This is a genomic window from Streptomyces zinciresistens K42, assembly GCF_000225525.1.
GTDB lineage: Bacteria > Actinomycetota > Actinomycetes > Streptomycetales > Streptomycetaceae > Streptomyces > Streptomyces zinciresistens.
Genome location: NZ_AGBF01000046.1, coordinates 1 through 42,388, shown reverse-complemented (window position 1 = coordinate 42,388; position 42,388 = coordinate 1). Strand labels below are relative to the sequence as shown.

General features: G+C 73.1%; 30 protein-coding genes. 7 read left to right on the top strand and 23 right to left on the bottom strand.

The window, feature by feature from the left end:
* The 3 genes from SZN_RS38690 to SZN_RS16100 form a co-directional block, all read right to left on the bottom strand.
* Positions 1 to 124, bottom strand: a 124-nt coding sequence (locus SZN_RS38690) for an acyl-CoA carboxylase subunit epsilon (protein WP_007496215.1), incomplete at its 3' end; no start/stop codon positions are given.
* Positions 125 to 170: 46 nt separating this feature from the next.
* Complete coding sequence (locus SZN_RS16105) at positions 171 to 1,754, bottom strand: acyl-CoA carboxylase subunit beta (RefSeq protein WP_043731008.1); 1,584 nt, start codon at positions 1,752 to 1,754, stop codon at positions 171 to 173.
* 154 nt (positions 1,755 to 1,908) lie between these two features.
* Positions 1,909 to 4,263: a polysaccharide lyase 8 family protein gene (locus SZN_RS16100; RefSeq protein ID WP_043731017.1), complete on the bottom strand. Its 2,355-nt coding sequence runs from the start codon at positions 4,261 to 4,263 to the stop codon at positions 1,909 to 1,911.
* A 146-nt stretch (positions 4,264 to 4,409) separates the two neighbouring features.
* On the opposite strand from SZN_RS16100, the gene SZN_RS16095 reads away from it, so the two are divergent.
* Positions 4,410 to 5,012 carry a YceI family protein gene (locus SZN_RS16095; RefSeq protein WP_007496209.1) on the top strand — a complete coding sequence of 201 codons (603 nt, stop codon included), beginning with the start codon at positions 4,410 to 4,412 and terminating at the stop codon, positions 5,010 to 5,012.
* A 462-nt stretch (positions 5,013 to 5,474) separates the two neighbouring features.
* Positions 5,475 to 6,257 (top strand): S1 family peptidase, encoded by a 783-nt coding sequence (locus tag SZN_RS16090; RefSeq protein WP_007496205.1) that lies wholly within the window; start codon positions 5,475 to 5,477, stop codon positions 6,255 to 6,257.
* A 201-nt stretch (positions 6,258 to 6,458) separates the two neighbouring features.
* Here SZN_RS16090 and SZN_RS41415 read toward each other — a convergent pair whose 3' ends face one another.
* The 7 genes from SZN_RS41415 to ureA all read right to left on the bottom strand — a co-directional run bounded on the left by SZN_RS41415 (position 6,459) and on the right by ureA (position 17,317).
* Entirely contained in the window at positions 6,459 to 7,817 is a 1,359-nt protein-coding gene (locus SZN_RS41415; protein ID WP_043731005.1) for a hypothetical protein, read from the bottom strand.
* Positions 7,818 to 7,922: 105 nt separating this feature from the next.
* A complete protein-coding gene (locus SZN_RS16080; RefSeq protein ID WP_007496202.1) occupies positions 7,923 to 10,952 on the bottom strand; it encodes a glycoside hydrolase family 3 protein in 3,030 nt (1,009 codons plus the stop codon).
* A gap of 280 nt (positions 10,953 to 11,232) precedes the next feature.
* Positions 11,233 to 12,837: a citramalate synthase gene (gene cimA / locus SZN_RS16075; protein WP_007496200.1), complete on the bottom strand. Its 1,605-nt coding sequence runs from the start codon at positions 12,835 to 12,837 to the stop codon at positions 11,233 to 11,235.
* 322 nt (positions 12,838 to 13,159) lie between these two features.
* Positions 13,160 to 13,759, bottom strand: a complete 600-nt coding sequence (locus SZN_RS16070; protein WP_007496198.1) for a TetR/AcrR family transcriptional regulator — start codon at positions 13,757 to 13,759, stop codon at positions 13,160 to 13,162.
* Positions 13,760 to 13,803: 44 nt separating this feature from the next.
* Positions 13,804 to 14,844: an agmatine deiminase family protein gene (locus tag SZN_RS16065; RefSeq protein ID WP_007496197.1), complete on the bottom strand. Its 1,041-nt coding sequence runs from the start codon at positions 14,842 to 14,844 to the stop codon at positions 13,804 to 13,806.
* Between the two features lie 8 nt (positions 14,845 to 14,852).
* Positions 14,853 to 16,562, bottom strand: a complete 1,710-nt coding sequence (locus tag SZN_RS16060; RefSeq protein ID WP_007496195.1) for an urease subunit alpha — start codon at positions 16,560 to 16,562, stop codon at positions 14,853 to 14,855.
* Positions 16,559 to 17,317 (bottom strand): urease subunit gamma, encoded by a 759-nt coding sequence (ureA, locus tag SZN_RS16055; RefSeq protein WP_007496193.1) that lies wholly within the window; start codon positions 17,315 to 17,317, stop codon positions 16,559 to 16,561. Before ureA ends, SZN_RS16060 begins: the two co-directional genes overlap by 4 nt.
* A gap of 131 nt (positions 17,318 to 17,448) precedes the next feature.
* Between ureA and SZN_RS16050 the strand changes: the two genes are divergently transcribed.
* A complete protein-coding gene (locus SZN_RS16050; protein ID WP_007496191.1) occupies positions 17,449 to 18,894 on the top strand; it encodes a cytosine permease in 1,446 nt (481 codons plus the stop codon).
* Here the strand turns inward: SZN_RS16050 and SZN_RS16045 are convergent.
* The 3 genes from SZN_RS16045 to SZN_RS39775 all read right to left on the bottom strand — a co-directional run bounded on the left by SZN_RS16045 (position 18,891) and on the right by SZN_RS39775 (position 21,863).
* Entirely contained in the window at positions 18,891 to 19,979 is a 1,089-nt protein-coding gene (locus SZN_RS16045) for a branched-chain amino acid aminotransferase (RefSeq protein ID WP_007496189.1), read from the bottom strand. The two genes, SZN_RS16050 and SZN_RS16045, sit on opposite strands and share 4 nt — an antisense overlap.
* A 307-nt stretch (positions 19,980 to 20,286) precedes the next feature.
* The gene (locus tag SZN_RS16040; protein ID WP_007496187.1) at positions 20,287 to 21,330 is read right to left on the bottom strand and encodes a 3-isopropylmalate dehydrogenase; all 1,044 of its coding nucleotides are present in this window, start codon (positions 21,328 to 21,330) and stop codon (positions 20,287 to 20,289) included.
* 392 nt (positions 21,331 to 21,722) lie between these two features.
* A complete protein-coding gene (locus SZN_RS39775; protein ID WP_007496185.1) occupies positions 21,723 to 21,863 on the bottom strand; it encodes a hypothetical protein in 141 nt (46 codons plus the stop codon).
* A gap of 347 nt (positions 21,864 to 22,210) precedes the next feature.
* Between SZN_RS39775 and SZN_RS16035 the strand changes: the two genes are divergently transcribed.
* The gene (locus tag SZN_RS16035; RefSeq protein ID WP_007496184.1) at positions 22,211 to 22,417 is read left to right on the top strand and encodes a DUF5988 family protein; all 207 of its coding nucleotides are present in this window, start codon (positions 22,211 to 22,213) and stop codon (positions 22,415 to 22,417) included.
* Between the two features lie 71 nt (positions 22,418 to 22,488).
* On the opposite strand, the gene pruA is transcribed toward SZN_RS16035, so the two are convergent.
* Together pruA and SZN_RS16025 are read right to left on the bottom strand one after the other, a co-directional pair.
* Entirely contained in the window at positions 22,489 to 24,120 is a 1,632-nt protein-coding gene (gene pruA / locus SZN_RS16030; RefSeq protein ID WP_007496183.1) for an L-glutamate gamma-semialdehyde dehydrogenase, read from the bottom strand.
* 37 nt (positions 24,121 to 24,157) lie between these two features.
* Complete coding sequence (locus SZN_RS16025) at positions 24,158 to 25,084, bottom strand: proline dehydrogenase family protein (RefSeq protein WP_007496181.1); 927 nt, start codon at positions 25,082 to 25,084, stop codon at positions 24,158 to 24,160.
* Between the two features lie 182 nt (positions 25,085 to 25,266).
* Between SZN_RS16025 and SZN_RS16020 the strand changes: the two genes are divergently transcribed.
* Positions 25,267 to 26,490 (top strand): PucR family transcriptional regulator, encoded by a 1,224-nt coding sequence (locus SZN_RS16020; protein ID WP_007496179.1) that lies wholly within the window; start codon positions 25,267 to 25,269, stop codon positions 26,488 to 26,490.
* Between the two features lie 171 nt (positions 26,491 to 26,661).
* Here the strand turns inward: SZN_RS16020 and serA are convergent, their stop codons facing one another.
* The 6 genes from serA to SZN_RS15990 form a co-directional block, all read right to left on the bottom strand.
* Complete coding sequence (serA, locus tag SZN_RS16015) at positions 26,662 to 28,251, bottom strand: phosphoglycerate dehydrogenase (protein ID WP_007496177.1); 1,590 nt, start codon at positions 28,249 to 28,251, stop codon at positions 26,662 to 26,664.
* A gap of 283 nt (positions 28,252 to 28,534) precedes the next feature.
* Positions 28,535 to 29,533, bottom strand: a complete 999-nt coding sequence (gene ilvC / locus SZN_RS16010; RefSeq protein ID WP_007496174.1) for a ketol-acid reductoisomerase — start codon at positions 29,531 to 29,533, stop codon at positions 28,535 to 28,537.
* 115 nt (positions 29,534 to 29,648) lie between these two features.
* Positions 29,649 to 30,173, bottom strand: coding sequence for an acetolactate synthase small subunit (gene ilvN / locus SZN_RS16005; RefSeq protein ID WP_007496172.1), 525 nt, complete (start codon positions 30,171 to 30,173; stop codon positions 29,649 to 29,651).
* A gap of 21 nt (positions 30,174 to 30,194) precedes the next feature.
* The gene (locus SZN_RS16000) at positions 30,195 to 32,051 is read right to left on the bottom strand and encodes an acetolactate synthase large subunit (RefSeq protein WP_043730998.1); all 1,857 of its coding nucleotides are present in this window, start codon (positions 32,049 to 32,051) and stop codon (positions 30,195 to 30,197) included.
* 238 nt (positions 32,052 to 32,289) lie between these two features.
* Positions 32,290 to 35,199, bottom strand: coding sequence for a putative bifunctional diguanylate cyclase/phosphodiesterase (locus SZN_RS15995; RefSeq protein WP_425274445.1), 2,910 nt, complete (start codon positions 35,197 to 35,199; stop codon positions 32,290 to 32,292).
* Between the two features lie 547 nt (positions 35,200 to 35,746).
* Positions 35,747 to 36,697, bottom strand: coding sequence for a 2-hydroxyacid dehydrogenase (locus SZN_RS15990; protein ID WP_086021397.1), 951 nt, complete (start codon positions 36,695 to 36,697; stop codon positions 35,747 to 35,749).
* 75 nt (positions 36,698 to 36,772) lie between these two features.
* Here SZN_RS15990 and SZN_RS15985 point away from each other — a divergent pair, with 75 nt between their 5' ends.
* Complete coding sequence (locus tag SZN_RS15985) at positions 36,773 to 37,771, top strand: aldo/keto reductase (protein ID WP_007496165.1); 999 nt, start codon at positions 36,773 to 36,775, stop codon at positions 37,769 to 37,771.
* 144 nt (positions 37,772 to 37,915) lie between these two features.
* Entirely contained in the window at positions 37,916 to 39,052 is a 1,137-nt protein-coding gene (locus SZN_RS15980; RefSeq protein WP_007496163.1) for a PQQ-dependent sugar dehydrogenase, read from the top strand.
* Positions 39,053 to 39,108: 56 nt separating this feature from the next.
* Here SZN_RS15980 and SZN_RS15975 read toward each other — a convergent pair whose 3' ends face one another.
* Together SZN_RS15975 and SZN_RS15970 are read right to left on the bottom strand one after the other, a co-directional pair.
* Positions 39,109 to 39,315: a DUF6191 domain-containing protein gene (locus tag SZN_RS15975; RefSeq protein ID WP_007496161.1), complete on the bottom strand. Its 207-nt coding sequence runs from the start codon at positions 39,313 to 39,315 to the stop codon at positions 39,109 to 39,111.
* 37 nt (positions 39,316 to 39,352) lie between these two features.
* On the bottom strand, positions 39,353 to 42,388 hold a 3,036-nt coding region (locus SZN_RS15970; RefSeq protein ID WP_007496159.1), incomplete at its 5' end, for a helix-turn-helix transcriptional regulator.

The following is a 42,388-nucleotide window of genomic DNA, read 5'->3' as shown; positions in this document are numbered from 1 at the left end:
GGCCGCGGCGGGCCGGGGCGGCGGCCGGCCGCGCGGCGGCGCGGGCCAGCAGGATCGCGGTGATGGCCGCGACCTCCTCGGGACCGGCGTGGCCCTTCTCGACGCGGATGTCAGGGAGGTTCATGGGTGTCAGTCTCCGTGGATGAGGTTTCCGCAGCGGTACGGGCGGGTTACTGCGGGGGGTTGCCGTGCTTGCGGGACGGCAGGTCCGCGTGCTTCGTGTGCAGCATCGCCAGGGACCTCACCAGGACCTCGCGGGTCTCCGCGGGGTCGATGACGTCGTCCACGAGACCGCGCTCGGCCGCGTAGTACGGGTGCATCAGCTCGGACTTGTACTCCTTGACCATGCGCGCCCGCATGGCCTCGGGGTCCTCGGCGTCGGCGATCTGACGGCGGAAGATGACGTTGGCCGCGCCCTCGGCGCCCATCACGGCGATCTCGTTGGTCGGCCAGGCGTAGGTGAGGTCGGCGCCGATGGACTGGCTGTCCATGACGATGTACGCGCCGCCGTACGCCTTGCGCAGGATCAGCGAGATCCGCGGCACCGTGGCGTTGCAGTAGGCGTACAGGAGCTTGGCGCCGTGGCGGATGATGCCGCCGTGCTCCTGGTCGACGCCGGGGAGGAAGCCCGGCACGTCGAGGAACGTGATGATCGGGATGTTGAAGGCATCGCACATCTGCACGAAGCGGGCGGCCTTCTCGGACGCCTCGATGTCCAGCACCCCGGCGAGCGACTGCGGCTGGTTGGCGACGATGCCGACGACCTGGCCGTCCAGGCGGGCCAGCGCGCAGATGATGTTCCGCGCCCAGCGCTCGTGGACCTCCAGGTACTCGCCGTCGTCGACGATCTCCTCGATGACCTTGGTCATGTCGTACGGCCGGTTGCCGTCCGCCGGGACCAGGTCGAGGAGCACCTCGCCGCGGCGGTCGGGGGCGTCCGAGGGCTCCACCCGGGGCGGGTTCTCCCGGTTGTTCTGCGGCAGGAGCGAGAGCAGGTAGCGCACCTCGGCGATGCACGTCTCCTCGTCGTCGTACGCGAAGTGGCAGACACCGGAGGTCTCGGCGTGCACGTCGGCGCCGCCGAGGCCGTTCTGGGTGATCTCCTCGCCCGTCACCGCCTTGACCACGTCGGGGCCGGTGATGAACATCTGCGAGGTCTCGCGGACCATGAAGACGAAGTCCGTGAGGGCGGGGCTGTAGGCCGCGCCGCCCGCGCACGGGCCGAGCATGACCGAGATCTGCGGGATGACGCCGCTGGCCCGGGTGTTGCGCTGGAAGATGCCGCCGTAGCCGGCGAGGGCCGAGACGCCCTCCTGGATGCGGGCGCCGGCGCCGTCGTTCAGCGAGACCAGCGGGGCACCCGCCGCGATGGCCATGTCCATGATCTTGTGGATCTTGGTGGCGTGGGCCTCGCCCAGCGCGCCGCCGAAGATGCGGAAGTCATGGGCGTAGACGAAGACCGTACGGCCCTCCACCGTGCCCCAGCCGGTGACGACACCGTCGGTGTACGGGTTCTTGGCCTCCAGACCGAAGCCCTGGGCCCGGTGCCGCCGCAACTGCTCGACCTCCCGGAAGGAACCCGGGTCCAGCAGCAGCTCGATCCGCTCCCGGGCGGTCAGCTTGCCCTTGGCGTGCTGCGCCGCGGTCGCCTTCTCGCTCGGGCCGGCCAGCGCCCGCGCGCGGATCTCGCGCAGCTCGGCGGTCCGCCCGCGTGCGTCGATCGGCTCGCCCGGTGCCTCATCCAAAACGGTCATGTAGTGACCATACGAAGGGCACCGGGGAAAGCGAGCCGTTGACTCCGTACAGTCTCCGGAGCGTTTTCCTGGTGCCACTGAACAGAACCATCCCCGCGTGCAGCCCTTCCGACTGCTCAGAGGGCCTGCGCGTTGTAAGGTCCCCATAAAATTGTCAGCCGGGAACGACCTCGCAGCGATGGCTCACGCATACCGTCCCCGGAGTGACGCGGACCCTCAGACGGGGGCGCGTCGCGAGGATCTCGACCGCGTCGTCGGCCCGCAGGACCCGCCGCACGGGACGGTCCCAGCCGATCTCCAGCGGCTCGCCGGTGCGCGGCGGCTCGCTCACCCAGAGGGTAGCGGCCCCGGCCCGCCGCCGGAGCAGCACGGCGGCCCCGGCGGAGGCGGTGAGCGGCCCCGCGGTGCCGGCCGTCCAGAAGGCGGCGGCCGTCACGCCGAGGGAGAGGACGTGGACGGCCTGGCGGGCGTCGTCGTTGGCGAGGACGGCCAGCCAGCGGCGGTCGGCGGCGCGGGCGGCCACCTCGCGGCGGCGGGCGCCGGGCATCAGCAGGTAGACGTAGGCCGCGTCGACGGGGTCGGTGCCGTGGTCCAGCCAGAGGGTCTGCCAGCGGCGGGTGCGGCGCTCGGCGGTGCTCGCGGTGTTGATGTCGGCCCAGGCGCCGGTGCGGTCCTCGCGCAGGGCGCGCAGGCCGCCTCCGGGCACCACCCAGCCGCCGTGCCCCTCCAGATGGGCCCAGCCGGGACGGCGTACGCACACCTGGCCGCCGCCCTCCCCCAGGTTGCGGTTGTCGACGACGGTCTCGACGGGTACGCCGTCCGCGCAGGTGATCCCGGCGCCGAGGCAGACCACGGTGTCGTCGAGGCAGAACCACGCCTTGCGGGCGCGCAGCGTCGAACCCAGGCCCCTGAGGTGCTGTCCGAGGACCGCGAACTCGCCGTCCGTCGCGCCGCCGACCCAGCGGACGGCCGGCCGGGGCGCGCCCCACTCGCCGCCGGCGCGGTCGGGAAGGCGGCGGGTGGAGACGGTGGTGCCGGGGAGGCGGTACCAGTCGACGGTGGGCCAGTACCAGTCCGTGTACTGGTCCGAGCGCCCGGCGGGCCACCAGGAGAGCATTCCTGCGCCGGTGTGCCAGCCGCGGGGGTTCTCGCCGTTGCCGCACTCGTAGTACGCGATGCGGTCGCTCGCCATGGCGAGGTGCGCGGTGAAGCGCGGGCGGCGGTGCACGGCCCGGTCCATCGCCGCGAACAGGTGGTGCCCGGTGGGCGCGGGCGCGGCGGGGACCGGCGAGGCGGCCAGGGCGTGCAGCCGGGCGAGGTCGCCCGTGCCGAACTGACGTGCCGTCAGGATCGGTGTGACGGTGTCCCGTTCGATCCATCCTTTGACGAGCCCGGACCAGCGTGCGCGTTCCGCCGGGCTCGCGGCCCGCGCGAGCAGGGCGACGGCGGCGATGATCCCCTGCCCGTGGTAGTGGTCGCCGCGCATGACCCGCCGGTCGTCGTCCTTGAGGTAACCCCGGCTGATGGCGCGGCCGTTGACGCCGTCCATGACCAACCCGTCGTGCAGGAGCGGCGCGTACGCGCGCTCGACGGCGTCGAGGACGATCTGCCGGTTCGGGTCCGTCACCTCCCAGGCGGACCCGGCGAGCAGTGCGAAGAGGCGGCCGAGGCCGTCGAGGAGGACCTGGCCGTAGGTGCCGGAGTAGGCGACCCGGGTGTGCTGCACGAACGACCCGTCGGCGTACAGGCCGTCGCCCTCGGTGACGTGGGGGAAGACCGGGGAGAGGGCGTCCCGGGCGAGCGCGGTCCTCGCCGGGGCCCGGCCGAGGATGCCCCGCAGGGCGACGCTGCGGCACAGGTCGACGCGGTTGGCACCGGTGGAGATACCGGAGTAGCCGGTGAGCAGGGCGTCGGGGACGAAGTGGTCGACCGCCGCGCAGGCCGCCTCGACGCGGGCGGCGCCGAGGCGGTCGTGGAGGGCGGCCGTGATGTCCATCAGCGGGCGCGGGCTGCCGATCCGCCATTCCCACCAGTTGCCGTAGGGAGTGGCGCCGGGGTGGTAGGCGGTGGCGGAGAGGTGGTCGAGGCCGCGCAGGACGTCGGCGAGCAGGCCCGGGTCGCCCGTGCAGCCGGTGCCCTCCTGGACGTGGGCCTGAGCCATCGTCCACAGCCGGAGGTAGCTCCGGGTGATGCCCGCGGGCGGGTCGTAGGGGTGGCCGGGCCACAGCGAGGCGGGGGTGGGCGCCATGGTGGCGCGGAAGCCGCGGGCGAGGGCCCCGGTCTCGGCGAGGCGGGAGGCGTACGGCTCCGCGGCCGGGTCGTAGCCGGTGCCCAGGGCGATGTCGAGCCAGCGCAGGCGCAGGGCGTCGTACGGGTCGGCGGGGGCGGCGCGTTCCGGGACCGCGGCCGGGGGCGCGGCTTCGGCGGTGGCGGCAGGGGCCGGGGGCGCGGTCGCGGCGGCCGGGGCGAGGGCGGCGGCGTACAGGAAGGCACGGCGCGTGGGAGGCATGTCCACGACCTATCACGTGACAGCGCGTCACTCCGGGGACACGCTCGGGACCGCACCCGGAAGACGTTGAACATTGAAGGGAATAGGTCTACGGTGATGCGCGTTGAGTAGTTCAACGTTCAACATCACTTCGCGAGGAGCACACCATGGGCATCTTCAACCGCAAGGACGCCGCCGAGACCGCCGCCGACGCCACCGCAGCCCCGGAGACGGCCGCGCTGACCGGCGACTACACGATCGACCCCGCGCACTCCACGCTGGGCTTCGTGGCGCGGCACGCCATGGTCACCAACGTCAAGGGCAAGTTCCTGGACTTCAGCGGCTCGCTGCGGCTGGACGGCGGCGAGCCGTCCGCGTCCACGGCCTCCCTGGACATCACGATGGACAGCATCGACACCGGTTCGGCGGACCGGGACGGCCACCTGAAGAGCGCCGACTTCTTCAAGACGGACGAGTTCCCGACCATGACCTTCCGCTCCACCAAGGCCGAGGCCCTGGGCGGCGAGGACTACCGCATCACCGGCGACCTGTCCATCCTCGGCACCACCCGGCCGATCACCATCGACCTGGAGTTCAACGGCGCCGCGAAGGACCCGTTCGGCAACGAGCGCGTGGGTTTCGAGGGCAAGGCGGAGCTGCTGCGCTCCGAGTGGGGCCTGACCTGGAACGCCGCGCTGGAGACGGGCGGCGTGCTGGTCTCCGACAAGATCAAGCTGAACTTCGACATCTCCGCCATCAAGAACGCGTGAGCCGGCCGGCTCCCCGCCGAGCCGACCCGCCCGCATCCCGAGCACACCCGCCCTCCGGCTCCCGCCGGGAGGGCGGGTGCTCGTGCGTGCGGCGGAGCTTTTGCGTGCGGCGGAGCGCCCGGATCGCACCGCACCCCTGACGGCATCGCGCCCCTGACCGCATCGCGCCCCTGACCGCGGTCCGCGCGGCGCCCGTGGGTCCTGAGGACGCGGGCCCGGCTTCCGGCCCGGAGGGCGCAGGGTGCGCGGGGTGCGCAGGGTGCGCGGGGTGCGCGGGGGCGCGGAGGTCTTCGACCATGGCCGGATTCCGCCCCTTGTGGTGACGGTCACGGGGTTCCCATAATCCAGCAACAGCTTGACCGGCACATGTCATCCGCAGCTCGCACTTCCCTTATTGGCATGAGCCTGACATTACCGTGCTTCACACGTTCGCATGTCCAACCCCCCACGGAAGGCATCACGTTGAAGAAGCTCCTCACCGCGCTCAAGAGATGCGCGGCCCTCGGCGCCGCCGCCCTCGCGATCGTCAGCCTCCAGCCCCTGTCGACGGCCCACGCCGCGGACGGGCGCGTCATCGGCGGATCGCGCGCCTCGCAGGGCGAGTTCCCGTTCATGGTCCGGCTCTCCATGGGCTGCGGGGGCGCGCTCTACACCCAGCAGATCGTGCTCACCGCCGCGCACTGCGTCGGCTCGACCGGCCCCAACACCGGCATCACGGCCACCGCCGGTGTCGTGGACCTCCAGTCCACCAGCGGCCGGGTCCAGGTGCGTTCCACGTACGTGTACCGGGCGCCCGGCTACAACGGCACCGGCAAGGACTGGGCGCTGATCAAGCTCGCGGCGCCCGTCAACCTGCCGACGCTGAAGATCGCCACGACGACGCAGTACAACTCCGGTACCTTCACCGTCGCCGGCTGGGGCGCGGCCACCGAGGGCGGTCCCCAGCAGCGCTACATGCTCAAGGCGAACGTGCCGTTCATCAGCGACGCCCAGTGCCGCGCCTACAGCGGCTACAGCGGCCTCGTCGCGAGCGACGAGATGTGCGCCGGCCTGCCCTCGGGCGGCGTCGACACCTGCCAGGGCGACTCCGGCGGTCCGATGTTCCGGCGCGACGCGAACAACGCCTGGATCCAGGTCGGCATCGTCAGCTGGGGCCAGGGCTGCGCGCGCCCGAACGCGCCCGGCGTCTACAGCGAGGTGTCGACCTTCGCCTCCGCCATCGCCGCGGGAGCGGCGACGCTCTGACCCCGGCGGCACCGGGCCCGGCACCGGCACCTCGCGTGCCGGGCCCGTGTCGTGCGCGGGGCACGTGTCGTGCGCGGGTCCGGGAGAGACGCGCCGCCTGGACTGAGGGGCGGCGGCCCCTCGAAGAGCCTCCACTTCGAAGAGAGCCTCCACCTCGACGAGGCTCCACCCGGCGGACTTCCGTCCCAGATGACCTCCGCCTCAGAAGCCCCCGCCGCCGAAGTCCCCGCCGCCACCGCCGTCGCCGAACCCGCCTCCCCCGTCGAAGCCGCCGCCGAAGGAGCCCGGGTCGAAGTCGGCGCCGGAGACGTCGCCGCCCTCGTAGCCGGTGCCGAAGTCGCCGTAGCCCGAGCCGTAGTCGGCCGCGTAGGAGGGTGCGGCCATCAGGCTGCCCAGCAGGGTGCCGGCGAGCAGGCCGGGCAGGAGCCCGCCGCCGAAGTAGCCGCCCGCCCAGGGCCCGTAGGCGGGGCCCGCGTCCCAGTACGGCCGGCGGCCGTCCGCGGTGTCGACCTCGCGGACCACCGGGTCGCGGCCCGCGGCCAGCCGGGTGCGGTCGGCCGCGCACACCGGGACCTCCCGCACGGTGCCGCCGGGCGGCGTCCACGCCGTGTCGGCCACCGCGGTGCCGTGCCGCGGGTCGAAGAAGCACGGCGGCCGGCGCTGCGGCAGCGGCCGGTCCTCCCGGCGGGCGGCCAGCCGGGCGAGGGAGAAGCGGCCGTCCGCCAGGGCCTCGGTGACCGCCCTGACGTCCTCGGGCGCGGTGGCCCGGTCCATCCGCTCCTTCGCCGACTCATAGGCGTCCAGGGCCTTTTCGTAGTCCGCGCGCGCCGCGTCGTCGGCGCCCGGCTCACCCGGGCGGAAGTCCAGCCGTTCCAGTTCCTCGCCGTAGGCCGTGATGTCCTCGTCGACCACCACGCGCAGCCTGCGCAGCGCCTCCCGCCGCTCCTCCTCCCGGCGCAGCCTCCTGCGCCGCAGGACCGCGTACGCGCCCGCGGCGCCCGCGGCCGCCACCGCGCCGACCGCCACCAGGGAGCCCGTGTCCACGCCGTCGCCCGCGCCGCCGTCGCGCCAGGAGGCGGGCGCCGCCCCGGAGGTGCCGCGCAGCGCCGCGTCGACGAAGTCGTTCAGCTGGGCCCTGGGATCGTCCACGCCGCGCACGGCCGTGACGAGATTGCGCACGCCCCGCCCGGACAGTACGGCGGCGTCGGCGCGCGCGCCGAAGTCCGCGCCGCTGCGGATCGCGTACAGCCCGGTGATCCCGGTCTCGGTGCGCAGGTTGCGGAAGACGTCCCGTTCGGGCTGGTCGGCCGGCAGCACGGCCACGAAGACCGGCTTGCCGGCGTCCCTGATCTTGTCGGACAGCGCCTTGGCGTCCGAGGACGACAGCTGGTCCGAGGCGGCGGGGTCCACGTACACGGGATCCGCGCGCAGCGCCTCGGCGACCTGGGAGAGGTCCGCGGCCGCATGGGCGCCGGGCGTACCGGCCAGGAGCACCGCCGCGGTCGCGGCGACCGGCACGATCAGCGAGCGCATGAGACCCCGGACGCGCCGAGTGCTCATGCTCTCGACGCTACCCGATCCGTGGGGCGAAGGCGCCGGGACCGGTGGCGGGGTGCCCGCCGGTCCCGGCGCCCCGGGAGGTGCCGCCGCCTGCCGGGCGGCGGCTCAGGCCGCCCGGTAGGCCGCGCTCAGTCTGTCCACCGCCGCCCCGTAGCGCCCGGTGAGCAGCAGCCGGTCGGCTTCGGCGAAGGGTTTCGACACCGCCTCGGTGATCCCCGCGCCGACCGCCCTGTCCTGGACGATCAGCCGCGCCCGGGTGACGATCGCCCGGCCCGCGGACTGCGCGCCGGCCCGCTCGGCGGCGCGGGCCGCGAGCGCGAGCGCCTTGAGGGCCGTGCCGCCGCCCGCGGGTGCCCTGCCGAGCGTCGTCAGGCCCCAGCCGAACGGGAAGCGCGGATCGTAGGAGGCGTCACCGACGTTGATCGGCAGCTGGGCCTCGCTCTTGGGCCAGGTCACCGGGAGCTGCCCGGTGAAGGGCCGCTTGCCGAAGAGGACGTCGGCCACGCCGTCGCCCTCGGTGCCGGGCAGCCAGGAGGCGACGAGGGAGTCGATCCCGGCCAGCTGCGGGTCGTCGATGAGCTGCGGGCGCCCGGAGACGATCAGCACCGCGCACTTCATGGCGCCGCACACCTTGTCCACCGTGGCCTGGTCGGCTTCGGTCAGCCGCAGGTCGTTGCCGTTGCCGACGTCGCCCACGCCCTCGGCGTAGGGGGTCTCGCCGACGACGACCACGCCCGCGTCGTAGCCGCCGAGCGGCGCGGAGGCGTCCTTGGACCAGGTGATCCGCGAGGAGTTCTTCCGCATCGCCTCCAGGACCGTGGTCCCGGGGGTGATGTCGCCGGACGAGCCCTGCCAGGTGATGGTCCAGCCGCCGCTCTGGTTGCCGATGTCGTCGGCGTTGGACCCGGCGACGTACAGCTTCTGCGACTTCTTCAGGGGCAGCAGTCCGCCGGTGTTCTTCAGCAGCACCTGCGAGGCGGCCACCGCCTTGCGCGCCACGGCGCGGTGCTCGGGGGAGCCGATCTTCGAGGCGCCGCTGGTGTCGGCGTACGGCTTCTCGAAGAGCCCGAGGCGGAACTTCTGGGTGAGGATGCGGGAGACGGCGTCGTCGATCCGCTGCTCGCTGACGCGCCCGGCCCTGCTCTCGGCGACGAGGGCGGAGCGGAAGTCCTTGTAGGCGTAGGGCGCCATGACCATGTCGACACCGGCGTTGACCGAGGTGCGCACGTCCGAGGCGTAGTCGCCGGGGATCTGGTCGATGCCGTTCCAGTCGCTGATGACGAAGCCCTGGAAGCCCATCCTGCCCTTGAGCTCGCCGTTGATCATGTCGCCGCGGGCGTGCATCTTGACCGGGCCCTTGCCGTCACCGATGAGGTCGAGCGAGGAGTAGGACGGCATGACCGTGCCGACGCCGCGTTTCACCGCCGCCCGGTACGGCGAGAGATGGACCGCGTCGAGCTGTTGTCGGGTGGTTCTGGTGACGCCCTGGTCGATGGTGTACGTCCCGGTGGTCGAGGAGCCGTAGTCGGTGCCGCCGTCGCCGACGAAGTGCTTGGCGGTGGCGAGGACCCGGTTGTTGTTCTTGAGGTCCCTGCCGTCCGGGGCGCCCTGGAGGCCCTGGATGACCGTCTCCATGGACTCGACCAGGGCCGGGTCCTCGCCGAAGGACTCGTACGCGCGTCCCCAGCGGTCGTCGCGGGACACGCACAGGCAGGGCGCGAAGTCCCAGGGGATGCCGGTGGCCCGGGTCTCGGCGGCCGTCACCGCGCCGGCCTGGTAGGCGATCTGGGGGTCGCGGCTCGCGCCGATGCCGACGTTGTGCGGCAGGATCGTCGCGCCGACCAGGTTGTTGTGGCCGTGCACCGCGTCGACGCCGTAGATCAGCGGGATCTGGAAGCGGGTCGCCTGCGCCCGGAGCTGGAAGCCGTCGACCATGCTCGCCCAGGCCGCGGGGGTGTTGGGCGTCGGTGTGGAGCCGCCGCCGGACAGGACCGAGCCGAGGTCGTACGCGGCGATGTCCCCGGCGTTCGAGAGCGCGCCGCGCTCGGCCTGGGTCATCTGGCCGGCCTTCTCCTCCAGCGACATCCGCGACACCAGGTCGGCGACGCGCTTGCGCACCGGCAGCGTCTTGTCGAGGTACGGCAGTCCGTGCGCGTCGAGGACCACCTGCGGGGTCTCGGCGGGGGCCTTGGCGCCGGTGACGGTGAGCTTCAGCGGGATCGTCTCGGCGGGCTCCGCCGCCCTGTCCTTCAGCGTCGGGACGCGCACCAGGCGGCTGGTGCCCGAGGCGGTGCCCGCCGGGAAGGTGACGGTCCCGGCGACCGGCGTGTAGTCCCTGCCGGGTTCGGCGCTGCCGCCGGAGGTCTCGTAGGCGACCGTGACCGGCTCCTCCAGCGGGACGGAGCCCGTGGTGGCGACGGTGACCCGGGCGGTGGCGGTGCGGCCCTCGTCGACGGGGTACACGGCGGCGTCGGTGACGACGGAGGCGCTCAGGGCCGGGTCGGCGCGGCCGTACAGCTCGACCCCGTCCATGGCGAACCGCCCCTGGACCCCGACGGGCAGGGTGACGGAGTAGCCCCAGGTCTCGGTGAGGCCGAGGACCTGGTCGATGCCGCCGACGGGCTGGTAGTCCGTACGGTAGGTGAAGGACGTGAACGGCAGTTCGATCTGTTTCCAGCCGGTGAAGTCGTCGGTGAAGGACGTCGTCCACAGCTCGGACGCCTCGCCGTTGGCGCCGCCGTCCTTGAGCTCGAAGGTGATCTTCTTGCCGTTGTCCTGGCCCTCCCACCACAGGCGGACGCCCTTGCGGTCGGACCAGTCCCGGGCGGGTTCGGCGAAGGCGAAGTCGTGGGTGAAGCCGCCGTAGCCGCTGATGTCGTAGGTGCCGGCCAGCACCTTCTCGCCCTCGGGGGCGTCGTCGCGGGCGGCCAGCCGCAGGGTGGGGGGATCGTCGTTGTCGCCGCCCCAGGTGAAGATGCCCTCGGCGGGCGGGTTCGCGAAGGGCACCTCGCCCTCGAAGCGGTCCACGGAGACCGGGGCCGGGTCGTCGGCACCGGCCGCGGGCCCGGCCGCGGCGGTGAGCGGGAGGAGGGTGGCGCACAGGGCTGCGGAGACGAGCAGGGCGGTTCTTCGCATGGAACGGTCCCTCGACTCTCAGTAATCCACTGGTGACTTACCTCACGACGTGAGTTAACTGACGCCCCGCAATGCCGTCAAGACTTCACACCGGAACCGGTACGCGCCCGACTCCCGTCCGGATCAGTGGAGTTGTCCCTTCACCTCCTGAAGGCGCGAGCCCGCGGGGCCCGGTGGAAGCCGTCACTTGCCCACGCCGCGGCCGGGCACGCCGGCGCTCGACGGCACCCGCGCGGACGCCGGTCCGCGCGGGTGCCGTCGAGCGCTCGGGCGGGGCTGCCTACTCGGCCGGGACCACACCCGCCCGCAGCAGCCCGTAGGTGTAGGCGTCCTCCAGTGCCTGCCAGGAGGCGGCGATGACGTTGTCCGCGACCCCGACCGTGGACCACTCCCCCGTGCCGTCGGAGGTGGAGATCAGCACGCGGGTCGTGGACTGCGTGCCGTGGACGCCCTCCAGGATGCGGACCTTGTAGTCGACGAGGTCGAGCTTGGCGAGCTGGGGGTAGATCTTCTCCAGCGCCACCCTCAGCGACCGGTCGAGGGCGTTCACCGGGCCATTGCCCTCGGCGGTGGCGACGATGCGCTCGCTCTTGGCCCACAGCTTGACGGTGGCCTCGTTGGCGTGGGTGCCGTCCGGGCGGTCCTCGACGATCGCGCGCCAGGACTCGACCTGGAAGTACGTCAGCGGTCTGCCCTCGACCTCGGCGCGCAGCAGCAGCTCGAAGGAGGCGTCGGCGGCCTCGTAGGTGTAGCCCGCGAGCTCGCGCTCCTTGACCCGGTCCACGACCCGGCCGACCAGCTCCCGGTCGCCGCCGAGGTCGATGCCCAGCTCCTTGCCCTTGAGCTCGATGGAGGCGCGCCCGGCCATGTCGGAGACCAGCATCCGCATGGTGTTGCCGACCTGCTCGGGGTCGATGTGCTGGTACAGGTCCGGGTCGACCTTGATCGCGGAGGCGTGCAGTCCGGCCTTGTGCGCGAAGGCGGAGACGCCGACGTAGGGCTGGTGCGTGGACGGGGTGAGGTTGACGACCTCGGCGACGGCGTGCGAGATCCGGGTCATCTCGCGCAGCCGGCCCTCGGGCAGGACCTGCTTGCCGTACTTCAGCTCCAGGGCCGCCACGACCGGGAACAGGTTGGCGTTGCCCACGCGCTCGCCGTAGCCGTTCGCCGTGCACTGGACGTGGGTGGCGCCCGCGTCGACCGCGGCGAGGGTGTTGGCGACCGCGCAGCCGGTGTCGTCCTGGGCGTGGATGCCGAGCCGGGCGCCCGTGTCGGCGAGGACCGTGGCGACGACGGCCTGGACCTGGGCGGGGAGCATGCCGCCGTTGGTGTCGCAGAGGATCACGACGTCGGCGCCGGCCTCGGCGGCGGTGCGCACGACGGACTTGGCGTACTCGGGGTTGGCGCGGTAGCCGTCGAAGAAGTGCTCGCAGTCCACGAAGACGCGGCGGCCCTGGGCGCGCAGGTGGGCCACGGTGTCGCGGATCATCTCCAGGTTCTCGTCCAGGGTGGTGCGCAGCGCGAGTTCGACGTGCCGGTCGTGGGACTTCGCGACCAGGGTGATCACCGGGGCGCCCGAGTCCAGGAGCGCGTTGACCTGCGGGTCCTCGGCGGCCTTGCCGCCCGCGCGGCGGGTGGCGCCGAAGGCGACCAGCTGGGCGTGCCGGAAGTCGATCTCCTGCCGGGCGCGGGAGAAGAACTCGGTGTCCCGCGGGTTGGCGCCGGGCCAGCCGCCCTCGATGAAGCCCACGCCGAAGTCGTCCAGGTGCCGTGCGATGGCCAGCTTGTCGGCGACGGTGAGGTTGATGCCCTCCCGCTGGGCGCCGTCGCGCAGGGTGGTGTCGAAGACGTGGAACGAGTCGTCGGGCTCGCTGGTTGCGGTCATGGTCGTCAGGCTCCTGTGTTGGATCTCGGTCTACCGGAATGACCGGCTCCACCGCCCCCACCTATGGTCCCTCACGCTCCTCGCCCGGCTGTGGTTGGGCCGGGAAACAGAAAAACCCCTCGCGGGTGCGAGAGGTCTGCGCGCGGGTCGAGGACGACGGTGTCCACCCGTACCTGGTCGTACGTGGTGGTCACTGCGGACCGGCGCGCCTGCTGCCAATAATCATGGCGAACGAGAGCACGGGGGAAGTGTGGCACAGGTCGTCCCGCAGCTCACCGCCCGTCTCAGGATGCGAGCAGCGCCGTGGTCACCGCGGGCGGGCTCAGCCGTCCGCGAGGAGGCCGTCGCCGAGGAACTCCCGCACATGGCTCAGGACGCGGTCCCGGTCGGCGCCGCCGAGGGCGATGGCCACGTGGATGGAGAAGCCGTCGAGGAGGGCCCGCAGCCGGGCGGCGAAGCGGTCCGGGTCGACGGGCCGGAACTCGCCGCGGGAGACGCCCTCCGCGATCAGCGCCACCAGGTCCCGGTGCCAGGCGCCCTCGATGGCGGCCTGGCGCTCGCGGCCGTCGTAGCCGGCGTTGAGCGAGCGGTTCCAGACCTCCAGCCAGAGGGTCCAGTGCGGGTCGCGGTGGCCGTCGGGCACGTAGAGGTCGACGTAGGCGTCGAGCCGGTCCCGGGCGGAGGCGGGCCGGGTCAGCAGCCGGCCGCGCTCGGCGCCGAGGCGGCCCTCGCTCCACTCCAGGGTCCGCAGCAGCAGTTCGTCCTTGGAGCGGAAGTAGTAGAGGAGGTGGCCGCTGCTCATCCCGACCTCCCGGCCGAGCGCCGCCATGGTCAGCTTCTCCAGACCGCGTTCGGCGATCATCTCCATGGCGGCGGCCAGGACGTCGTCGCGCGGCGGCGCCTGCCTGCGCCCACCGGCCATCCGGGGCTCCTTCTCCGCAGCCGGCGCGGCCCGGAGGGGGTCCCCTAGACCTTCGGCTGCTGCTGGGTGACGCAGTGGATGCCTCCACCGCCCGCGAAGATCGTACGGGCGTCCACGAGCGTCACCGTCCGCCGCGGGAACAGGCGGCGGAAGATGCCGGCCGCGATCTCGTCGCGCGGGTCGTCGAAACCGCACAGGACGACGCCGTCGTTGCAGAGGTAGTGGTTGATGTAGGAGTAGTCGGCCCAGTGGCCGTCCGCCTCCAGGACGGTCGGGGCGGGCACCTCGACCACCTCCAGCCGGCGGCCGCGCGCGTCCGGGTGCCCCCGCAGCAGTCCGGCGGTCTCCTTGCCGATCTCGTGGTCGGGGTGGGCCGGGTCGGGCTGGACGTGCACCACGACGACACCGGGGCGGGCGAAGGCGGCCACGATGTCGACGTGGCCGAGGGTGCCGAAGCCGTGGGGCGGATAGTCGCCGGTGAGGCCGCGCGGCAGCCAGATCGCCCTGCGGGTGCCGAGCATGGCGTGGATCTCGGCCTCCACCTCCTCGCGCGTCCAGCCGGGGTTGCGCTCCGGGCCGAGCTGGACCGTCTCCGTCAGCAGGACGGTGCCCTCGCCGTCGACGTGGATGCCGCCGCCCTCGTTGACGAGCCGCGAGGCGTACGTCCGGCTCGCCCCGGCGAGGTCGGAGACGTACGCGCCGATCTTCGCGTCGTGCTCCCAGCGGGCCCACTCCTGGGCGCCCCAGCCGTTGAACGTCCAGTCGACGGCGGCGAGCCGGCCCCGCCCGTCGGTCAGGAACGTGGGGCCGACGTCCCGCATCCAGGCGTCGTCCAGGTCGCGTTCCACGGTCTCGACGCCGTCGCCGAGCAGGGTCCGCGCCCCGGCCGACTGACCCGGCCCGCACACCACCGTCACCGGCTCGAAGCGGCGGACGGCACGGGCCACGGACGCCCACGCGCGGCGGGCGGCGGCGAGTTCGCCGGGGGCGTCGAAGGTCGGGTTGGGCCCCGGCCAGGCCATCCAGGTGCGCTCGTGGGGGGCCCACTCGGCGGGCATGCGGAAGCCGTCGGCGGCTGCGGACATCGTGATCCCTAGAGGAAGTAGAGGCGGTTGAGGGAGACGGACTCGGCGGGCTCGGAGCGCAGCGGTTCCCCGTCGAGCGTGACCAGGCCGGTGCGCTGGTCGACGTCGACGGCTCCGGTGCGGGAGTTGAGCCGCAGGTCGGCGGGGCCGATGCCGCGGGTGCCGCGCACGGCGACCCGGCGGCGCCGGGTCGGCATCGCGTCGCCTCCCAGGTCGACGGCGGCCTGGGCGACGAACGCCACGGAGAGGTCGGCGGGGGTGGCGCCGTACGCCCCGAACTGCGGTCCGAGGACGAGGGGTTCACAGGTGTCGGTGGCGGCGTTGGGGTCGCCGACCACACCGTAGGCGGGGAAGCCGGACTTGAGCACGAGCTGCGGCTTGGCGCCGAAGAACTCCGGCCGCCACAGCACGATGTCGGCGAGCTTGCCGACCTCCAGCGAGCCGACCTCGTGGGCGAGGCCGTGGGCGAGGGCCGGGTTGATGGTGAGCTTGGCCATGTACCGCAGGACGCGCTCGTTGTCGTGGTCGGCGGGGGCGCCGAACTCGGCCTTCATCTTCCCGGCCATCGCGAAGGTGCGGCGCACGGTCTCGCCGGCCCGGCCCATGCCCTGGGCGTCGGAGGAGGTGATGCCGATGGCGCCCAGGTCGTGCAGTACGTCCTCGGCGCCCATGGTCCCGGCGCGGATGCGGTCGCGGGCCATGGCGGCGTCGCCGGGCAGGTCGGTCTTGAGGTCGTGGACGGAGACGATCATGCCGTAGTGCTCGGCGACGGCGTCCCGGCCGAAGGGCAGGGTGGGGTTGGTGGAGGAGCCGATGACGTTCGGGACGCCCGCCATCTTCAGCACGTTGGGGACGTGTCCGCCGCCGCAGCCCTCGATGTGGAAGGCGTGGACGGTGCGGCCCTCCAGCACCCGCAGGGTGTCCTCGACGGACAGGCACTCGTTCAGACCGTCGCTGTGCAGGGCCACCTGGACGTCGTGCTCCTCGGCGACCCGCAGCGCCGTGTCCAGCGCGCGGGTGTGGGCGCCCATGTCCTCGTGCACCTTGAAGCCGCTCGCGCCGCCCTCGGCGAGGGCCTCGATCAGCGGGGCGGCGTGGGAGGACGAACCCCGGCCCAGGAAGCCGATGTTGACCGGCCAGGCGTCGAAGGCGTTGAAGGCGTGGCGCAGCGCCCAGGGCGAGTTGACGCCGACGCCCCACACGGGCCCGAACTCCTGGCCGATGACGGTGGTGACACCGGAGGCCAGCGAGGCTTCCATGATGCGCGGCGACAGCAGGTGGACATGGGTGTCGACCGCCCCGGCGGTGGCGATGAGCCCCTCGCCGGACACGATGGAGGTGCCGGTGCCGACGACGACGTCCACCCCGTCGAGGGTGTCGGGGTTCCCGGCCCGCCCGATCGAGCAGATCCGGCCCTCGCGGATGCCGAGGGAGACCTTGCGGATGCCGAGCGCGGCGTCGATGACGACGACGTTGCTGACGACGACGTCACAGGTCTCCCGCACGGCGGCGGCCTTCAGGTGCAGCCCGTCGCGGGCGGTCTTGCCGAAGCCGGCGAGGAACTCGTCGCCGGGGCGCTGGGAGTCGGACTCGACGCGGACGGTGAGCCCGGAGTCACCGAGGCGCACGCGGTCCCCGGCGCGCGGCCCGTGGGTGGCGGCGTACTCGTGGGGCGTGAGCCGCCGCCGCTCGGCCGGATGCCCTCCTGGACGACTCATCGGGGGACCTCCTGGCCGGGGTGGGTGAGCGGGGCGGACGGGGCCGCGGCACCGGAAGGGACGTGCCGGGCCGCCGTGTCCGGGGCGCCGAGGTAGCCGCAGGCCGCGGCGCGGCGCAGGGCCTCCTCGCGGGCGCCCGGGGCGTCCAGCGGTCCGTCGACGAGGCCCGCGAAGCCGATCGCGACGCGGTCGCCGCCGATCGGCAGGAGCCCGACCTCGACGCTCTCCCCCGGCCCGAAGCGCACGGAGGAGCCGGCGGGGACGGCGAGGCGCATCCCGTAGGCCCGTTCGCGGGGGAAGTCCAGGCGGGGGTTGGCCTCGAAGAAGTGGAAGTGGGAGGTGACGGAGACGGGCACGGCGGCGGTGTTGGTGACCGTCAGCACCGCGGCGGGCTCGGGCTCCGGGTGGGCCGGTCCGGGCAGCAGCGCGCCCGGCGCGCGGTCGCCGAGCCCCCCGCCGATCGGCGCGGCGACGACCGCGAGCCGCGAGCCGTCGTCGAACACGGCCTCGACGTGCACCTCGGTGACCACGTCGGCCACGCCCGGCAGCACGTCGTCGGGACCGAGCACGGACCGGGCGCGGTCGATCGCCTCGGCGAGGCGCAGCCCGTCGCGGGCGGCCTCGCACACGGTGTCCGCGATGAGCGCGGTCGCCTCGGGAACGTTCAGCCGCAGCCCGCGGGCCCGGCGCGCCCTGGCCAGCTCCGCGGCGCCGAACAGCAGCAGCCGGTCACGTTCCGTGGGGGTCAGTCTCATGCCGCGGACCTTCCTTGCCGTCCCTTGACTTAGAGCATCACTCTAAACAGGGAATCGCGGTAAGCAAAGGGTTGACGCACAGCCCACCAGCACCTCAGATTGAACGGCACTCTAACTGAGGGAGACCAGCCATGCCGTCCTTGGAACAGCACGGAGTCGACACCATCCCGGACGAGGAACGCACGAGCGGTCCGCGCGATCTCGTCTCGATCCTGCTGGGGTCCAACCTCTGCCTGGGCGTCATCGTCTTCGGCTGGCTGCCCCCGTCGTTCGGACTGGGCTGGTGGGCGTCGGTGAGCGCGATCGTGGCCGGCACGCTCGTCGGCACCGCCCTGACCGCCCCGCTCGCGCTCGTCTCGCTGCGCACGGCGACGAACCTGTCGACCTCCTCCGGCGCCCAGTTCGGGGTCCGGGGCCGGCTGGTCGGCTCCGTGGTCGGACTGCTGCTGGCCCTCGGCTACTCCGCCCTGACCGTCTGGATCGGCGGGGACGTGATGGTCGGCGTCCTGAACCGGCTCGTCGGCGTCCCGGCCGACGACCTGTCCTACGGCGTCGTCTACGCACTGCTCGCCGCCGCGACCGTGGCCGGCGCGGTGTACGGCTACCGCGTGCTGCTCGCCATGTCCCGGGTGCTCGCGATCGGCATGACGGCCCTGCTCGTCCTCGGCGTGATCGCCTACGCCCCGGGCTTCACGACCGCCGCGCTGCCGGAGGCCGGCGGCTATCTGCTGGGCGGCTTCTGGCCGACCTGGCTGCTGGCCGCGGTGGCCGCCGGACTGTCCGGGCCGATCGCCTTCATCACCCTGCTCGGCGACTACACCCGCTACATCTCCCCCCGCCGCCACTCCGCCCGCCGGGTGCTGCGCGCGACCTGGCTCGGCCTGATCCTGGGCCTGCTGGTCCCGCAGCTCTTCGGCACGTTCACGGCGTACGCGGCCCGCGCGGCGCTCGACTACGCGGGGCCGCTGGTCGACGCCGCCCCCACCTGGTACCTCCTGCCGCTGCTGCTCGCCGCCTCGGCGGGGTCGGTCGGCAACGCGGGCCTGATGCTCTACTCCATGGGCCTCGACCTGGACGCCATCCTGCCGCGCGCCTCACGCGCGCGGGCCACCTACGCCGTCGCCGTCGTCGCGACCGCGTGCGTCTTCGCCGGCCACTACGCCTCCAGCGCGCAGGACGCCATGACGTCCTTCGTACTGCTGCTGACGGCGATCGGCACCCCGTGGGCGGTCATCACCCTGATCGGCTTCGCCCGCTGCCGCGGCGTCTACGACGCGGACGCGCTCCAGGTCTTCAACCGCCGCGCCCGGGGCGGGATCTACTGGTACCGCTCCGGCTGGAACGTCCCCGCGACGCTCGCCTGGGCGCTGGGCGCGGTGGTCGGACTGCTCGCCGTCTCCCTGCCGTCGTACGAGGGCCCGCTGCTGGCGCTGACCGGCGGCGTGGACTGCAGCTTCCTGCTGTCGGGGCTGGTGGGCGGGGCGGCGTACTGGCTGCTGACCCGCGGTGACACCCCGGAACGCGCGGGGGCCGCCGCGGACGGGGAGTCCGCGGCGGCCCTGACCACGACGGCCTAGGCCAGCCGGTGCATCCAGCCGTGGCGGTCCTCGGCCGTGCCGCGCTGGATGTCGAGCAGGGCGGTGCGCAGCCGCATGGTCACCTCGCCGGGCTCGCCGTCGCCCTGCTGCCACTGGGCGCCCGTGCGCTTGACCGTGCCGACCGGGGTGATGACCGCGGCGGTGCCGCAGGCGAAGACCTCGGTCAGGGTGCCGTTCTCCGAGTCGCGCTGCCACTGGTCGACGGAGACGCGGCCCTCCTCGGCGGTGTAGCCGAGGTCGCGGGCGACGTCGAGCAGGGAGTCACGGGTGACGCCCTCCAGGATGGAACCGGTCAGCGACGGCGTGACGATCCGGTCGCCGTACACGAAGTACAGGTTCATCCCGCCGAGTTCCTCGACCCACGTGCGCTCGACCGCGTCGAGGTAGCAGACCTGGGCGCAGCCCTCGGCGGCGGCCTCGGCCTGGGCCAGCAGGGAGGCGGCGTAGTTGCCGCCCGTCTTGGCGTCGCCCATGCCGCCCGGGACCGCGCGGACGTGGTCCTCGGAGACCCAGATGGACACGGGCTGCACGCCGCCGGGGAAGTAGGCCCCGGCCGGGGAGGCGATGACGAGGAACAGGTACTCGCCGGCCGGCTTCACCCCGAGGCCGACCTCGGTCGCGATCATGAACGGGCGCAGGTAGAGGGATTCCTCGCCGCCGTGCTGCGGCACCCAGGCCAGGTCCTGCCGGACGAGGGCGTCGCACGCCTCGATGAACATCTCGGCGGGCAGTTCCGGCATGCCGAGCCGGCGGGCGGAGGACCGGAAGCGCGCGGCGTTCTTCTCGGGGCGGAAGGTGGCGACGGACCCGTCGGGCCGGCGGTACGCCTTCAGTCCCTCGAAGATCTCCTGCGCGTAGTGCAGGACCATGGTGGCCGGGTCGAGCGAGAGCGGCGCGTACGGCACCAGCCGGCCGTCGTGCCAGCCGCGGCCCTCGGTCCACTTGATCGTCACCATGTGGTCGGTGAAGTGGCGGCCGAACCCCGGGTTGGCCAGTATCGCCTCGCGCTCGGCGGCGGCGAGCGGGCTGGCGGACGGCTTGAGCTCGATCGTGGGCGTCGTCATGAGTGGGTGTCCTTCACCGGTTCGGTTGTGGCGGGCCGCGCTCACGCCGTGACGGCCTGTGGCCAGTGCTGGTGCCGCAGCAGGCGATGTCCGCCCCGTCGCGACACTAGGACGTCCGAGCATTCCTTCATTCCGCGGCTCCGTGTTCGATTATCGCAAGGGGGAGCCGCGGAGGAAATCGGCCTGTCCGGCGGCGTCGGCGTGAGAGCACGACCCGGGGTCGATGGTGTCACCCGGCGGCGGACAGGGGGAAGCCGCCGGGTACGGAACGACCCGGCGGCTTCGAAGGGGATCCGAGAGGCGCGGGTCAGCCGGCTACGCGTACGGCCAGCGCGTCGCCGATCTCCGACGTGCTGCGGGCGGGCCTGCCGGCGCGCTCCGCGAGGTCCGCGGAGACGGCGTCCTCGATGCGGTCGGCCTCGGTGTCGTGGCCGAGGTGGCGCAGGAGCAGGGCGACGGACAGGACCGTGGCGGTGGGGTCGGCCTTGCCCTGGCCGGCGATGTCCGGGGCCGAGCCGTGCACGGGCTCGAACATCGACGGGAAGACGCGGTCCGGGTTGATGTTGCCGGACGCGGCGACGCCGATGCCGCCGGAGACGGCCGCGGCGAGGTCGGTGATGATGTCGCCGAAGAGGTTGTCGGTGACGATGACGTCGAACCGCTCGGGCTGGGTGACGAGGTAGATGGTCGCCGCGTCGACGTGCATGTACTCGGTGGTGACCTCGGGGAACTCCTCGGCCACCCGGTTGAAGACGTCCGTCCACAGATGGCCCGCGAAGGTCAGCACGTTGTTCTTGTGGATCAGCGCCAGCTTCCTGCGCGGACGGGCCTGCGCACGGGCGAAGGCGTCGCGGACCACGCGCTCGACACCGAAGGCCGTGTTCACCGAGACCTCGGTGGCGACCTCGTGCTGGGTGCCCTTGCGGATGGTGCCGCCGTTGCCGGTGTAGGGGCCCTCGGTCCCCTCGCGGACCACCACGAAGTCGATCTCGGGCTGGCCGGCCAGCGGCGTGGCCACACCCGGCAGGAGCTTCGACGGACGCAGGTTGACGTGGTGGTCGAAGGCGAAGCGCAGCTTGAGCAGGAAGCCGCGCTCCAGCACGCCGGAGGGCACGCCGGGGTCGCCGATCGCGCCGAGCAGGATCGCGTCGTGCCGCTTGAGGGAGTCGAGGTCGGCGTCGGTGAGGGTCTCACCGGTGGCGTGGTAGCGCCGGGCGCCGAAGTCGTACTCCCTGGTCTCCAGCTTCACGTCCTGGGGAAGGGCGGCGGAGAGGACCTTCAGCCCCTCGGCCACGACCTCCTGGCCGATGCCGTCACCGGGGATCACTGCGAGATCGATGCTGCGAGACATGTCGGCACCCTACCCTTCGTCCCATGGGATGACATGCCCCGTCCGCCATACGGACAGCCGGACGGGCGCGCGCCGGGACGCGCCCCGGCGGCTCGACCGGTGTCCACCCGTACGCGGGGCAGGAGTCGGCCCGCGCCGGGCGCCGGGCGTGTACGCGTTCCGGTGCGGCGACGTCGGCGTGGTGGCGCTGGACGCCTGAGGGCGGAGGCGTACGGCGGGGCGCGCGCCCGGCTCGCGGTACCGCGCCGACCTCGCGGGGCGGGCGCGGCGACCACTTCGGGGTGCGGCGCGGCGGGTGAGGCCGCGCCGCACCCCGATCGGGTGCGGCTCCCGGCCGGGTCGGGCCGCGGTGCGGCGGCCGTGCCAGGTGGTGTGCGGGTGGGCCGGGCGGCTCAGGCGGCCTGGTGGCCGGTGGCGCCGCCGTTGTCCCTGCGGTCGAGGGCGCGCTGGAGGGCGGCGGCGGCGTTCCTGCGGTCGGCCTCGGTCGTACGCGAGAGGCGGCGGACGCGAGGGCGGGCGGTCGTCTCGGCCATGGGGAATCGACTCCTTGAGCGGTCCGGGAGTGCGGAGGGAACAGGGGGTGACGGAAACTGCCCCGGTGCCGCACGGGCGTGGGGGGGCGCCGCGGAGCGGCGGCGGGCGGGCCGCAGGGGTTGCCTGCGCGGGGCCCGGCTCACGACCGCCATTCGCTTGGTCGAGCGAGACGTTCGGCTCCCACCAAGCTAAGGGAGGAGGCCGCCGCTGTCTCCACCATTACTCGGACTTCCTACTATCTGAGACGGTGGAGTGGCTCACACGCCGCTGACCTGCGACTCAGCCACTCGGCTGATCCTGCGCCCGGCACGACGGGCCCCGCGGCGCGCGGGGGAACGCTGTCGTCATGAACGACACGGCGAAGGTGTTCCTCGAAGGCGGCCCGGACGATCTGCCCGAACGCGTCGTCCCGCTCCCGTCCCCCGGCCCGGACGTGAAGGTCCCGCTGCGCGGCGGGTACGAGCACTTCCGGCCGACGTCGCGCAGCACGGGCACCGCGGAGGGCACCCTGCCGGTCTACGAGTGGTGGGAGCGCACGGAGATCGCCGAGTAGCGCCGCCGCGCCCCGGACACGACGTGGAGGCCGGGTCCCCCGGGACCCGGCCTCCACGTCGTCCGCGGGCGTCAGCCCATGTGCGGGTAGGTGTAGTCGGTCGGCGCGACCAGCGTCTCCTTGATGGCGCGGGTCAGCGTCCAGCGCATCAGGTTCTGCGGGGCGCCCGCCTTGTCGTTGGTGCCGGAGGCGCGGCCGCCGCCGAAGGGCTGCTGGCCGACGACGGCGCCGGTCGACTTGTCGTTGATGTAGAAGTTGCCGGCCGCGTAGCGCAGCTTCTCCATCGTGTGCGCCGTGGCGGCGCGGTCCGCGGAGACGACCGAGCCGGTCAGCGCGTACGCGGACACCGACTCCATCTGGTCGAGCATCTCGTCGTAGCGGTCGTCCTCGTAGACGTGCACGGCGAGGACGGGGCCGAAGTACTCGGTCGTGAAGACCTCGTTCTCCGGGTCGGCGCACTCGATGACGGTCGGGCGGACGAAGTAGCCGACCGAGTCGTCGTAGGAGCCGCCCGCGACGATCGTGCAGGACGGGTCGGACCCGGCGCGGTCGATGGCGGCCTTGTTCTTGGCGAAGGCGCGCTCGTCGATGACGGCGCCGATGAAGTTCGACAGGTCGCTGACGTCACCCATGGCGAGGTGGTCGACCTCGGCGGCGAACTCCTCCTTGAAGCCGGAGTTCCAGATCGACGCCGGGATGTAGGCCCGGGAGGTCGCGGAGCACTTCTGGCCCTGGTACTCGAAGGCGCCGCGGGTCAGCGCGGTCTTCAGCACGGCCCGGTCGGCGCTCGGGTGGGCGACGACGAAGTCCTTGCCGCCGGTCTCGCCGACGATGCGCGGGTAGGAGCGGTACTTCTCGATGTTGTTGCCGACCGTCTTCCACAGGTACTGGAAGGTCTTCGTCGAGCCGGTGAAGTGGATGCCGGCGAGGTCGCGGTGCTCCAGCGCGACCTCGGAGACGGCGATGCCGTCACCGGTGACGAGGTTGATGACGCCCGGGGGCAGGCCGGCCTCCTCCAGCAGCCGGAGCAGCAGCACGGCGGCGTGGGTCTGCGTCGGGGACGGCTTCCAGACGACGACGTTGCCCATCAGCGCGGGGGCGGTGGGCAGGTTGCCGGCGATGGCCGTGAAGTTGAACGGCGTGATCGCGTAGACGAAGCCCTCCAGCGGGCGGTGGTCCAGCCGGTTCCACACGCCCGGGGAGTTCGCCGGCGGCTGCTCGGCGAGCAGGTCACGGGCGTACGCGACGTTGAAGCGCCAGAAGTCGACCAGCTCGCAGGGGGTGTCGATCTCGGCCTGCTGCGCGGTCTTGGACTGCCCCAGCATGGTGGAGGCGGCCAGCGTCTCGCGCCACGGGCCGGCCAGCAGCTCGGCGGCGCGCAGGATGATCGCGGCGCGGTCGTCGAAGGACATCGCGCGCCAGGCCGGAGCGGCGGCGAGGGCCGCGTCGATGGCGTCCTGGGCGTCCTGCCGCGTGGCGTTGCCGTAGGTGCCGAGGCGGGCCTTGTGACGGTGCGGCTGCACGACGTCGAAGCGCTCGCCGCCGCCCATGCGCCGCTCGCCGCCGATGGTGCAGGGCAGGTCGACCGGGTTCTCGGCCAGCTCCTTGAGCTTGGCCTCCAGCCGGGCGCGCTCGGGCGAACCGGGGGCGTAGCCGTGCACCGGCTCATTGACGGGGGTGGGGACCTGGGTCACAGCGTCCATGAGTTCCGTAACTCCTTACCGGGCGGGTGGGTCTGGCTCAGCCCTTGCTGACCATCGAGCGGACGAAGAAGCGCAGGTTGGCAGGCTTCTCCGCGAGGCGCCGCATGAAGTAGCCGTACCAGTCGGTGCCGTAGGCCGTGTAGACGCGCATGCGGTGCCCCTCGGCGGCGAGGCGCAGGTGCTCGTCGCTGCGGATGCCGTAGAGCATCTGGAACTCGTACTCGTCCAGCTTGCGCCCGGCACGCCGGGCGAGTTCCTGGGCTACGGAGATCAGACGCGGGTCGTGGGAGCCGATCATCGGGTACCCGGTGCCCTCCATGAGGATCCTCAGGATTCTCACGTACGCCTTGTCGATCTCCCGCTTCTGCTGGAAGGCGACCTCGGCGGGCTCCTTGTAGGCGCCCTTGACGAGCCGCACGCGGCTGCCGTTCCCCGCGAGGCGGCGGGCGTCGGCCTCGGTGCGGAAGAGGTACGCCTGGATGACGCAGCCGGTCTGGGGGAAGTCCTTCCGCAGCTCCTCGTGGATGGCGAACATCGAGTCGAGGGTGGTGTGGTCCTCCGCGTCGAGGGTGACCGTGGTGCCGATGGCGGCGGCGGCCTCGACGACCGGGCGGACGTTGGCGAGGGCCAGCTCGTGGCCGCCCTCCAGCGCCTGCCCGAACATGGACAGCTTGACGGACATCTCGACGCGCTCGCCGAGCTCCAGGTCCTTGATCCGGTCGACCAGGCGCAGATAGGCGTCCCGGGCGGCGGCGGCCTGCTCGGGCCGGGTGATGTCCTCGCCGACGACGTCCATCGTCAGTTCGAGGCCCTTGCCGGTGAGCTCCTCGACGACCGGCACGATCTGGTCGACGGTCTCGCCGGGGATGAAGCGGTCGACGACCTGCTTCGTCACCGGGGCCGCCGAGATCAGGCGTCGCATCCGGTCGCTGCGCGACGCGGCGAGAATCACGGGACCCAGCACGGGGCACCTCCACAGAACAGCGAGAGAGCGGCCGCATCCCGACCAGCGGGACACGGCACGGAGAACCACCGTGAAACCTAAGGATCCCTCCGATCCTCTGCCATCGACAGCTGTCACGCATCCGCGCCGCCGATCTCAGACAGGTGTATGAAGGACCCCGGGAAGTGCGGGAGAATGCCCGGGTGACGTCCGCACACAAGGGTGACTACCAGGAGCTGGTGGACGAGATCTCCGAGCTCCTGGACGCCCCCGCGACCCTGGAGAACCGCGACTTCGAGCTGATCGCCTTCGGCGCCTACGACAGCGAGGGCGAGCTCGACGCCTCGGCGCTGGACCCCGTCCGCACCCGCTCGATCCTGACCCGCCGCTCCACGGCGGCCGTGCGGACCTGGTTCGAGGGCTTCGGGATCACCCGCGCGACCGGCCCGGTGCGCATCCCCCGCACCCCGGAGGCGGGGGTGCACCGCGGACGGATCTGCCTCCCGGTACGCCATCGGGGTGTCGTCCTCGGCTACGTCTGGCTCCTCGACGACGATCCCGGCCCCACCGACCGGCAGCTGGCGGACGCGATGGCGGTGACCTCCCGGATCGGCGCGCTGCTCGCCGACGAGGCCCAGCACGGCGCGGACCTCAGCCGGGAGCTGCGGGCCGCGCTGCTGGCCGAGCCGGGCTGGCCGGGCGACATGGCGGTCGCCGAACTGCGCACGGCGCTCGGCCCGCGCGCGGACGGCGTGCACACGGTGGTCTGCGTGGCGCCCTGGCCCTCGTCCGGGCCCGACGACGCCCCGTCGGTGCGTACGGTGCCGCACGCGACCGCGCTGTGCTCGGTGCCGTGGGGGGCGGCGGGCCGGGGCCTCGCCGTCCTGGTGCGGCTGCGTTCGCCGGAGGTGCGCACGGCGGCCGTCGCGGCGGCGTCCCGGCTGCTGAAGGACGCCCCGGACGAGCGGGCGCCGCGAGCCCGTCCCGGCGTGCGGGGCGTGGCGCGTACGGTGGCCGGTGTCGGTGAACCGCGTTCCGGGCTGGCCGAGTTGGCGACCGTCTGGCGCGAGGCGTCGGCCGCCGCCCGCGCCGCGCTGGCGGAGCCGCGGCTGGGTCCCGTGGCCGAGTGGTCGGGTATCGGCCCCTACCGCCTGCTGGCCTCCCTGCCCGCCGGGCCGGTCCACGACCCGGCGGTCGCCCCGCTCCTGTCCCCCGCCCAGCGCGCGCTCGCCCGCACCGCCGAGGTCTACCTCGACTGCGCGGGCCAGGCCGGCCGCACGGCGGGCGAGCTGGGCATCCACCGCCAGACCCTCTACTACCGGCTGTCCCGGGTCGAGCAGCTGACGGGCCTGGACCTGGACGACGGCGAGGACCGCCTCCTGCTGCACATGGCGCTGAAGAGCGCCCGCCTGCGCCCGCCGGAGTGAGGGGGCGTCGCCATGTGCCGTGCCGGGCACCATGGATGACGGTTCGTCACGCACCGCCCCCCGCGGGCTCGCCGGGAAGGCGCGGCACACGAACGCCGGACGGGCTGGAGTCCAGCCCGTCCGGCGTTCGGCGGGAAGGGGCCCCTACGGGGCCGGTGGGGCCGGGCGGCCTCAGACCAGGTTGACCGCGCGGGCCGACGTGGCGCCGATCTCCTCGGCGACCTCGGCCAGCACCCCGGCGGGCACCGTGTCGTCGACGGTCAGCACGGCAAGCGCCTCGCCACCGGCGACGGCACGCGAGACCTGCATGCCGGCGATGTTGATGCCCGCCTCGCCGAAGACGCGGCCGACGGTGCCGACGACACCCGGACGGTCCTCGTACTTCAGGACGACCATGTGGTCGGCGAGCGCGAGGTCCACGTCGTACTCGCCGACGGCGACGATCTTCTGGAGGTGCTTGGGGCCGGCCAGGGTGCCGGAGACGGCGACCTCCTCGCCGTTGCCGAGGGTGCCGCGCACGGTGACGACGTTGCGGTGGTCGGTCGCCTCGGAGCTGGTGGTCAGCCGGACCTCGACACCGCGCTCCTGGGCGAACAGCGGGGCGTTGACGTAGGACACCGTCTCGTCGACGACGTCCTCGAAGACGCCCTTGAGGGCGGACAGCTCCAGCACCTTCACGTCGTGCTGGGTGATCTCGCCGTACACCTCGACGTCGAGGCGGACCGCGACCTCGCCGGCCAGCGCCGTGAAGATGCGGCCGAGGCGCTCGGCGAGCGGCAGGCCCGGCTTGACGTCCTGGGCGATGACCCCGCCCTGCACGTTCACCGCGTCGGGCACGAGCTCACCGGCGAGGGCGAGCCGCACCGAGCGGGCGACGGCGATACCGGCCTTCTCCTGCGCCTCGTCGGTGGAGGCGCCGAGGTGCGGGGTGGCGACGACCTGGTCGAACTCGAAGAGCGGGGAGTCCGTGCAGGGCTCCTTCGCGTACACGTCGAGGCCGGCGCCGGCGACCCGGCCCTCCTTGAGGGCGGCGTACAGCGCCTCCTCGTCGACGATCCCGCCGCGCGCGGCGTTGACGATGCGCACGCTCGGCTTGACCTTGCGCAGCGCCTCGTCGCCGATGAGGCCGACGGTCTCGGGGGTCTTCGGCAGGTGGACGGTGATGAAGTCGGAGACCTCCAGCAGCTCGTCGAGCGACAGCACCTTGACGCCCATCTGCGCGGCGCGGGCGGGCTGGATGTAGGGGTCGTAGGCGACGACCTTCATGCCGAAGCCGGACATGCGCTGGGCGACCAGGGCGCCGATCCGCCCGAGGCCGACGACACCGAGGGTCTTCTCGGCGAGCTCGACGCCGGTGTACCTGCTGCGCTTCCACTCGCCGTTCTTCAGGGCGGCGTTGGCCTGCGGGATGTGCCGGGCGGTGGCGACGAGGAGGCCGCAGGCCAGCTCGGCGGCGGTCACGATGTTCGAGGTGGGGGCGTTGACGACCATCACGCCGGCCTTGGTGGAGGCGGCGACGTCCACGTTGTCCAGGCCGACGCCGGCGCGCGCGACGACCTTGAGCTTCTTCGCGGCGGCGATGGCCTCGGCGTCGACCTTGGTGGCCGAGCGGATCAGGATCGCGTCCACGTCGGCGATGGCCGGGAGCAGTTCGGCCCGGTCCGCTCCGCTGCAGTGGCGGATCTCGAAGTCGGGGCCGAGCGCGTCCACGGTCGCGGGCGACAGCTCTTCGGCGATGAGTACGACGGGTTTCGAGCTCACGTGAGTCCTCACATGTCCATTGCGGACGGCCGTCCCGACGGCCGCAGGCGGTGGAGGGGGTACGACGCCGGACAAGGGCGGCGGGGAGCGTGCCGGCACTTCTCAGGTGTCGCTGGGCCGCGTGGAAGACGCACGACGCTGTGGGCCTGACGCGTATGTAGTACGGCAGTGTAGTGGCGCCGCGGTAGTCGTCCCGCGCCTCTGCGGAAGGATCACCCGTCCGTGACGGGACGCGGAGGACGACGGGGCCGGAGCACGCTGCTCCGGCCCCGTCGGCTGAGGCTTACGCCTCCTCGTCCACCCAGCTCATGAGCTTGCGCAGCTCCTTGCCGGTGGTCTCCAGCAGGTGCTCGGCGTCCTGCTGCTTGTACTCGTTGTACTTCTTCAGACCGCCGTGGTACTCGTCCATCCACGCCTGGGCGAAGGTGCCGTCCTGGATCTCCGCGAGGACCTTCTTCATCTCGGCCTTGGTGGCGTCGGTGATGATCCGCGGGCCGGTGACGTAGTCGCCCCACTCGGCGGTCTCGGAGATCGACCAGCGCATCTTCTCCAGGCCGCCCTCGTACATGAGGTCGACGATCAGCTTCAGCTCGTGCAGGCACTCGAAGTACGCGATCTCCGGCTGGTAGCCGGCCTCGGTCAGCGTCTCGAAGCCCGCCTTGACCAGCGCGGCCGTGCCACCGCACAGGACGGCCTGCTCACCGAACAGGTCGGTCTCGGTCTCCTCGGTGAAGGTCGTCTTGATGACGCCGGCGCGGGTGCCGCCGATGCCCTTGGCGTACGACAGGGCCAGCGCGAAGGCGCCGCCCGTGGCGTCCTGCTCGACGGCGGCGATGCAGGGGACGCCGCGGCCCTCCTCGTACTGGCGGCGCACCAGGTGGCCCGGACCCTTGGGGGCGACCATGCAGACGTCGACGCCGGCCGGGGGCTTGATGAAGCCGTAGCGGATGTTCAGGCCGTGGCCGAAGAACAGCGCGTCGCCGTCGTTCAGGTGCGGGGCGATGTGCTCCTCGTAGACCTGGGCCTGGATCGGGTCCGGGACGAGGATCATGATGACGTCGGCCTCGGCGGCGGCCTCCGACGGGGTCACCACGCGCAGGCCCTGCTCCTCGGCCTTCGCCTTGGACTTCGAGCCCTCGTGCAGACCGACGCGGACGTCGACACCCGAGTCGCGGAGCGACAGCGCGTGGGCGTGGCCCTGGCTGCCGTAGCCGATGACCGCGACCTTGCGGCCCTGGATGATGGACAGGTCGGCGTCGGCTTCGTAGAACAGCTCGGCCACTTTGGGTTCTCTCCTTGGGTGCGGGTGTTGCGTCCCACCGTATGACGGCGGGGGTGGGGGAGGTCTCTCGGTCTCGGAATGCGGGCGGCCGGTTCCCCCGGCCGCCCGGACTCGGCTATGCCGACCGGTCGAGGGCGCGCAGCGAGCGGTCGGTGATCGACCGGGCGCCGCGGCCGATGGCGATCGTGCCGGACTGGACGAGTTCCTTGATGCCGAACGGCTCCAGCATCTTCAGCATCGCCTCCAGCTTGTCGCTGGAGCCGGTGGCCTCGATGGTGACGGCCTCCGGGGAGACGTCGACGGTCTTGGCGCGGAAGAGCTGGACGATCTCGACGATCTGGGAGCGGGTCTCGTTGTCGGCGCGCACCTTCACGAGGACGAGTTCGCGCTGGACGGCCGAACCGGGCTCCAGCTCGACGATCTTCAGCACGTTGACGAGCTTGTTGAGCTGCTTGGTCACCTGCTCCAGCGGCAGGTCCGCGACGCTCACCACGATGGTGATGCGGGAGATGTCGGGGTGCTCGGTGACGCCGACCGCGAGCGAGTCGATGTTGAAGCCGCGGCGGGAGAACAGGGCGGCGATGCGGGCCAGGATGCCCGGGGTGTTCTCCACCAGGACGGAGAGCGTGTGCTTGGACATGGTCTTTTACGTCTCTCTCGCTCAGTCGTCTTCGTTGTCGCCGAAGTCGGGGCGGACGTCCCGGGCGGCCATGATCTCGTCGTTGGAGGTGCCGGCGGCGACCATCGGCCACACCATCGCGTCCTCGTGGACGATGAAGTCGACGACGACGGGGCGGTCGTTGACGGAGTTCGCCTCCTCGATGACCTTGTCGAGGTCGGCGGGGTCCTCGCAGCGGATCGCGTGGCAGCCCATGGCCTCCGACAGCTTCACGAAGTCGGGCACGCGGGTGCCGGCGCTCGGCTGCTTGCCGTCCGCATCCGGGCCGGAGTGCAGCACGGTGTTGGAGTAGCGCTGGTTGTAGAAGAGGGTCTGCCACTGGCGGACCATCCCGAGGGCGCCGTTGTTGATGATGGCGACCTTGATCGGGATGTTGTTCAGGGCGCAGGTGGTCAGTTCCTGGTTGGTCATCTGGAAGCAGCCGTCGCCGTCGATCGCCCAGACGGCCCGGTCCGGGACGCCGGCCTTGGCGCCCATGGCGGCGGGGACGGCGTAGCCCATGGTCCCGGCGCCGCCGGAGTTCAGCCAGGTGGCGGGCTTGTCGTACTGGATGAAGTGCGCGGCCCACATCTGGTGCTGGCCGACGCCCGCGGCGAAGATTGTGCCCTCGGGGGCGAGCCGGCCGATGCGCTCGATGACCTGCTGCGGGGAGAGCGAGCCGTCCTCGGGCTGGTCGTAGCCGAGCGGGTAGGTCTCCCGCCAGCGGCTCAGATCCTTCCACCAGGCGCTGTAGTCGCCGGTGTGGCCGTCGGCGTGCTCCTTCTGGACGGCCTGGACCAGGTCGGCGATGACCTCGCGGGCGTCCCCGACGATGGGCACGTCGGCGGCGCGGTTCTTGCCGATCTCGGCGGGGTCGATGTCGGCGTGGACGATCTTGGCGTACGGGGCGAAGCTGTCCAGCTTGCCGGTGACGCGGTCGTCGAAGCGGGCTCCGAGGGCGACGATCAGGTCGGCCTTCTGCAGCGCGGTGACGGCGGTGACCGCACCGTGCATGCCCGGCATCCCCACGTGCAGCGGGTGGCTGTCGGGGAACGCGCCGAGCGCCATCAGGGTGGTGGTGACGGGCGCTCCGGTGAGTTCGGCGAGGACCTTCAGCTCGGCGGTGGCGCCGGCCTTGATGACACCGCCGCCGACGTACAGGACGGGGCGCCGGGCCGCGGTGATCAGCTTGGCGGCCTCGCGGATCTGCTTGGCGTGCGGCTTGGTGACGGGCCGGTAGCCGGGCAGGTCCATCAGGGGCGGCCAGGAGAAGGTGGTCTTCGCCTGGAGGGCGTCCTTGGAGATGTCGACCAGGACCGGTCCCGGGCGGCCGGTGGAGGCGATGTGGAACGCCTGCGCGATCACCCGGGGGATGTCCTCCGCCTTGGTGACCAGGAAGTTGTGCTTGGTGATCGGCATCGTGATGCCGACGATGTCCGCCTCCTGGAAGGCGTCCGTGCCGATCGCCTTGGACGCGACCTGGCCGGTGATCGCCACCAGCGGCACGGAGTCCATGTGGGCGTCGGCGATCGGGGTCACCAGGTTGGTGGCGCCGGGACCGGAGGTCGCCATGCAGACACCGACCTTGCCGGTGGCCTGCGCGTAGCCGGTGGCGGCGTGGCCGGCGCCCTGCTCGTGCCGGACCAGGACGTGGCGGACCCGGGTGGAGTCCATCAGCGGGTCGTACGCGGGGAGGATCGCACCGCCGGGAATGCCGAATACCGTGTCGGCGCCGACCTCCTCGAGCGAACGGATGAGGGACTGCGCACCCGTGACGTGCTCAGGGGTGGACTGGTGTCCTCCGGATCGGGGCCGCGGCTGCGGGTGGTGGGCCCCGGTGGCCTGCTCGGTCATCGGCATTCTCTTCTCGATGCTGAGGGTTTTTGCGAGGTTCGGGCGGGGTTTCGGTGTCGCACCGGGGGTGCCTGTGCAACAAAAAACCCCTCGTGCCATAAGGCAAGCGAGGGGAGCGCGCCGGGAGTGGGTCGCTGGGAGTTCCGGATCCGTCCGGACGTCACCAGCTTCAGCCGACGCGCTTTCCAAGTACGAGAATTCGGGTGCGCATGGCACTGACCCTCCCCCCGGCGCACACCCGGTGTCAAGTGGGTGGGACGGGAGTCTCATCATGTGAGCGGAGGGCGCTGCCACCGCCCAGGACGGCGGGCACCCCACCGGGGTACACCGCCGGGCCTCCCCCCGCGAACGCGGGCTGGGCCGCCGCGTGCGGCACCGGACAGCGGCCGGAGGTGAGCGCCCGGCGCAGCCGGTACTCGTCCAGCGGGGCGGAGAAGGCCATGCCCTGCCCGTGGGTGCACCCCATCTCGCGCAGGGCGACCGCCTGTTCGGGCAGATCCACCCCGTCGGCGACCGACTTCAGGCCGAGATCGGCGGCGATCCGCAGCAGTCCGCCGGTGATCTTGTGCAGCCGCGCCGACTCGACGACGCCCTCGACCAGCCCGCGGTCGAGCTTGACGACGTCGACGGGGAGTCTGCGCAGGGCGGCGATCGCCGCGTACCCGCTGCCGAAGCCGTCCAGGGCGATCCGCACGCCGGCCCGGCGCAGTCCGCTCAGCCGGCGCTCCAGGTCGTCGAGCGGAATCCGCGGGTCGAGGTCGGACAGCTCGACGACGAGCGAGCCGGACGGCAGTCCGAAGCGGGTCAGCAGCGCCTCGACCGAGCCGAGCGGCGTCGACCGGTCCAGCAGGCGCCGGGCGCTCACACGGACCGCGACCGGCACGGCGAGCCCGGTCCCGGTGCGCTCGGCGGCCTGCTCCACGGCCTCCTGCAGCATCCAGCGGCCCAGTTCGGCGGTCTTGTCGCTGTCCTCGGCGACCCGCAGGAACTCGGCGGGCGTGAACAGCACACCCTGCGAGGAACGCCAGCGCGCCTGGGCGGCGACCGAGGCGATCCGGCCGTCGGCCAGGGACACCACCGGCTGGTGCAGCAGCGCGAACTCGCCGTCGTGCAGCGCGGCACGCAGGCGCGTGGCCAGCTCCGCCTTGCGGACGACGTCCTGCTGCATCTGCGGCTTGTACAGCTCGACGCGGCCCTTGCCCCCCGCCTTGGCGCGGTACATGGCGAGGTCGGCGTTGCGCAGCAGCTCCCCCGCGCCGAGGCCGGGTTCGGCGAAGGCGACGCCGATGGAGGCGTTGACCCGGACATCGTTGCCGTCGATGAGGTACGGCTGGGACAGCGTCAGCCTGAGGCGGTCGGCGAGTTCCAGGATGTGCCGCTCGCGGGCCGCGCGCTCACGGGTGCCGTCCCCGGTGATCAGGGCGGCGAACTCGTCACCGCCCAGCCGCGAGGCGATGTCCCCGCCGCGCACGGCGTCCTGGAGCCGGCGCGCGGCCTGCACGAGCAGTTCGTCACCGGCCTGGTGCCCGATGGTGTCGTTGACGCCCTTGAAGCCGTCCAGGTCGATGAAGAGGACGGCCGTGTTGCGCAGGGCGGGGCCGCGGTCGGAGGCCCGCCGCCCGGAGAGTGCCTGCTGCACGCGCCGGGTGAACAGCGCGCGGTTGGGCAGGTCGGTGAGCGGGTCGTGCTCGGCGTTGTGCTGGAGCTGGGCCTGGAGGCGCACTCTCTCGGTCACGTCGCGGCTGTTGAAGATGAGGCCGCCGTGGTGGCGGTTGACGGTCGACTCGACGTTGAGCCAGCCTCCCCCGCCGTCGGCGCCGCCCGCGCGGAAGCGGCACTCGATGCGGGTCGTGGGTTCCTCCAGGGGGCTGGCGGCGAGGAAGCGGCGCACCTCGTGCACCACGCAGCCCAGGTCCTCCGGGTGGATGAGGCCGGCCAGCTCTGTGCCGACCAGTTCCTCGGCCGAGCGGCCGTAGACCCCGGCCGCGGCCGGGGAGACGTAGCGCAGGATGCCGTTCGGTGCGGCGATCATGATGACGTCGCTGGAGCCCTGCACCAGGGAGCGGAAGTGGTTCTCCTTCTGCGCCAGTTCCTGGGTGAGGGTGATGTTGTCGAGCAGCATGATGCCCTGGCGCACCACGAGGGCGAGCACCACGGTGCCGCCGGTGATGAGCACGACGCGGTCGACGCTGCGGCCGTTGAGGACGTTGTACAGGATGCCCAGGGTGCAGACCGCGGCGGCGAGATAGGGCGTGAGCGCGGCCAGGGAGCCCGCGATCGGCCGGGTGAGCGGGTAGCGGGTGGGGTCGCCCTGCTGCGCGGGGGTGCGGGCGCGCGCGGTCCCGCGCTGTCCGGGCACGTGCTCGTGCACCACGCGCGTGTGGCTCGCGGGCTCCGGCCGGTCGGCCTCGGCCCGCCCCGGCCGGGACGCGGCCCAGGGGGCGTAGGCCAGGAGGAGCGATCCGGCGAACCAGCCCGCGTCGAGCAACTGGCCGGAGCGGTAGCTGTTGTGCAGCAGCGGCGAGGTGAACAGGGCGTCGCACATGACGGTCAGGGCGAGCGCGCCGATCGCGGTGTTGATCGCCGTGCGGTTCGCCGAGGAACGCCTGAAGTGCAGCGCCAGCACCATGCTGACCAGGGCGATGTCCAGGAGCGGGTAGGCGAGGGAGAGCGCGGTGCGCGCCACGCTCGGTCCCTCGGTCTTGGCCGCCTGGGCCAGTGCCAGGCTCCAGGCGAGGGTGAGCAGCGAGCCGCCGATCAGCCAGGCGTCCAGCCCGAGGCAGACCCACCCGGCCTTCGTCACGGGCCGCTTGGCGAGCACCAGCAGGCCCACGATGGCGGGGGGCGCGAAGCAGAGGAAGAACAGGTCGGCGTAGGAGGGGCTGGGCACGGGCTGGCGCAGGACGACCTCGTACCACCCCCAGACCAGGTTGCCGAGGGACGCCATCGCCGAGGAGAGCGCGAACAGCAGCCAGGCCGGGCGGAAGCGGATGCGGCGGTTGCGCGCGTACCGCAGACAGGACACGGCGGCCGCGCCCGCCGCGGCGGCCAGTCCGAAGTCGCCCATCACGAGGGCCAGTTGCGCCGAGCCCCAGCCGAGCGCGGAACCGACGGCGTATCCCGCGCAGACCAGGGCGAGCACGATCCGGGGCATCATCCCCTCCCGGCCGCCGGCGAACCACCGGCGGGGCGGGCCGTCAGCGGGTGCGGGCCGGGCCCGCGGCGCCGTGTCCAGGGCGGTCGTGGGGGGCGGCGGCGAGGTCACCGGTCCCTCCCGGTCCTGCGCGGGTCGCGGTGCGCCGTGTGCGCGTGCCTCTTGCGGCCGCCCTGCCTGCGCTGGTGACCGCTGTGACGGCAGCCCGGACTGCCGGTGCGGCCGCGGGTGCGTGCGGCCGTCTCCCAGGGTCGCCGCCGGTGGCCCCGCCACGTCGGATCGCTCGTCCATAGGCCGTGCATCGCCCGTCGCCCCCCTCACACATCTGACTTGTCCGTCCCCGGCGCCGAAGGTGAGCGGCGCAGCCCCTGTCGGGACGATACACCAGTCTCGTCACTCAGGGACATACCATCTCTACTCTCCGTGACGACCAGCGCATATGCGGACACGGACCGCTTCCGGAAGGTGGCGGACGGTACGCGAAGCGGATGGCGGGCCTGTCGCGCGCGGCGTGCGCGGCCCTCGCGCGATGCTCAGCCGGTGAGCCTCACGCGCCTGCCGCGCCCGTCGTAAGGATCACGTTGCGCAGGGGCTCGCGGTTCACCCAGCGGCTCAACTGGTCCGTCAGCAGCCGCTCGGCGCGCGGCCGGAACGCGGACGTCGGCCCGCCCACGTGCGGACTGACCAGGACGCCCGGCGCCCGCCACAGGGGGTGCTCCGGGGGCAGCGGCTCGGGGTCGGTGACGTCGAGGGCCGCGCTCAGGCGCCCGGACTCCAGCTCCGTCAGCAGGGCCTCGGTGTCCACGACGGCGCCCCGGGCGACGTTGACCAGGAGGGCGCCGTCCTTCATCCGGGACAGGAAGCCGGCGTCGGCCAGGTGCCGGGTGGCGTCGGTCAGGGGGGTCGACAGGACGACGACGTCCGCCTGCGGAAGGAGGGCGGGCAGGTCGGCGAGCGGATGCACCGGACCGCGCTCCGTGGTGCGCGCGGAGCGCGCGACGCGCGCCACCCGCGCCAGTTCGAAGGGCGCGAGCCGGTCCTCGATGGCGGCGCCGATGGAGCCGTAGCCGACGATGAGGACGCTCTTGTCGGCGAGCGCGGGCCGGAACCCGCCGCGCCACTCCCCCTTGTCCTGGGCGCGCACGAAGTCCGGGACGCCGCGCAGCGAGGCGAGGATCAGGGTGAGCGTGAGTTCGGCGGTGCTCGCCTCGTGGACCCCGCGCGCGTTGCACAGCCGTACGCCGGGCGGCAGTTGCCGCAGGGCGGGCTCCACGTGGTCGGTTCCCGCGGACAGGGTCTGCACGACCTGCACGGAGCGCATCCGCGACAGCGGGCGCTGCCCGACGGCGGGCGGCCTCATGTACGGCACGACGTAGAAGGCGCAGTCCGCGGGGTCGGCGGGGAAGTCCTCGGCGCCGTCCCAGTGGTGGTAGCGGGGCCCGGCGGGCAGGCCCTCGATCTCCCGCGGCGGGATGGGCAGCCACACATCAGCAGTCATGCCCGGAGGCTATGTCAGGCGCACTCCGGCGCAGAGGTTAGGTTGGGGTGCCGGAAGAGGGAGGGTCACGGCCAGGTGGAGCGCAGGACGATCGGCGCGGCGGCACTGGAGGTGGGAGCCGTCGGACTCGGGTGCATGCCGATGAGCTGGGCCTACAGCGCGTCGCGGCAGCGGGGCGAGGAGTCGGTCAGGGCGGTGCACCGGGCACTCGATCTGGGGGCGAGCCTGCTGGACACGGCCGACATGTACGGCCCGTTCACCAACGAGCTGCTGCTGGGGCGGGTGTTGAGGGAGCGCCGCCGGGACGCCTTCGTGTCGACCAAGGCCGGCCTGCTGGTGGGCGAGCAGCACATCGTGGCCAACGGCCGCCCCTCGTACGTGCGTCGGGCCTGCGACGCCTCCCTGCGCCGCCTGCAGACCGACGTCATAGACCTCTACCAGTTGCACCGCGCGGACCCGGAGGTGCCGGTCGAGGAGACCTGGGGCGCGATGGCGGAGCTGGTCCGCGCAGGGAAGGTACGGGCGCTGGGGTGGTGCGCGATCGGCGCGCGCGGCGGCCGACGCTCCGGCGGGCGGCCGCACGAGGCGACGGTCCGCCAGCTCCAGCGGGTGCAGCAGGTCTTCCCGGTGAGCGCCGTGCAGGCCGAGCTGTCGGTGTGGTCGCCGGAGGCGCTGGGGACGCTGCTGCCGTGGTGCGGGGAGCGCGGCATCGGCTTCCTGGCGGCGATGCCGCTGGGCAACGGCTTCCTCACCGGCACCCTGAAGCCGGGCCAGGGCTTCGAGCCGGAGGACCTCCGGGCCCGGCACCCGCGCTTCACCGCGGAGATGATGGCGGAGAACCAGCCGATCGTCGCGGGTCTGCGGCGGATCGCGGCCCGGCACGGTGCGGGGGTCACGCCCGCGCAGGTGGCCCTGGCGTGGGTGCTGGCGCAGGGTCCGCACGTGGTGGCGCTGCCCGGCGCCAAGCGGGAGCGCTGGGTGGCGGAGAACGCGGTGGCCGCGGGGCTGCGGCTGAGCCGGGAGGACCTGGCCGAGGTGGCGCGGCTGCCCGGGGCGCGGGGATCGTGGGACTGACGGCCGCCGGACCGGGGACGCGGGCCGGACGGCGGCCGGGTCGGTGGTTCGCGGTGCCCGGATCGGGAACTTGTGAGGGCCGAGCGGTGTAAGAACAGTAGTACCCGCCGCGTCGAAGGGACCGAGATCGTGCGACTCCGAGCTGTGGCGGCCGTTCTGGCCGCAGGCGCCCTCCTGCTGACGGCCGGCTGCTCCTCCGGCGGGGGAGCACCGGACCGGGGCGCGAGCGCCGCGCCGCGCACGCCCGAGGACTCGCCCACCCGCCGCGCGGGCGACGTACCGCCGGCCAAGGGCACGGTGACGGTGGTGCGCACGGTCACCGGGGGCCTGGACACGCCCTGGGGCCTGGCGCCGCTCCCCGAGGGCGATCTGCTCGTCTCCTCCCGGGACAAGGCGACGATCACCCGGGTCGACGGGCAGTCGGGCCGCAAGACCGAGGTGGGCACGGTGCCCGGGGTCTCGGCGGCGGGCGAGGGCGGTCTCCTGGGGCTGGCGCTGTCGCCGGACTTCGCCGCGGACCGCATGATCTACGCGTACTTCACCTCGGCCTCGGACAACCGCATCGTGCGCGTGCTCTACGACGAGAAGCGGGCGGCGGGCGACCAGCTCGGCGCGCCCGACACCGTCTTCCGGGGCATCCCGAAGGGCTACGTCCACAACGGCGGCCGGATCGCCTTCGGCCCGGACAACATGCTGTACGCGGGCACCGGGGAGAGCGGCGACACGGGCCTGTCGCAGGACAGGAAGTCCCTGGGCGGCAAGATCCTGCGCATGACGCCGGAGGGCGAGCCCGCGCCGGGCAACCCCTTCCCGGACTCCCCGGTGTACTCCTACGGCCACCGCAATGTGCAGGGCCTGGCCTGGGACACCGAACAGCGGCTGTTCGCCTCGGAGTTCGGCCAGGACACCTGGGACGAGCTGAACGCCGTCAAGCCGGGCGGCAACTACGGCTGGCCGAAGGCGGAGGGCAGGTCCGGCGAGCCGGGCTATCGCGACCCGCTGGCCCAGTGGGCGACCGACGACGCCTCGCCCAGCGGTGTCGCCTTCGCGGAGGGCTCGGTCTGGATGGCCGGGCTGAAGGGCCAGCGCCTGTGGCGGGTCCCGCTGGACGGGACGGCCGCCTCGGCGGACCCGCAGGACTTCCTCAGGGGGAAGTACGGCCGGCTGCGCACGGTCGTCCCGGCGGGCGGCGACAAGCTGTGGCTGATGACGAGCAACACCGACGGCCGGGGCGACCCCGGGGCCGGCGACGACCGGATCCTGGAACTCCGGGTGACCTGAGCGCGGGTCCGGTGCCGTGACGGGTGGGGTTCACCGGCTCGCCCCCGGCCGCGGCCCTAGGGTGCGTCCCTCCCGGCGTCCTCGCCCGGCTCGTCCCCCGGCTGCTCGGACACCCGTATGACGACCTTCCCGGACGCGAGGTCTATCGGCCCGCGTCCGGGGTCGTTGTCCCCCACGTCCGTACGGGTCAGGTGCAGGCGTCTGCGCTCGTCGTTGGTGTGTTTGCGGCCCGGCGCGAAGATCTCCTCGAACGTGCTGAACACGGAACCTCCCGGGGCGGCGTCCTTCCCAGGGTAAGCCTCAGCCCACCGTTCCCGGGGTGGGCGATCCGGCCGGGAACATCCCCGTGCGGTGCGCGACGGCGGCGGCCTCTCCGCGGCCCGAGACGCCGAGCTTGCCGAGGATGTTCGAGACGTGGACGCTCGCCGTCTTCGGCGAGATGAAGAGCGTCTCGGCGATCTGCCGGTTGCTGCGCCCGGCACACACCAGCCGCAGCACTTCGCGTTCCCGGGTGGTGAGACCGAGGGCGTCGGCGGGGTCGGCCGGGGGCGGGGCGGCGGTCAGGGCGAGCCGACCGCGCCGGGCGAGCAGGGTCGCGGCGTCGGCCAGGGGGCGGGCGCCGAGGTGGGTGGCGGTGGCGCGGGTCAGCCGCAGGAGCGCGGTGGCACGGGCGCGGGCGTCGTCGCCGCCGTGCGCGAGCAGGGCCTCGGCCAGGCGGTGGCGGACACGGGCGAGGTCGTAGGGGCGCTCCAGCGCCTCGAAGGCGGTCACCACGTCCGACCAGGTCCGCGGGGTGGCCCGCGCGCGGGCGCGGTCGATCTCGGCGCGGGTCCACGCCTCGTACGCCAGCCACAGGGGCGCGCCGGTCGTGAGCCTGCGGACGGCCGCGAAGAGCCGTTCCAGGAAGGCGGCGCGGCCGGTGTCCGTGTGGGGTGGTCCGGCGGTGGCCGCGTCGGACTCGGCGACGGCCGCGGCGAGCAGCAGCGGCCAGGCGTGGCGGTGGGTGCCGGGTGGGAAGCCGGCGCCGAGGACACGGTCGGCCTCGGCGCGGGCGTCGAGGAGCCGGCCCTCGGCGGCGGCCAGGCCGAGGGCGAGGCAGGACATCCGCAGGTCGTTCTGCGGCTGGGGGTCGTGCGTTCCGTAGGAGGCGCGGCCGGCGCCGAGGAAGCGGGCCGCGGCGGCGATGTCGCCGCGGGCGAGGGCGAGTTGGGCGAGGCGGCCGGCGGCGGCGCCGCGGGGTTTCGCGGACTGGCCGATGCGCCGGGCGCTGACGGCGGCCTCGGTGGCCTCGTCCCAGTGGCCCCGCGAGATCAGGGAGGAGGCGAGGTTCGCCCAGACCCATGCCTCGGAGTCGCGCAGGCCCCACTCCTGGGTGAGGCGCAGGCCCTCGCGGAGCACGGCGACCGCCTCGGCGGAGCGGCCGACGCCCTCCAGGACGGCGGGCAGGTTGACATGGCTGCGGCCCACCACGGAGGTCAGTCCGCGCGCCACGACCTCGTCCCTCACCTCGTACATCTGGGCCAGTCCGGTCTCGGTGTGCCCGGCGTCGACGAGGAGCTGGCCCAGCGTGAGGCGCGCGTTCTGCTCGATGTCGTCGGCGCCGACCATCCGGGCGTACGCGACGGCCCGCTCGGCGGCCGACACGGCGTCCGGGCCGGGGTCGTGCAGCATCGACCAGTTGGCGGCGGTGGCCAGCACCTCGGCGTGCACCTCGGACGGAGGCAGACCCCGGACCAGGTCCTGGGCGCTGCCGAGTTCCCGCCGGCCGTCGCCGCGGGCCAGGGCCTGGATCAGCCGCGAGCGCTGCACCCAGAACCAGGCGGCGCGCAGGGGGTCGCCGCCGTCCTCCAGCAGCCGCAGGGCCCGCTTGGTGATCTTCAGCGCGCGGTCGCGTTCGCCGCACAGCCGTCCGGCGACGGCGGCCTCGGCCATCAGGTCCAGATAGCGCGGGGGCTCGTGCGCGCGGTCGCAGCCGCAGGGCCGGTGGGACTCGGCGCAGTCGACGGGCCGCAGGGTGGCCCGGATCTCCTCGGGGGCGGCGTCCCAGAGCTCCATCGCCCTTTCCAGCAGGCGCAGTTGCTCGGCGTGCGCGTGCCGGCGGCGGGCGGTGACGGAGGCGTCCAGGACGGCGGGCAGCGCCTTGGCGGGATCGTGGGCGTGGTACCAGTGGCTGGCGAGCCTGAGGGCGCGCTCGCCCGCGGGGACGAGCGTCGGGTCGCCCTCCAGGGCCTCGGCGTAACGGCGGTTGAGGCGGGAGCGCTCGCCGGGCAGCAGATCGTCGCCGACGGCCTCGCGGACCAGGGAGTGCCGGAAGCGGTAGCCGTCGTCGCCCGGCGCGGTGCTGAGGATGTTGGCGTTGACGGCGGCGCGCAGGGCCTCGATCAGGTCGTCCTCGGCGAGCCGGGCGACGGCGGCGAGCAGCCGGTGCCCGACGGTGGAGCCGCCCTCGGCGACGACGCGGGCGACGCGCTGGGCCGTCTCGGGCAGCCGCTCGACGCGGACGAGGAGCAGATCGCGCAGGGAGTCGGTGAGTCCGGCGCGGTTGCCCTCGCGGGCGGCGACGGCGAGTTCCTCGACGAAGAAGGCGTTGCCGTCGGAGCGTTCGAAGATGGCGTCGACCTGGTCGGGGTCGGGTTCGCGGGCGAGGATGCCGGCGATCTGGCGGCCGGCCTCGGCCCGGTTGAACCGGCCGAGCTCGATCCGGCGGACGGTGCGCAGCCGGTCGAGTTCGGCGAGGAGCGGGCGCAGCGGGTGGCGGCGGTGGATGTCGTCGGAGCGGTAGCTGGCCAGGACGGCCAGGCGGCCGGTGCGCAGGGTGCGGAAGAGGTAGGAGAGCAGGTGGCGGGTGGAGGCGTCGGCCCAGTGCAGGTCCTCCAGGACGAGGACGACCGTGCGGTGGGCGGCGACCCGCTCCAGGAGGCGGGCGGTGCGTGCGAAGAGGCGGGCCATGCCCTCCTCGTCGGAGCGGTGGGCCGGTGCGGCCGCCGCCGGTGTCTCGCACCACTCGGGCAGCAGCCGGGCGAGTTCCTCCTCCTGGCCGTCGGCGGCCGAGGCCAGTTCCTCGGGCAGGGCGCGGCCCAGGGCCCGCAGCGCGGTGGAGAACGGGGCGAAGGGCAGCCCGTCGGCGCCGATCTCCACACAGCCGCCGACCGCGACGACGGCGCCCTCGCGGGCGGCGGCGGTGGCGAACTCCTCGATCAGGCGGGTCTTGCCGACTCCGGCCTCGCCGCCGATCACGAGTGCCTGGGGCTCGCCGCCCGCGGCTCGGGCGAGGGCGGCGTCCAGCGCCGCCGACTCGGCCGCGCGGCCGACGAACACGGGGCTCACGGACCTGCT

Coding starts and splice junctions, on each gene's coding strand:
- SZN_RS16105 (WP_043731008.1), bottom strand. CDS start 1,754: ATGACCGTTTTGGATGAGGCACCGGGCGAGCCGATCGACGCACGCGGG.
- SZN_RS16100 (WP_043731017.1), bottom strand. CDS start 4,263: ATGCCTCCCACGCGCCGTGCCTTCCTGTACGCCGCCGCCCTCGCCCCG.
- SZN_RS16095 (WP_007496209.1), top strand. CDS start 4,410: ATGGGCATCTTCAACCGCAAGGACGCCGCCGAGACCGCCGCCGACGCC.
- SZN_RS41415 (WP_043731005.1), bottom strand. CDS start 7,817: ATGAGCACTCGGCGCGTCCGGGGTCTCATGCGCTCGCTGATCGTGCCG.
- SZN_RS16080 (WP_007496202.1), bottom strand. CDS start 10,952: ATGCGAAGAACCGCCCTGCTCGTCTCCGCAGCCCTGTGCGCCACCCTC.
- cimA (WP_007496200.1), bottom strand. CDS start 12,837: ATGACCGCAACCAGCGAGCCCGACGACTCGTTCCACGTCTTCGACACC.
- SZN_RS16070 (WP_007496198.1), bottom strand. CDS start 13,759: ATGGCCGGTGGGCGCAGGCAGGCGCCGCCGCGCGACGACGTCCTGGCC.
- SZN_RS16065 (WP_007496197.1), bottom strand. CDS start 14,844: ATGTCCGCAGCCGCCGACGGCTTCCGCATGCCCGCCGAGTGGGCCCCC.
- SZN_RS16060 (WP_007496195.1), bottom strand. CDS start 16,562: ATGAGTCGTCCAGGAGGGCATCCGGCCGAGCGGCGGCGGCTCACGCCC.
- ureA (WP_007496193.1), bottom strand. CDS start 17,317: ATGAGACTGACCCCCACGGAACGTGACCGGCTGCTGCTGTTCGGCGCC.
- SZN_RS16050 (WP_007496191.1), top strand. CDS start 17,449: ATGCCGTCCTTGGAACAGCACGGAGTCGACACCATCCCGGACGAGGAA.
- SZN_RS16045 (WP_007496189.1), bottom strand. CDS start 19,979: ATGACGACGCCCACGATCGAGCTCAAGCCGTCCGCCAGCCCGCTCGCC.
- SZN_RS16040 (WP_007496187.1), bottom strand. CDS start 21,330: ATGTCTCGCAGCATCGATCTCGCAGTGATCCCCGGTGACGGCATCGGC.
- SZN_RS39775 (WP_007496185.1), bottom strand. CDS start 21,863: ATGGCCGAGACGACCGCCCGCCCTCGCGTCCGCCGCCTCTCGCGTACG.
- SZN_RS16035 (WP_007496184.1), top strand. CDS start 22,211: ATGAACGACACGGCGAAGGTGTTCCTCGAAGGCGGCCCGGACGATCTG.
- pruA (WP_007496183.1), bottom strand. CDS start 24,120: ATGGACGCTGTGACCCAGGTCCCCACCCCCGTCAATGAGCCGGTGCAC.
- ilvN (WP_007496172.1), bottom strand. CDS start 30,173: ATGTCCAAGCACACGCTCTCCGTCCTGGTGGAGAACACCCCGGGCATC.
- SZN_RS16000 (WP_043730998.1), bottom strand. CDS start 32,051: ATGCCGATGACCGAGCAGGCCACCGGGGCCCACCACCCGCAGCCGCGG.
- SZN_RS15995 (WP_425274445.1), bottom strand. CDS start 35,199: ATGCCCCGGATCGTGCTCGCCCTGGTCTGCGCGGGATACGCCGTCGGT.
- SZN_RS15990 (WP_086021397.1), bottom strand. CDS start 36,697: ATGACTGCTGATGTGTGGCTGCCCATCCCGCCGCGGGAGATCGAGGGC.